Origin of the sequence: Aminobacter ciceronei (genome assembly GCF_014138625.1) — a bacterium.
GTDB lineage: Bacteria > Pseudomonadota > Alphaproteobacteria > Rhizobiales > Rhizobiaceae > Aminobacter > Aminobacter ciceronei.
In genome coordinates this window covers 1-56,878 of sequence record NZ_JACJHY010000011.1, presented here as the reverse complement: position 1 = coordinate 56,878, position 56,878 = coordinate 1, and the positions used below count along the sequence as shown (strand labels likewise).

Genomic DNA, 56,878 nt, shown 5'->3' with positions numbered 1-56,878 from the left:
GCATGACGGAAGCGCCATGCGTGCGTTGGAATGCGTTACTTCGGGGGAAGGTGCTGCGCCGCAACGGGTAGCCGTTCGGTACGGAACCGCGCTTTGCGCGATCGGCATGCGATCGGCGTCTGGCACAGCGAGACCTCCCACGTTCTCGACTGATGGCTGAGAATTGCACCGGACCAAAATTATTTCAAGCATAAAGTTTCTGCCGCTGGCCCATTGACGCAATCCGGCACGCTGGCCATTGCTATGCGCCTGGATTGCTGCCGCCTTGGAGGGATGCCCGTATGCTCGAACGCCATATCGCCGATTGGGACAACGCCTACACCAATGGCGCCAACATCGCCGGTGGCGATCGTTGGCCTGCTGCATGGGTGGAACCGGCACAGACGTTTCGCGACGCCCTGTCGGCAGATGAGAGAGCGCAGTTCGACATCGCCTATGGTGACAGGCCGCGCAACCTGCTTGACCTGTTCCTGCCTGAAGGCACGCCGAAGGGGCTCGTCGTCTTCGTCCATGGCGGTTACTGGATGGCGCTCGACAAGAGCTACTGGTCGCATCTCGCCAAGGGTTCCATCGACAGCGGCTACGCGGTTGCGATGCCGTCCTACAGCTTGTGCCCGGAAGTCAGGATCGGTGATATCGTGCGCGAGGTCGGTGCGGCGATCGGCAAGGCAGCCGCGTTGGTCGAAGGCCCGATCATGCTGACCGGTCATTCCGCCGGCGGACACCTCGTGTCGCGCATGGTCGCGGCTGCTTCGCCGCTTGCGCCCGATGTGCAGTCTCGTATCCGTCATGTCGTTTCGCTCTCGGGAGTTCATGATCTCAGGCCGCTGATCAACACCGGCATGAACAAGACGCTCCACATCGACGAGACTGAGGCGCTGGCTGAAAGCCCGGCGCTGCTGCGGCCGGTGGACAACGTCCGCATCACCTGCTGGGTCGGCGGTGGCGAGCGCGCCGAGTTCCTGCGCCAGAACGCATTGCTTTCCAATATCTGGACCGGGCTTGGCGCCACTACCGCTACAGTGGTCGAGCCCGACCGGCATCACTTCAGCGTCATCGACGGGCTTGCCGACAAGGATCATGCGCTGACAAGGACCTTGCTCGGCTGAACATGCGCGGATGATACCGACGCGGCCGAAGATGATGTCGATGGCCGTAGCGCGCACATCGTCGGTTCAGTTTCCGCGACCCCGTTGGCAATGTGCTGGTGGCCTCTGTCCACGAGGGGCAGTGCCGTCCAATTGGCGGTCCCATGCAGGGCTTGCCGCGTCCGGGCGATTGCACAAGTTGCCCTGTTTGTCCGTGTCCAATGATCCTATCTAGTTGAAAATCAATATATTTTATGGCCGGTCGCATGATTGCGATTGACAAGCCTCGGCATCCCTGAGTAGCGTCCGCCTCGGAATCGGTTCCGCCGAGAGGCGGATGAAAAGGGAACACGGTGAGGCCGAAGGCCAAATCCGCGACTGCCCCCGCAACTGTAACCGTTGAGCCTCTTCCATCATGCCACTGAACGCATTCGCGCGTTCGGGAAGGCGGAAAAAGGCTGTGACACGGAAGTCAGGAGACCTGCCCGTTCCAGTCACCCATGCTTGTCCACGGGGTGTGGTCAGGCGCGGTCGCTCGTGGCGGTGACATCGAAAGTGTTGCCGCATGCGGAAGGCCGTCGGGTCAATCTTGTCCCAAAGTCTGCCTGCCGACCTGTCTTGCCTGCGGTTTGGAAACCGGGTGCGATCCTTGTCGCGCCCCCCCAAACCATTTGAGGGCAGAAATGCAGAGAATTATCCTGGGCATCGGCGCGATCATGCTGGCCATCCCGGCACCATCCAGCGCGCAGCAGGCGCCCGCTGCAGGCGGCGTGACCGTGCTGCCGCGCCTGGTCGTTACGCCGCTGCGCCGCGAAACCGCGCTTGTTCGCCCGACGTCGTCGGTCACAGTGATCGACGAGGAAGAATTGCGAAAGTCCGCGGCAGCAGACCTGCCGTCGTTGCTGAAGCACTATGCCGGCGTTTCGATCATCGGCTATGGCGGCCAGGGGGCCTCGTCCAATGTCTATCTGCGCGGCATGTCGGCCGGCCAGACGCTGGTGCTGGTCAATGGCGTCCGCAGTTCGTCGGCGACCAGCGGTACGAGCTCGATCTTCAACATTCCGCTGTCGTCGATCGAGCGTATCGAGATCGCCAAGGGACCGCATTCGGCGCAGTATGGCGCCGATGCCATCGGCGGTGTCGTCAACATCATCACCAAACAGGGCGGCCAGTGTGCCGACGGCCGTAACGCCTGCGGCAGCATCACCTCGGGCGTCACGCATCCCTGGGGTGGCTATCTCTCAGGCGATCTGCGCGGACGCACCGAGGACGGCATCGATTACTCCGTCGGTGGCTCCATCCTCGGCACGCACGGCTACGACTTCACCACGCCGCTGGCCTGGGGACATGAGCCTGACGACGATGGCTTCCTGCAGGGCTCGCTCAACGTCGCAGCCGCCAAGGAGTATGGCTGGGGCCGGCTATATGCCGATGGCCTGTTTGCCCGGGGCCGCAGCCAGTACGATGCCTCCCCGCCTTCCGCCAATGAAGTTGACACCGACACCTTCGCCGGCAGGATCGGCGCACGGGTGAAGCATTCCGACAGCTGGAGCTCGACCGTCGAACTTTCCGGCAACCTCGACTATTCGACCAATGTCCGTGACGGCGTCGTGGGCAGCAGCGAATTCGACACCAGGCGCTACGGCATCTTCGCGTCGACGGAAAAGTCCTTTGAAACAGGTGAAGTCAGGCATGTCCTGGTCGGCGGTGCCGAGGCCTATCGCGAGGAGGTGGCTTCGACTGTCGATTTCGGTGTCGGCTCGCGCGACCTCGCGGCGGTGTTCGGCCAGTACTCGCTCGACTATGGCGCGCTGACGATCGACAGCGGTCTGCGCTACGATCACAATGAACAGTTCGGAGGCGCCACCACCTACAACATCGGTGCCAGCTACGAGCTCGTTCCCGAGCTTGTGGCGCGCGCCTCGTACGGCACCGGCTTCCGGGCGCCGACCTTCAGCGACCTCTATTACCCCGATTACTCCAATCCCAACCTGAAGCCGGAGAAGTCGCGGTCCTATGAGATCGGCATCAACTGGCGTCCAAGCGAGGGGACCGAGCTTGACGTCGCCTTCTACCAGACCTGGCTGACCGACGCGATCGCCTCCAACCCGCCGACCTACCTGCCGTTCAATGTCGCGCGCGCCAAGGTGGCCGGTATCGAGGCCAGCCTGTCGCATGCGTTCGACGAGCGCTGGAGTGGCAAGGTTTCGATCGACTACCGCTCGCCGAAGAATGAGGACAACGGCCGCTACATTCCCTATCGCGATCGCTTCAAGGCGGCCGCCGAGGTGAGCTTTGCCGCGACCGACAGCCTCGACCTCACCGCCAAGCTGCTCTACGGCGGGGCGCGCTACGCCAATGCCGCCAACACCGTCAAGCTGCCGGACTATGTGACGGTGGATTTCGCCGCCAACTACACGTTCGACGAGCGGGCGAGCCTGAAGTTTTCGGTCGAGAACCTGTTCGACGAACACTATTCGACCGTCACCAACTATCGCGCGCCGGGCCGAAGCTTCAATCTGAGCTTCACGCGTGTGTTCTGATGCGAGGTAATATGCCCACCAATCGTCTCAGCTGCGCTCGGTTTCGAGCGTGGCTGTCCGCTCTCGCGGGGCTGGCCGCGTTGTCATCAGCGCCGGCAGCCGCCGTGCCGCCGAAACGCGTCGTGTCGATGAATGTCTGCACCGACCAGCTGGCGATGCTTCTGGCGGCCGAGGGGCAGCTGCATTCAGTGTCTTATCTGGCAAGCGATCCCAACACGTCGGTACTGGCCGATCGGACCAACGGCTTTGCCGTCAATCACGGCCTTGCCGAGGAAGTGTTTCTGATGCAGCCTGACCTGGTACTCGCCGGAGCCTACACGACACGGACGACGGTTGAGTTGCTGAGGCGCCTCGGCATCCGGGTCGAGGAATTCGCGCCGGACAGCTCCATCGCCGACATCAGGGCCAACATCCTGCGCATGGGAGAGGTCCTGGAGCGGCGCGAAGAAGCGGCAAAACTTGTCGCCGCGCTTGATCGTGGCGTCGCCGAATTGGGCAAGGAAAGCGCCTCGGGCAAGACCGTCGCGACCTACTACGCCAACAGCTACACCTCGGGCACCGGAACGCTCGTCGACGAGATCGTCAAGCTTTCCGGACTGGTCAATATTGCAGACAAGCTCGGGCTCAGCGGCACGGCGCGGTTGCCGCTGGAGATGCTGGTCATGGCCAAACCAGATTTGGTCATCGGTGGCGGCGAAGACTATGGCGCCCCGGCACTCGCCCAGGAAAACTTCGTCCACCCGGCCTATCGGGCGGTCTCCGGGCAGGGCAGGGCAGTGGCGGTGCCGTCGCGATACACTATTTGCGGCGCGCCGTTTACACTTGAAGCCGCCCGCCTGCTGCGCGATGCCGCCGAGGGGGACGCCAAGTGAGCGACATCTCCCGCTACAGGCTCGTGCTTGCCGTTCTTGCCATCCTGGCCACCATTCTGTTCCTGCTTTCGCTCACCGTCGGTCCGGCGGGCCTCGGCTTCGGCGACAGCATCGCTGCATTGTTTTCCGACAAGGCCGGCGCCATCGAGCTGATCATGCGTGAGATCCGCCTGCCGCGCGCGCTGCTCGGCCTGATGGTCGGTGCTACACTCGGGCTTTCCGGTGCGGCACTTCAAGGCTATCTGCGCAATCCGCTGGCCGAGCCGGGCCTGATCGGCGTCAGCGCTTCAGCTTCGCTGGGCGCGGTGATCGCCATCTATTCCGGCCTGACGATTGTCTTCCCGCTTGCCTTGCCGCTGTCGGCATTGGCTGCCGCCGTGCTCGCCGTCGTCGTGGTCCAGGCACTTGCCGGCCTGCGCGGCAGCACCTTGACCATCATCCTGGCAGGTGTCGCCGTGTCGAGCTTTGCCGGCGCGATGACTTCGCTGGCGCTCAACCTGTCGCCCAATCCGTTCGCCGCGCTCGAGATCATGTTCTGGATGCTCGGCTCGCTGACCGACAGGTCGATGACCCATGTCTGGCTCGCCTTGCCGTTCATGCTGGTCGGCTGGGCGATGCTTGCGGCGCTCGGCCGGGCGCTCGATGCGTTGACACTTGGCGACGAGACGGCGGCGAGCATGGGCATCGACATGCGCCGCGTGCAGTTGCTGGCCGTGTTCGGCACCGCGGCTTCCGTCGGTGCCGCAACGGCGGTGTCGGGCGCCATAGGTTTCGTCGGGCTCGTCGTGCCGCATATGCTGAGGCCGCTTGTCGGCGCGCGCCCGTCGCGGCTGTTGCCGGCGAGCGCCTTGGGCGGGGCCTGCATGCTGCTTGCCGCCGACATCCTTGTCCGGCTCGTCGCGCCCGGCCGCGACCTCAAGCTCGGCGTTCTGACCGCAATCGTCGGCGCGCCGTTCTTCCTGTGGCTTGTCTATCGCACGAGAAGGAAGCTTGCCTGATGCTGCTCGATGTTCAAGATCTCAGGGCGTCGCTCGGCGGCCGGCCGGTGCTCAACGGCGTGTCCTTTTCCGTCATGGCGGGTGAGTTTGTCGGCCTTATCGGCCCGAACGGAGCCGGCAAGTCGACCTTGCTGCGCGCATTGCTCGGACTGACACCGGCAGACGGCGCAATCGCGTTGGGTGCGCTCGCCGCCGCTCATGTCTCCGCGAGGGAGCGCGCTCGGCATATGGCCTACGTTGCGCAGGAGCGCGAGATCGCCTGGGCCGTGCCGGTCGAGATGCTGGTCGGCCTCGGTCGCTCGCCCCATCGGCCAAGTTTCGCCTCGCTCGCCCTTGCCGACCGCAACGCCATCGACGCCGCAATGCGCAAGATGGAAGTCGACAGCTTTCGGGACCGCGCTGCGACCGAGCTTTCGGGTGGCGAAAAGGCGCGTGTGCTGATCGCCCGGGCGCTGGCACAGGAGACGCCGCTGCTGCTCGCCGATGAACCGACATCAGGCCTCGACCCATCGCACCAGATCACGCTGATGCGCCTGTTTGCCGATCTCGCGACCAGCGGACGAAGCGTCGTGGCTTCGCTGCACGACCTCGGGCTCGCCGCCCGCTGGTGCACCCGACTGCTGCTCATAGACGCCGGCAGGATCGTCGCCGACGGCCCGCCTGATGAAGTGCTGACCGCCCAAACCCTGCGCGACGTCTATGGCGTCGAAGCCTTCTTCGGCGAGACAGCGGGCGGGCTGATTGTCCAGCCGCTCGATCTCGTTGCCGTCGATACCGGAGCACGACCATGAGCTACCTCGAGCAGCTACTGCGTCACCACCTGACCGACTGGCGCAGCGGATGGAGCATGGGCACGTTTGGCGCCATCGCCGAGTTCCATCAGGATGACGGCGAGGTTGCGGTGATAGACGACACCCACCTGCTGACCCGGGCTACCCGGCGGGGCGGCATTCATGTCGATCGCGGCACGTTGAGCGAACTGGTGCCTGTCGCCTACGAGACGCTCAGTCCGAAGCGGCATCGCTGGAGCCAGGCGGTGGCGTTGTGCCTTCCTGAAGCGAAGGCGCGGCGCGGCAGCAGGAGCGTGCTGAGTGAGATCGGGCCGGACGATCACGCGATCCGGGGTATCGATCGCACGGGCATCCTGTTCGACATGGGCCTGTCCTTGCCGCAATGCGACTTCTGCATCCGCACCAGCGAGCCAAAGCTGCTGGCCGTCTTGCGCGCCAATCTCGGCCGTTCGCTGTTCGAGCATGGCAATGAGGCGATGCCGGCGATCCTTGCGGTCCATCCGCATCGGATCGCCTTGACCAATATCGGCCGTGTCGAGGTCTACCAGAAGATCGGTGGACCCGACACGGGCGGGGTTTCTCCCGAGGGACCGCATACCCATCTGCTGCCGAAGCTTCTGAAGGGAGGCCGCACGCATTCGGCCAACACGCCGATCCCAACTGGCCTGTTGCCAGTCGGCTCGCTGCATCCGGGCAATCCGGTCATCGATCCGCTGGGCAAGGACCGGCCGTTCGACCTGACCCTGCATAGCGAGTTTCAGGAATTGATGAGCCGTTTCGGCACCGCCGAGGCTCTCGCCGGCAAGGCCTATGTCGACGACGCGCTGGAGACGGGCAGGGACCTCGACGCCGGCCAGGCGCCTGCCGGGCGCCATGCCCGGGCTGCGTTGCGTGTCGCGCTGCGACAGAAGGTCCGTCTGGCCGAGTGCCTGGGAGATGAAGCACGCCGCCAAAGGATCACGACCTGGCAAGCCAGCTTCGAGCAATCGGAGCCGGAGGCGGAGGACGACGACGCGCCGGGCCACGCGGCCTAAGGCTTCGGTGCGCAAACTCATGCCTGTCAGCGAAGGCTCCGGCCATCGCCGACAGAGCAAAATTCGGGGCCAAACTAAACTTGATATTAATAGTCATGTTTTATATGGTCCGGTTGTGCTCGGGACAGGACGGCCGCAACGGCCACCGTCGGCACGATGGGACCAGGTCGTGGCAATAGCTCTTTCGGCGATGAATGTTGGGACGCATCGGATCAGCAGGCTGGGTCAGCGTGCGACCAGCCAAGCTGTCGAACTGACGCGGGCCAAGCTTCATCAATTGGTCTGGTCACGGCCGATGACCGAGATCGCGGTGCAGCTTGGCGTGCGCGACCAGCAGGTGGCGCAGGCCTGCGATCGTCATGACATAGCTCGCCCACAACCTGGGCATTGGCAGAAACTGCAATACGGCAAGGGTGTCGAGCCCAAGCCGCTTTCGACAGACTCCTATGCTGCGGAAGAGCCGGTCGTCATCGCTGGCCGCGAGACTTTTTCGCGCATCCGCGACAACGAGCTTGCGCCAGGGGTCAGCAGGTCATGATGCATGTCAACCCCTTCAAGGATACCGGCGAGGCGCAGGGCGATGGGATGCGCCGATATCGCGAGACGTTCGCCGAGGTCGAAGCGCTGGGCGCCCAGGTTCGCCGGGCAAGGCGTCAGGCTGATCTGAGCCTGAAGCGCGTCAATGCCGTGCCGGAACCCCACAGTGTGGGCAATGCCGTTTTCGCGGTTGAGCTGGAGCGCCACCGCGCCGACCGCGAGACGATGTTCGAGGCGATGCGCAAGCTAGACGCAGCGCGCCGGGCGCTGCGGGCAATCGCCTCCGATTTCGTCTTGGATCAGGACAAGACCGCCGCGGCAGATCTACGCCGTCCTGCCTGAGGCAGGGCCGGACTGTCGCGGGACAACATATCAGATGGAGACTATCGAGTGTCAAAGATGGCCGAGATCGAACGCCGCAGTGAAGAGGCGTCGGCGCATATCCGCGCAACGATCATGAATGAGTTTTGCGACGTCATGCACAAGACAGGCCTGTCTCCGATTGCGGTGATGCGGCTAGCCGCGCAGGCGGTCGGGTCGATCTATCGCGAAGTGGCCGACGTTCATGCCTGCCCCGATGGCTGCCCTTGCGGCTGGCGGCCGCATGAAGTGTCCGACATCGAGGTTCTTGGTGCTGCCCTTGCGGCCGCGTGCCGGCAACATCGGCGCAGTCACGATCTGCGGTTGATGCGGGTCATCGGCAGCGCATGACCCGCATTGCGGGCGCCCCTGCCTTGGGGCGCTCCTTTACCGGACAGTCTGCCTCAGCCCAGCCAGCGCCTCCTGCACATCGGCTCGTGCTTCGTTGGCTTCGGGCCAGACGGCGTAGACCGGATAGGTAAATTCGGGCGCGCCTTCGACGGTTTCCAGCTCGCCCGCGGCGATCAGCGGGGCAACCACGCCCTTGCGGAAGTAGCCCGTTCCGCCGGCGCGCAGGATGTAGCTCAGGCCGAGCGGGCCGAGACCGACGACAAGTCCGGGCTCGCCAAACGCCGTCGAGCTGGCATCGTGCTGGGCGGCGAACAGCGGCCCCCAGTCGACATAGACATAGGTGTCGGCCTCTGGCCTGCCATTGCCGGGCAAGGTCCTGACCAGCACGAGCTGCTCTTCCTGGAGGATCTCGACCTTGAAGCCGGGCAAAAGCTTCGGCGCATAGAGCACGGCGATGTCGAGCACCCCGTTCCTGAGCTGGTCGAGCAACTGGTCCGGCACGCCGACATGGGCGTGAACGGCAATCTCGGGCCTGGCTTTCTTCATCCACACCAGCCAGTCGAGCAGCAGCGGGTTCCACAGGCTGAGCTCGCCTCCGAGCGCGACGACGCTTGTCCGCCCGGAGGGGATAGCCAGCTGGTAGCGGGCGCGCTCCCAGATCTGGACGAAGGATTGGGCGAAGCGCTCGAACTCGCGGCCGGCCGGGGTCAGTTGCGCGCCGTTGCGATTGCGAACGAACAGTTGGCGGCCGAGCTCGTCCTCGAGCGTACGGATGCGGGCGCTGACGGTCGTCTGGGTGACATGGAGCCGGTCGGCGGCTCTGAGGAAGCTGCCGCAATGAACGATCTCGAGAAACGTGCGGGCGCGGTCGATATCCATACGCCATTAGTGCAAAAAAATTGCATCAATGCAGCATTTAAATCCGTTTGCGTTTCGGAGTGACGGAGCGCAGCTTTTCCGTGTCGAGATCGATCTCGCCGCCAAGACGGGACACGAAGATGATGTCTGACCAAAAAGGCGCTCCTCCCGAAACGCGCGAATACGCTTCGCCTCCTTGCTTCATGCATGAACTGGAACCGGGCTACCGGACTGATACGGCTCCCATGGACGCGTGGCCTGATGTCGCGCGATGGCGCAAGGCGGAGCGGGCGCGCCTGATTGACGAGCGACTGCTTGCCGATCCCGAGGAACGCAAGGCTCGCTCCGAGCGCATCGCTGCCGAACTCGACCTGGCAATCGGCAAGGTCAGCGGCCGGATCGTCAGTGTCTATTGGCCTTTCCGCGGCGAGCCGGATCTTCGCAACTGGGCTGTCCGGGTGATCGGGCGCGGCGGCAGGATCGCCTTGCCTGTCGTCATCAAGAAGGCTTGGCCGCTGGAGTTCCGTGCCTGGTCGCCGGGCGATCCGCTCGAACGCGGTGTCTGGAACATCCTCGTTCCCGCCAATGGTCCGGCGATCCTGCCCGATGTCGTCATCGCGCCGGTCGTGGGGTTCGACGGGGCAAACTACCGGCTGGGCTATGGCGGCGGCTTTTTCGATCGCACCCTTGCCGCGATGCCCAAGCGACCGCTCGTCGTCGGCGTCGGCTACGCAGGCAGCCGGATCGCCACGATCTATCCGCAGCCGCACGACATTCCGATGGACATCATCGTCACCGACGAATGAGTGATGGGACGAATGAGTGATGGCTAATAAGTCGCAGTATGCCACCCTTGTCGTCAGGGGCTCTGCTGCTAGGCTTTGACAATGCGATGCCGGATGTCCGGACAGTCAGTGCGACACGGATCGCAACTGGGAGGAGGTCGCCTGTCGTGAATGAAACTGTACAGCCAAAGGGGCGTTCGCTCTATCTCGAGCTGGGAGGCGAAGAGGCCGTACGCCGGCTGGTCGAAATCTTCTACGACATCGTCGAGCAGGACGAGGCTGCAGCCGAGCTGCATCTGTTGCATCGCAGGGGGCATGGCGTCGCGCATTCGCGTGAGGAGCAGTTCAACTATCTATCAGGCTTCTTTGGCGGTCCGAGCTATTACGTTCAGAAGCACGGGCATTCGCGGCTGAAGGAAATCCACGAGCACGTGGCGATTGGCCCGGAACTGCGCGATTTGTGGCTGACATGCATGCGCCAGGCGGTGGCGAAGGCCGGCCTGTCCGAGCATCTGCAGGCGTTGGTGATGCGCCACTTCACCTTTGCCGCCGAGATGACGCGAAACAGGGACTGAGCCAGCCTATCTGGCCTCCCGGCCGCGTCGGCGGCCGGGGTCCGGCACTTCGGCCTCAGTGGTAGGGCTGCATCGAACCCGGTGCAGGCTCGCCGCGCATGTTGACGACCGGCTCGCCTTGCGAGGTCGGGGCTGCCAGGCCAGTGGCGACCACCGACACCTTGAACTGCCCCTGGAGCGAATTGTCGAAGATCGCGCCGACGATGATGTCGGCTTCATCACCGACCTCCTCGCGGATGCGGGTGGCGGCTTCGTCGACCTCGAACAGCGTCATGTCCATGCCGCCCGAGATCGAGATCAGCACGCCCCTGGCGCCCTTGATCGAGTTTTCGTCGATGAGCGGGTTGGCGATCGACGCTTCGGCCGCCTTGCTGGCGCGGTTTTCGCCGCTGCCGACGCCCGTGCCCATCATGGCGCGGCCCATGTCGCGCATCACCGTCTTCACGTCGGCGAAGTCGAGATTGATCAGGCCTTCCTTGACGATCAGGTTGGTGATGCAGCTGACGCCGGAGTAGAGCACCTTGTCGGCGATGCCGAACGCATCCTCGAAGGTCGTCTTGGCGTTGGCGATGCGGAACAGGTTCTGGTTCGGAATGACGATGACCGTGTCGGCGGCCTGGCGCAAAAGCTCGATGCCCTGTTCGGCCATCTGCATGCGCCGCTTGCCTTCGAAGGTGAACGGCTTGGTGACGATGGCAACGGTGAGGATGCCTGCCGCGCGTGCTGCCCGTGCGATCACAGGTGCGGCGCCCGTTCCGGTGCCGCCGCCCATGCCGGCGGTCACGAAGCACATATGCGTGCCGGAGAGCTGATCCATGATTTCATGGATCGATTCCTCGGCTGCCGCCTGACCGACCTCCGGCATGGAGCCGGCACCGAGACCCTCGGTCACCATCGCGCCGAGCTGAACCAGCTTCGAGGCCTTCGACATGGTCAGCGCCTGAGCATCGGTGTTTGCGACGATGAACTCTGTGCCCTCAAGACCTTCGGCAATCATGTTGTTGACGGCGTTGCCGCCACCGCCGCCGACACCGATAACGGTCAGCTTCGGCCTCATTTCCGAGATCTCAGGTTTCTTGGAAGTGTTCATGGTTCCGTTTCCTGCGCAGCGCCCCTGCCCGAATCGGACCGGCTCAGGGAATCAGATTGATCGGGAGGCTGCAAGGAATAGCCTGTCGATTGCGGTTTTTAACCGGCAGATCTGGGCTTTTGCACCTGTAAGTGAGGGAGGCGAGCACTCGATCCGCTGTCCGGCCGCTGCTGGTGCAGCCGGACAGCTTGGGTGTCGTGGTCAGAATGCCTTGAGCCGAGCTGTAGCGCCGGAGTTGGTATGCCCACCCGCTTCCGGGTTGGAGTGGAGGACAGCTATCTTCCGCCCAGCCTGTCTGGCAGCTCTTGGTGCAGCATTTTCGACCGGTCCAGGTCGCTTTCGTAGCCTGGTTGTCGGAACTGCTCATTTATCAAAAACGCTTGCTTGAGCAGGCGTCACAATGGCTGCTCATGCGACTGCAGGAATGACTTTCGCTCCAGCGCGCGAACCTCAAGTTGGCGGAGGCGCGTCTGCAGCCTGTTGGCACCGACAGAGGAATACTGGTGCGAGCCGATGCGTTGTCGGGGCTCGTCTCAAATCCAATGCCAGCCATCTGCCATCTGTCACCAATGAGCCATCTCGCGAGCATGCCATGGTAATATCAATCGATACCCCTCCAAGTTGGCGCGATATCGCGCGGGTTGCCTCAGGTGAGATGCTGGCTCTTGCCCCAGCAGCCTGGGAACGCGTTGCACATGCCAATCGTATCGTGACGCGTATCGTTGAGAACGGCGTGCGTGCTTACGGTGTGAACACTGGGGTCGGCGCGCTTTCGAACACGGTAGTCGAACCAGCTTTGCAGGAAAAACTGTCGCGCAACATAATCCTCAGCCATGCTTGCGGGGTAGGCGAACGAGTTCCAGAGCACAGCGTCCGGGCCATTATCGCATCGCAGGTGGCCAACTTTGCACATGGTCACTCTGGAGTTCGCCCTGAGATCGTTCTGCACTTGCTGCGCTTCCTGGAACGTGACTGCATTCCGGAAGTTCCGTCACGAGGGTCAGCCGGATATCTCACGCACAACGCCCACATTGCGTTGGTTCTGATCGGTGAGGGCAGGGCGCAAGTGGCCGGGCGCCGAATGAATGGCCGTGATGCGCTGGCTGCCATTGGAGTTGAGCCATTGGTGCTTGGCGCCAAGGAAGGTCTGAGCCTGGTAAATGGCACCGCCTGTGCAACTGGGCTCCTGTGTGTAGCGCTGGCGCGCGTCGAACGGCTGTTACGCTGGGCTGATGCTGCGGCGGCCCTGACGCTCGAAGCTGCTGGTGGTCAGATGGAGGCCTTTGACGAGCGAGTGCTTGCTATGCGGCCGTCACCCGGCATTGAGGCAGTAGGCGTAACGCTGCGTGCTTTGCTCGAAGGCAGCGGCCTGATAAGCGCGGCACGCGGGCGCCGGACGCAGGACGCACTCAGCCTTCGTGCCGTGCCTCATGTGCACGGTGCAGCGCTTGAAGTGACGGAGCGTTCGGCGCAACTTGTCGATCGCGAGCTCGCCTCAGTCACCGACAATCCGGCGGTATCGGGTACGCTGGAAAACCCGCTGGTCTTTTCGGAGGCTCATGCCGTTGCGCCGGCGCTGGGTCAGGCGGCCGACAGCCTGACGATCGCGCTGGCTCAGGTGGCGGGGATGAGCGAACGGCGGATTGATCGTCTGGTCAACCCTCTCGTCAACAACCTGCCGGCGTTTCTCGCCAGCGAAGGCGGCTGCAATTCCGGCTTCATGATCGCGCAGTACACTGCCGCCTCGTTGAGCAATGTAAACCGCCGCCTCGCAGCCCCAGCTGCAACCGACGGCGGCGTTACCTCAGGGTTGCAGGAAGATTTCCTCGCCCATCCGACCGTTGCCGCCAACAAGCTGCTGGCGGTCATCGACAACGCCGAATATATCCTGGCAATTGAATTGATGGCGGCAGCCCAAGCGCATGACTTCCTGGCTGGCGACGAAACGCGCGCGCCTGGAACGGATGCGATCTATCGCTCGGTTCGTGAACGTGTCGCGCATTATGCCGACGATCGCCCACTGTCGTGGGACATTGAAACGGTTCGATCTTTCATACGAGAGACGGATATACCTTAGCGAAGCCACGACTGAGGGACGACCACGCTTGGTCGCGGTCGATTCCTAATCCAATCGACGAGCCAACCCTTGGAGTGATCGCAAGGCCGGCCAACAACTTGCCTGGTTAGCGTCTCGACAAGTCGCGCAGACGGCCTGTCTTCTCGCGGCCGCCCACATGAGTGGGCAGGCCGGAGCCAGCCTAAACAATTGGTTTCAGAATGATCCCATGCGAATTCGGCGTCGTCCACCGGGGCGCGATTGAGCCACAGGGATCTGCGGATCGAACAGTTGGGGGTTCAGTCAACCAGACCCACGCATTGATGGTGGCCTTGGGCATACATTATGCCTATATATGGACAACGATGATGGAACCTGTTGCACCATGACAGTCAACGTCTGGTCGCCCGCGATCTCGAAGGCCGACGGGCCGCTGTATCTGGCGATTGCCGACGCCTTGTCGGTCGACATCGCGTCTGGCCGCTTGCCCGGCGGCTTTCGGCTGCCGCCGCAGCGGACACTTGCCGACCAGCTTGGCATCGATTTCACCACGGTGAGCCGTGCCTATGCCGAGGCGCGCAAGCGCGGGCTGGTCGAAGGTCGGGTCGGGCAGGGCACCTATGTCAGGATGCGTCGTCCGTCCAACTCGCCGTCGACGGTGACCGGTATCGTCGACATGAGCATGAACCTGCCGCCGCGGTTCGACGATCCGGAGCTCGCAGCAAAGATGTGGGACGGCATCGCCGAACTGCAGGCCGGCGACGGGCTCGGCCTATTGATGCGCTACCAGGAAGCCGGCGGCACGCTGCGCGACCGCGCCGCGGGCGCCATGTGGCTGGCGCCGCGTCTGGGCGATATCGGCCCTGGTCGGTTGATGGTCTGTCCGGGCGCGCAAGGGGCGTTGCTGGCGCTGCTGGGGGCGTTGGCAGCACCGGGCGAAACCATCTGCGCCGAGGCGCTGACCTATCCCGGCCTGCTTGCCGTTGCCGAGCATCTGCGCATCGGCGTCACCGGCGTGGCGATGGATGAGGAAGGGCTGATTCCCGAAGCGTTCGAAGATGTGTGCCGCAAGCGCGCGCCGAAGCTGCTTTGCTGCACGCCGACGCTGCACAATCCGACAACTACGACGCTGTCGCAGGTACGGCGCGAGCAGATCGTGGCGATCGCGCGCCAGCACAATGTGCTGATCGTTGAGGACGACGCTTATGGCGCCTTGCCGGTCAATCCGGTGGCCACTTTCGCGGCCCTCGCACCCGAAATCACTTATCACATTGCCGGCCTGGCCAAGTGCCTGGCGCCGGCGCTGCGCGTGGCTTATGTGGTGGTGCCGCAGGAGCGCACGGCAGCCCATCTAGCCGGCGCCATCCGCGCCACCGCCGGCATGGCCTCGCCGCTGACGGCCTCGCTTGCCACGCGCTGGATCGAGACTGGGGTTGCACAATCCGTGCTGGCGGCAATTCGAAGCGAAACCAGGCAGCGGCAAGCGATCGCGTCGCAACTGCTGCCGTCCAGCCTTGTGCAGGCAAATGCCGAAGGCTTCCACGTCTGGCTGAAGCTTCCATCTGGCTGGAGCCGGAGCGACTTTGCCGCGCGCCTGCGCTCGGCCGGCATCGGCGTCGTCACCAGCGATGCGTTCTCGGTTTCGGGGCCTGCACCCGAGGCAGTGCGCCTTGGTCTGGGTGCGGCGCCCAATCAGGCGTCGCTTGCCGCAAGCCTTGGGACAGTCACTGACCTGCTCGTGCAGCAGTCGGCGGTGTCGTCGATGGTCGTGTAGCCCTAGGGGATGGCGCTCGGCAGTGGGCCGGCGAAACGCTCGATCCGGTTCATGCCAAGGATTTGATGCAGCGGGGCCTCGTCACTCACCCGGCGAAACATGCCGGGCGACATCCAGCGCGCAAAGCCGTCGACATTGGGCGCGCCGCGACCTGAACGAACATCGTCGATCCATAAGGTGCGTGTTTCGAGCGAGATACGGGTCAGGCCGGTCGAATTCGGCACGCCGGCATGGGCATGAGCGCTGGAAAACGCGATGATCTGACCCGGTGCGATGACCACCGGCGTAGCGTCTGCGACCTCAAGCTCCTCGATCAGATGAGGTATCGCCGCGTCGGCGTCGACAGCGTTGCGACCACCAGCCTTCGACCGCTCCAGCAGCGCGGCAAGGTCGAAGTCGGCGCTGGTGTTCGCGACCGGACGATCCCAGAGCGAGGGGTAGATCGCGAAGGTGCGCCCTTCATCGATGTCGTAGACCGGCGCCCACCAATTGGTCTGGGCATAGAGGTTGGAACCCCAGGTGTCGCGGTGGAAGGCAATGGTGGCGGTGGTGCGGGCACGCGGCACGACGCTCCCCGGATCCTGGTGCGGCTGGAACCTGAGATAGAGGGTATCTCGTACGAGCCCTTCCGCCTCCAGGCCGCAGGCCTCGAAGACATCGCGCCACAGCCGCCTGACCTCCGGCGACCGGGCGAAATCGCGCTGGCGCTGGGCGAAGCTCTCCGTCTGCTCGTGATGCGACAGGTGGCGATGTATTTCCTCCGGTGCGAAGGGCGCGAACGCATCCTCCAGGAAGGTTTGGGTGAAGCTGACGAGGTCGGCCATCGGCACAAGTTCGCCGAAGCGAAGAATGTCGCCGGCATAGATCCGGTCATGAAGCAGGCGCGGGCCGGGCGCCTCGGAGACGTCGTTGTACATCAGATCGTTCCGCAATTCACACGGTAAGGCCGGCGATATTCATCAGCAGGCGGAAGAGGTAGGCCACGGCACCGAGCCCCAGAACGCTGACTGTCCAGATGAGGATCAGCCAGCCGATCCGCTTCGGCCACGATACCGGTGCCTGCGAGGGGGCGGCCATCAGTGATAGCCCTCGCCGGCTTTCACCTTGCCGCGGAACACGTAATAAGACCATGCGGTGTAGCCGAGGATGAAGGGGATGATGAACAGGGCGCCGACCAGTGCAAAGCCCATGCTCTGCGGCGGCGAGGCGGCCTCGCGGATGGTGATGTCAGGTGGGATGATGTTCGGCCACAGGCTGATGCCGAGGCCGCTATAGCCAAGGAACAGCACGAACAGCGCAAGGATGAACGGTCCGGCATGTGGTGCGCCCTGCAGGCTGCGCAGAATTAGCCAGGTGGCGACAAGGACCAGGATCGGCACCGGCGAGAAGAAGACGATGTTCGGGAAGCTGAACCAGCGTTCGGCAATGTCGGGATGGGCGAACGGCGTCCACAGGCTGACGATGCCGACGACGGCCAGCAAGGCAAGCGTTATGGGGCGCGCCAGTGCGACCATGCGGTCATACAGCACGCCTTCAGTCTTGATGATCAGCCATGTGCTGCCCAACAGTGCATAAGCGACAATCAGCCCGAAGCCGGTGAACAGGCTGAAAGGCGTGACCCAGTCGAGCGCGCCGCCGACATAGGTGTTGTTTTCGACCTTGAAGCCGTCGAGGAAGGCACCGAGCGACACGCCCTGGAAGAAGGTGGCGACATAGGAGCCGCCGGCAAAGGCCTTGTCCCAGAATGCCCTGTGATGCTGGTCGGCCTTGAAGCGGAACTCGAAGGCGACCCCGCGCCAGATCAGCCCGAGCAGCATCAGCACCAGCGGCAGATAGAGCGCGCTGAGGATGACGGCATAGGCAAGCGGGAAGGCAGCCATCAGGGCGGCCCCCCCGAGCACCAGCCAGGTCTCGTTGCCGTCCCAGACCGGGGCGACCGTGTTGACCATGGTGTCGCGCTGCTCGCGGTCGCGAACGAAGGGGAACAGGATGCCGATGCCGAGATCGAACCCGTCCATGATGACATACATCATCAGGCCAAAGGCGATGATGACGGCCCAGACAACTGGAAGATCGATGCCCATCGGTTCAGCCTTTCCTGTCGGCGTGAGTCTGCGCGAACATGTCGATCTGTTCGTGGGCGGCAGATAGCGGCCGCGCCGGCCGGCCGCTCATATCGTCGTCGCCCGGATCATGCTCGTCGACTTCGGGGCCCTTGCCGACCAGCTTGAGCATGTAGCTCGTGCCGATGCCGAAGACGATGAAGTAGACCACGACGAAGACAATGAGGGTGGTGCTCATCGCCAGCACCGAATGGTTCGACACGGCGTCCTTGGTGCGCATCACGCCATAGACGATCCATGGCTGGCGGCCGATCTCGGTGGTGTACCAGCCGGCAAGGATGGCGATCACACCGGCCGGGCCCATCAAGGTGGCGAAGCGCAGGAACAGCCTCTTTTCATAGAGTTGCTGGCGCCAGCGCAGCCATAGCCCCCAGGCACCGAGCAGCAACATCAGCATGCCGAGACCGACCATGATCCGGAAGCTCCAGAATACGACGGTCGAGTTCGGACGGTCCTCCTTGGCGTATTCCTTGAGGCCAGGGAACTGGCCGTTCCAGCTGTGGGTCAGGATCAGGCTGCCGAGATTCGGAACCTTGATCGCGTAGAGCGTCTCTTCTTTCTCCATGTCGGGCCAGCCGAACAGGGTCAGCGGCACGGCTTCGCCGGGTTTGTTCTCCCAATGGCCTTCGAGTGCTGCGATCTTGGCGGGCTGGTGTTTCAGCGTGTTGAGGCCGTGCAGGTCGCCGATCAGAATCTGCACCGGCGCCGAAACCAGCACCATCCACATCGCCATCGACATCATGGTGCGGGTGTGGCGGCTGTCGTTGCCGCGCAGCAGATGCCAGGCGCCCGACGCACCAACAAAAAGGGCGGTCGCCAGGTAGGCGGCGACGGTCATGTGCGCCAGGCGGTAGGGGAATGACGGGTTGAAGATGATCTCGAACCAGTTCACCGGGATGACGACGCCGTTGACGATTTCGAAGCCTTGCGGGGTCTGCATCCAGCTGTTGGAGGCGAGAATCCACGTTGCCGAAATCAGCGTCCCGACCGCAACCATGATGGTGGAGAAGAAGTGCAAACCAGGGCCGACCCGGTTCCAGCCGAACAGCATGACGCCCAGGAAGCCGGCCTCGAGGAAGAAGGCGGTGAGCACTTCGTAGGCGAGCAGCGGCCCGGTCACCGAGCCGGCGAAGGCGGAGAAGTAACTCCAGTTGGTGCCGAACTGGTAGGCCATGACGAGGCCGGAGACGACGCCCATAGCGAAGTTGACGGCGAAGATCTTCGACCAGAAATGGTAGAGATCGCGGTAGACGGTATCGCGCTTCCATAACCACAAGCCTTCCAGCACCGCGAGGTAACTTGCGAGCCCGATGGTGATGGCGGGGAAGATGATGTGGAAGGAGATCGTAAAGCCGAACTGTATGCGGGCCAGTTCGAGTGCGGTTAGGCCGAACATCAAGGACCTCTCTTGCATGTACAATCGGCTTGAGCGCGATTGCTGGTCGAAGCGTAATACTCGTCGATTGTCGTCAGGTATTGCTCACACCTTGCAATAGACGCCCATCTTGATCTGCGCAGCGCGGAAAGTCGACGCACCCCGGGGGACATTTTGCCCCATGTGGCGGACCCGCGCAGGCGTCTTACGGCGCGCTCGTTCTCCATACAATAGATCCATACATTCATCAATTGTCAGGAATGTATGTGAATTATATGTATATTGCACCTTGCCGGCAAGGCTGAAGCGCCTTATGTGTCGGGGCGTAGGGGCGCGCTGTGGCGTTGCCCGCATGTTTGCGACCCGCAAGGAGGAGACGCGCATGTCTCGGTCCAGATATACGGCAGAGGGGTTTACCCCCCACCGACAACCCGATGAAGACGGGTATCAAGGGGCTCTGCCCGCGCTGCCAGATGGGGCACCTGTTCCAGGGCTTCCTGAAGCTTGCGCCGCGTTGCGAGGTTTGCGGGCTCGACTATTCCTTCGCCGATCCGGCCGATGGCCCCGCCTTCTTCGCCATGACCATTGCCGCGGTGCCGGCGCTCGCCTTCGGCGCCTGGTTCCAGACGGCATTCGGCCTGCCGCTATGGGTGCATCTGTTCATCACCTTGCCGCTGACCGTGCTGAGCTGCATGGCACTGTTGCGGCCGCTCAAGGGCTGGCTGGTGTGTTCGCAGTTCTTCCACAAAGCCGAGGAAGGCTCTATCGATTTCGATTGGCACGCCAAGGCCAAGGGCCAGCAGCAGAATGGCCAGACGCCGGCCGCCTAATCAGGCGGAGTATTCGGCGCAGCCCTGCCGCTGTGGCGACCAACAGCAAAAAAGCCATGGGCAGGGGCGGCCCATGGCTTTGCGGCAACATCAAGCTGCCTTTGGCGGTGGGGAGGTGTCGTTCAGCGCAGGACGCTGGTGACCTTGTCTCCTTCATCGTTGAGCCCGATCGAAACCTTCTCGCCGATCTGGATATTAGGAAGGCCGACGTCGCGCGGCACGGTGAAGCTGTGGCCGTTGTCGAGGGTAATGACGCGAGATGCCGGGCTGAACTTCATGACCACGCCGTTGTTCGACGACGCGAGCGCTGCGCCCGACATCAAGGCGAGGGATGCGGCAGCCAGGATGATCTTCTTCATTTGGTAGTTCCTTTCTTGGGAGGTGACGCCAACATCGGCGACGTCCCATTTCTAGCGGCGTCCCGTTTCGAGCTGTTTTCAGAACACGGCGATAAGTGTTTCGTTTGTTTCAGTCGCCGCCGGTAAGCGAAACAAAACGCTGCTTGCCGGCTGGAAAGGGCAGGCGTGTTCTGCTTGAACAGCGATCGTGTGGGGACGACGACGGCCTGTGACCAGACACCAGCGCGCGACGATCGGGCTTGGCGAGGGCTGATGGGGGCAGGCGACTGTCGGAATGACGGCAGCCAGGGCGCGAGGGGCAGTCTCGCTCTGTCGAGCCAACGGCAACGCGATGGAAAGGGGAGGGCGAAAGCGGCGAGGTTTGACCGTGCTTCGTGGCGCTGGATGCGCTCCCGCAGTTCGGACGGGAAAACGCAAACGCACCGACCGGCAAGCGCCGGCCGGTCAGATCGAACGGGAGGGTGCCGTCGTTGAAAGCCGCGACTTGCGGGCCGTGCGCACTCCGTCGGCGGCGCGCAGATGCGCTGCGATCATCGGATTGACGATGTGGGGGGCGGTCAGCAGCGCCATATGTCCGGCATCGGGAACGATGGCAAGCCTGGCGCCTGGAATAGCCTCGGCGACCATTTCGGTGACGCGCAAACTCAAGACAGGGCTGTCCAGCGCCATCACCGCAAGCGTCGGGCAACCGAGCGCGCGACAGCGGTTCGCCGGCCAGGTTGCGGCAAGTGCGGTTGCGAGATCACGGCCCGCTTGCTCGGCATGGCGCACGAGCTCTTGCCGAAGGCCTTCGCTGGTCCGGCGCCAGGCGCCTGCGCCATGCCAGAAGTCGATATAGGCGCGCATGCCGGCTGACGGGCCGGAGGCACGTGCTGTTGTCGCCAGTTTCTCGGCCATGCCGGCAAGCTCGGCGAACAAGGCCAGATCCGACGGAGCCCCGGCGCGCAGCAGATGGAACAGTGCGGGCTCGATCAGCGTCAGGCTTTTGACCAGTTCCGGTCGCATCAGCGCGATCTCCAGCGCCACTGCCGCACCATGCCCATGTCCGACAAGGTGCATCGGCTCCGACATCGCGCCAAGAAGAGCGCCCGCAACAGCGGGGATACCAAGGGCTGTCCATCTGCTGCAGTGACAGGACAGATCAGGCGCGATTAGCCGGTGGCGGCCGCGCAGGTAGTCCGCGGTGCCTTGCCACAGCCCACCCGTATTCGTGGAGCCATGCAACGCGAGTACGGGTGGGGAGAACACAGCCTCGCTGAGCACGGGCCGGCAGACGTCGCCGGGATCGGACTTCCAACTGGCGCTATTCCACATCGTGTTCATGGCCGCGCTTCCGGTCACCGGATGGATCGCTGACAAGCGACTGGATTTCAGAGCGGGCCACGCCGATGTCCTTGAGCAGGTAGTCGTCAAGTTCCCCAAGGTTCCACACCGCGCGGCGATGGGCGCGATGCAGCCAGAATGTCCGATGGGCGGCCGCGATCCGCGAAGCCAGCGACGAAACGAGGCCGGCGGCGGGTGATCGGATGGTCAGGGTAGTCATGTCCTGGAACTCCTTTGAGCTGTGCCTAGTCGGCGATACTGATCTAGACCTCTCCTGTTTCGGGCATGTTCCCGGCATCGGGAGAAGTGTTTCGTTTGTTTCAGTGGCGATGTTTAGTCGATCTGCGGGTTGCCACAGGGCGCATGACGGCTGCCCGGGCGAGCAGGGACGCCAACCGCCATCGAAGCTGCTGACGAAAGCCCGATCGAGCTGTGTCCGTTGTCGCCCGTTGCTGACAGTGGCAGGCCGCTGAACAGGCGGCGCGACGTGAGCCGCCCTGGTGTCGCGCCCAGCGACACGCGTGAATAGACGTCGGTTCGCTGCTTCTTCACGATCCGCGGGGACGTTGCGTTAGCAGGGTCGTGCAGTGACGACATCATCCCGGCGGGTGGGAATTGAAAGGTGGAAGCGATGTCGAAAGCATGCGCCATGCCGAAGGTCGGCAGAACAGCGCAAAAGGCTAGAATGGTCGATCGCATCTCATGTCTCCTTGGGGACGTTCGCGTTCTCGACCTTGCCGGGCGCCTCGCCTGCGGATGGGCCGCCTATCAACATCCCGTGGGTTTTTGATAGACTGGATGCTTCCGCATGCCGGAGCCGACCCAACGAAGTCGACATGGCGGAAGTTAGCTCAGGCCTGTTTCGACGCTTTTTCTGATCTGGGGGAAAAGGTTTCGTTTGTTCGCGCGATTGCGCGAAAATGGCTCCCAGGCCGAAATAATTGAAACAAAGTGAGTGAGTTTCGACCTCATATCGAAACAGAGGGCTTGTAATCATCCGCCGCGCTCACGCCGCCGTGATGTGGCGGCGCTCAGGATTGAGGAGACGATCATGCGAGCTGGCGATCCGGCGGTGAATGTTCGGACGGGCTACGCGCTTTTCGACAGCGACGACATGCTTGTCGACGCCAATGCCGAGATTTTCGGCGGCATTGCCCAGCCGCGCGGTGAGCAGCCGCCGATGGATGTCCTCGCAGCGGTCGCCCGGGTGCTTCGTCAGTTTGCAAGCTTCGATGGTCTTGTTGTGGAACAGACCGATGACTTCGTTCGGCGCGCCGCGTTGCGCTGGCGGCAGCCGAACGTGCCGCCGATCGAGGCGCAAACCTTCGACGGCGCCTGGAAACTGCTGACGAGCCACCCCCGCCTTGGCACCGGCATCGCGCTGATCAGCACCGACATCACCGAAATGAAGCTGGCCCAGATCGCACATCTCAACAGCGCCGAGATCTTCCGTTGTATCACCGACAGCCATCCGCTGCCGGTCTGGGTCGTCGACGAAGAAAGCAAACAGATCCTTTATGAGAGCCTCGACGGGTCGCACCTGCTTGGCCGCAAATGGCAGCCGCAACAGCAACAGCGCCTCACCGACCATTTTGTGAACCCGGACGAATTCGATCAGGCCTGTCGCCATGTCCACGGCAACGACATCTTGCGCGATTGCGAGATTGAGATGCAGCGTGAAGATGGCTCAAATGTCTGGTGCTCGACGAACTGGCGGCGGAGCGTCTTTCGTTCGCGCCCGTCGCTGGTCATCGGCGTGCTCGACATCACCGAGCGCAAGAAAGCCGAAGCAGCGGAACGCGAGGCGACATCGCTGATGCAACGGGTGCTCGACGCTTGCCCGTCGCCGACACGCATGTCGACGATCGAAGGCGAGACGCTCTATGCCAATCCCGCCAGCCGGGAACTCTACGGCGATCGCCCTCACATCGCTGACTATTATGTCAACCCGGCCGACCGGGAAATTCTGGTCAGCACCCTGCTGGACAAGGGCAGCATCGACGACTTCCGTGTGCGGCAATACTGTTCCGACGACACCATTTTCTGGGGCTCGCTCTCGGCGCGGCTGATCGACTTCCAGGGCAAGAAGGTGATCGTTTCCAACGCCACGAACATCAACGCCATGATCATGGCGCAGCAACAGACGCGCCAGGCAAACAACCGCCTGACCGACGCGATCGAGTCGCTGGCCGAAGGGTTCGCGCTTTATGACAAGGACGATTGCCTTGTCTTGGCCAACAGCCAGTATCGGAAGATGCATGCCATATGCGCCGACGTGCTGGTCCCCGGGGTGAACTGGTTCGACTTCCTGCGGGTGACTGCTGAACGCAGCCAGTTCCGTGTTCCCGGCGACAAGATCGACGAGTGGTTGGCCGAGCGGGCGAGGGATCGGCGCGAGTACCGCCAGCAGGAGTTCCAGCATGCAGACGGCGGCTGGTTTTTCGTTTCGAACAGCCCGACACGGGAGGGCGGCTTCGTCGTCACCCGCCTCGACATAACCGAGCGCAAGCGAGCTGAACTGGCGGCCAAGGAAGCAGACGACCTCGTGCGCAGGGTCCTCGAGGCCAGCCCCGTCAGCATCCAGATGACTCGCGCCCACGACGGCAAGCAGCTCTACAGCAGCCCGGCGACGACGAGGTTGCTGGGCGATGTCGTTGGCGCGCTCGACCACTTCGCCAGTCAGGCGCATCGCGACGAATATATCGAACGCCTGCTGCGTGATGGCGCTGTCGATGAATTCGAAACACAGCTCAAGCGCAGCGACGGCCAGACATTCTGGTGCTCGATCTCGTCGCGACTGATCGATTTCCATGGCGAGCAGGTCATCGTCTCCCATACGCACGACCTGAGCGACCGCATCGAGTTGCAGAAGCAGGTCGAGCACCAGCGCGAGAAGCTGCACCAGAACGAGAAGCTGTCGGCTCTCGGCGGGTTACTGGCCGGCGTTGCCCATGAGCTGAACAATCCGCTGTCGGTGGTGCTCGGCATGTCGCTGACGCTGAAGGAAACATCGGTCGACGCTAAGACGGTCGAGCGAGCCGACAAGATCAGCAAGGCAGCGGAACGCTGCGCCCGTATCGTCAAGACCTTCCTGGCAATGGCCAGGCAGCAGCCGACGCGCGCCACGAATGTGTCGATAGACGAGGTTGTTTCGGCAGCTCTCGAAGTGGTCAACTATTCGATCCGGTCTTCCGACATCCAGCTCATGTTCGATCTTGAGCCGGATCTGCCGGCGATCTGGGGTGACCCCGATCAGCTCAGCCAGGTGCTGATCAACCTGCTGGTCAATGCCGAGCACGCGCTCCACCATTGGGAGGGGTCAAGGAAGATACTCGTTGCCACGGGACGGCATCCGGAATGCGGCAACATCACCATTAGTGTCACCGATACTGGCCCCGGGATTGCGGAAGAAATCCTGCCGCGCATCTTCGAGCCGTTCTTCACCACCAAGGAGGTAGGCGCCGGCACGGGCATCGGCCTGTCCTTCTGCCATCGCATTATCCAGGCCCATCAGGGAACGATCGAGGTCGAGACCATGCCTGGCGGCGGCTCGACCTTTGTCGTCTCGCTGCCGGCTTCCGACCGGTTCGTCGAAACATCAGGACCTTCAGACGACGAGCCGAAGAACTCGGCAGGGCTTTCATGCCTGGTGGTGGACGACGAGCGGGAGGTTGCCGACCTGATCGCCGAGGTCCTGATGCGCGACGGCTTCACTGTCGTCGTCGCGCGCTCGGGCGAAGAGGCTCTGACACAGCTCAGGAAGCGGACGTTTGCCGTCATCCTGAGCGACCTGAAGATGCCGAGCATGGATGGCCGGCGGCTCTACAACTACATCGCCGACTACCACCCGGCCGAAGTCGACAGGCTCGCCTTCCTGACCGGCGACACGATCAGCCCCGACGCGCAGGTGTTCCTGCGCGCCACCAAGCGGCCCTATCTGGAAAAGCCGGTGAAGCCGATCGAACTGCGCCGGTTTGTTTCAGGCCTGGTCGTCAGGCAGGTGTGAGGGATGTCGTTTGATTTGCCGCCCTCGCCGAAGCGAGGTAGTTTTCCAGTCGAGGTGAGGACCCGGTGACTGCCATTTCGCAGATCGTCGTTTGCGATGACGAGCCCGATGTCCGCGACATGGTCGCGGAATATCTGGAACGCCACGGCTATGCCGTGACGACAGCCGATGCCGGGCCGGCCTTGCGCCAGATCGTCGAGAGCCAGCCCGTCGATGTCGTGATCCTCGATATCCGCATGCCCGGCGAAGACGGCCTCTCGCTGGCGCGCTACCTGCGCGAGCATTCCGAGGTGGCGATCATCATGCTGACGGGCTCGGCCGAGATCATCGACCGGGTCGTCGGTCTCGAGATCGGTGCCGACGATTATATCGGCAAGCCGGTCGACCTGCGCGAACTGCTGGCGCGGGTGAAGGCCGTGCTGCGCAGGACAACGGGCAGGGATCGTGTTGCAGAAAATGCCCTCGGGCCCCAGAGCGCCCAGTTCGGCCACTGTCGATTGGACCTTGAGCAGCGCAAGCTGTTCGACGCCGACGGCCTTGATATTGCGATCACCCCGATGGAGTTCCGGCTGCTCAAAGTGTTCGCAGAGAACCGTGGGCGGATACTCAACCGTGACCAGTTGCTCGAACTTGCGCATGATCGGGGCTGGGATCCGTTCGACCGCAGCATCGACATCCGAATTTCGCGGCTGCGCAAGAAAATCGAGACTGACCCGACAAAGCCCGAGGTGATCAAGACCATTCGCGGGGTCGGCTATCTCTACGCCTGATCAGGCAACAGGCCCTGCGTTTGCACCGGTGTGCTCGCCTCAGGCAGCGAGACTTGCTTGGCGTATCCATCAAAATGCCGTACTGGGAGGCTTCTTGGGCAATTCAGCCCCAGAGATCACGGACCGCGCCACCGCCTGATGCACCAGACCAAGGCATATAGACCGCTTGCGACCGGCTTTTTGCCGGCCATGCTGCTGTGCTTGGCGGTGATGCTTGGCGGATCGCTGGTCGACAGCCTGCCTCAGGCATCGGGTGCCACAGAGCCCGCTTCGGGTCAGGTGGACGCCCGCGGACGGCATGGCGGCCCCGCCATTCCAGAACGATCGTTCGTCGTCGTCGATTGGCGTAGCGTCAAGGCGATGCCGCAGCACGATGACGGCAAGTCGGCAATCATCCCTTCAAGGATGGACACGCTTGCGATGGCCATTGCCCGTCCGCAGGCCGATCTCGTCTTGCAGACGGATGTCTTGCCGTCTGGGCCGACCTATGGCGCTCGCGCGCCGCCAGCAATCTCCTGACCATTTGTGAATGGTGCGGCCCGACGCCGCGCCGCTGAACGAACAGCCGTCGTCCGCGCGTCCCGACGCCGCGGCGACGGCCTTTGCAGGATAGATCATATGCGGACCTCCCGATGGGTGGTGTGGACATACACCATCATCATTCTGGCCGGCATCATTGCCGCGCTTCCCAACGTTCTGACCGCCAAGCAACTGGCGGCATTGCCAAGCTGGTTCCCGAAACAGCAGGTCACGCTCGGCCTCGATCTCCAGGGCGGCTCGCACCTGGTGCTTGAAGTCGATGCGGCGGCACTGAAGACAGACCGCCTGCGCTCGCTGCTCGACGATGTGCGCGGCGCCCTGCGCAAGGAGCGCATCAACGCATCCGCGGCGCGGCTTGCCGGTGATGCCATTGTCGTCAACATCGCCGACGATGCGCAGCGCGCAAAGGCGCTGGCAACGCTGCAGGCACTGGCTGTTCCCGTCAGTGGCGGCCTCGGCCTTGGCGGCGGCAAGCCGGACATCGAGGTCACCACTGCCGACAAGCAGATCAAGGTCGCGCTGACCGAGGCTGGCCAGCGCGACAAGCTCGACGCAGCCCTTCAGCAGAGCCTCGAGATCGTGCGCCAGCGTGTCGACCAGGTCGGCGTTGCCGAGCCGACGATCCAGCGGGTCGGCAGCGACCGCATGCTCGTCCAGCTACCCGGCCTGCAGGATCCGACCCGTTTGCGTGAGCTGCTTGGCAGCACCGCCAAGATGACGTTCCACATGGTGGCCAATGTCGCCAATGGCGAACCGTTGCCGCGTGGCGTCACCATGCTGCCCGACGCCAAGTCCGGCGCACAATATCCCGTCGAGGACCGTGTAGCACTCGATGGCGCACGCCTCACCGATGCGCGCGCCGGCTTTGACCAGCGCACTCAGGAACCGCTCGTTTCGTTCCGCTTCGACAGCGTCGGCGCGCGCCAGTTCGCCGAGATCACCGCCGCCAATGTCGGCAAGCCATTCGCCATCGTGCTCGACGGCAAGGTGCTGTCGGCGCCAAACATCCGCGAACCGATCACCGGCGGTTCCGGCCAGATCAGCGGCAGCTTCAGCGTTGAAGATACCGTGACGCTGTCGGCGCTGCTGCGCGCCGGCGCGCTGCCGGCACCGCTGACCGTCATCGAAGAGCGCACCGTCGGTCCCGACCTGGGCGGCGACGTCATCAAGATGGGCATCTACACCGGCATCGCCGGCTTCGTGGCCGTCGTGCTGTTCATGGTGGCGCTCTATGGCACCTGGGGCATGATCGCAAATTTCGCGCTCTTGCTGCACCTGATCCTAACCTTCGGTGTGTTGACGCTGATCGGCGGCACGCTGACTCTGCCTGGCATTGCAGGCATCATTCTCGGCATCGGCTTCGGCGTCGACGCCAACATCCTGATCAATGAACGCATCAGGGAGGAATCGAAGAAGGGGCTCAGCGCGTTCGCCGCCTTGGACAACGGCTTCAAGCGCGCGTACTCGACGATTGTCGACGCCAATGTGACATCGCTGATCGCCACCGGCCTGCTGTTCATGTTCGGCTCCGGTCCGGTGCGTGGCTTCGCCATCACCATGTTCCTCGGCACCTGCCTGTCGATGTTCACCGCCGTTTCGGTGACCCGTATCCTGATGGCGGCAGTCGTTCGCCGCAGGCGCCTGAAGACCATCACCATCGAACCGCTGGTCCGCTTCTTCCCGGAAAAGACCTCGATCTCGTTCATGAAGGCGCGTTATCTCGGTATCGGCATGTCGATCTTCCTGTCGCTGGCCTCGATCGGCCTGTTCTTCAAGCCGGGTCTCAATTACGGCATCGACTTCAAGGGCGGCATCCAGGTCGAGATCGCGACGTCGACGCCGGCCGACCTGGCGCAACTGCGCAGCACGCTGGGCGGCTTGAACATCGGCGAGGTGGCGCTGCAGCAGATCGGCAGCGACGGCAACGTGCTGATCCGTGTCCAGCGCCAGGAGGGCGGCGAGGCGGCACAGACCGCCGCCGTCGACACCATCAAGTCAGCGGTGCAGAAGCTCGACCCGAGCGTGAAGTTCGAACGCACCGAAGTGGTCGGACCGAAGGTCAGCGGCGAGCTGGCGCAGTCCGGCATCATGGCGGTGGTGCTGGCAGCTCTTGCCATGCTGGTCTACATCTGGTGGCGCTTCGAATGGAATTTTGCCATCGGCGCCATCGCCACGCTGGTGCTGGATACCACCAAGATGGTCGGCTTCTTCGCGCTGTTCGGGCTGGACTTCAACCTGACGGCCATTGCCGCGCTTTTGACCATCATCGGATATTCGGTGAACGACAAGGTGGTTGTCTATGACCGCATGCGTGAGAACCTGCGCCTGTACAAGAAGATGCCGCTGCGCGAGATCATCGACATGAGCATCAATCAGGTGTTCGCGCGTTGTATTTACACCTCCGTCGCCATCCTGCTGTCGATGCTGCCGATGGCGATCTGGGGCGGCAGCGCGGTCGAGAACTTCGCCGTCCCGATGGTCTTCGGCGTGTTCATCGCAACGACGTCGTCGATCTTCATCGCAGCACCGATCCTGCTCCTGCTCGGTGATTGGTGGCAGCACCGCAGTGCAGGCCGCGAGCCATCGACTGCGGTTGCCGCAACCAAGGCCTAGCTGTCCCTGTCGGAGCCGTCCTTGTGGCGGCTCCGACAAAAGCCGACCTCAGGCCGGCCGGGAGCGCGTCACTTAAAGTCGTATGCGGTCAGCACATACAGGCGCTTGCGGCCGTGAGAATAGACTTCACGAGCGACGTCCTGGATTGAGATGCGAGCTGCATCGAAGGCGGCAAGATATCGCGTTTCATTGTCAACCGCCGGCTGGCTGGCTTTGAGCGCCTGGACCTCGACGAAAAACGGAACTTCGAACGTGCCGTCGTATCCAAGGAAACGTATGGCTTTTCTCGCGGCGTCATAACTGCGGCTTCTGTTGGGAAAGGCAAGTGTCATCGGTTGCTCCAATACAATGTCGTCGGGAAGATCAGGTTGCCCAAGGGCGCCCAACAAATGGTGAGCTACCAAGGCGCTAGGTCGCAGGCGTAGCTTTGGCTTCCTACGGATTGGAACCCAAACGTCCATCGCCTGGAAATCGGTTCGCGGCTCTAATCAGGGGCGCCGATCGCGCTCATGTTTTCGGAATTCAGACAGTTGGAAGACAAGGGTGTCCTCCTTTCAGTTGGGGCTAGGGCACGATGGCCGCCCTCAATCAGCCGCGCCCTAAGACGAGCGGCCGACAATCGACCCTGCGCCTTTATTAAGTTCCCGTCTATGCGGATTGTGAAATATTTCGCGCGGCAAACGATTCTGAAATGGCAAAGAGCAGAGCCACGTATTACGTGGCGCGTTGCATTTGGATTTGCTTGCGCTGGGCAAAGTCAAGCGCCGAGGGCGTATGGATTGGGGTGCGTCTGGCTAGCTTGCGCGAATGAGCGTCTCAACGACGCATTTGGCTGCATACTGGCTTCATGATTCTTGCCTCCTGTCGGACGCCCGACCTTCCAAACGATGCGCTCGAGTTTGCTGAGGACGCGCTGCTCGATATCGTGCAGCGGCAGACGATCCGCTATTTCTGGGAGGGTGCCCATCCGGTCAGCGGTCTTGCCCGCGACCGCCAGAAGACCGCTGGCGATGCGCCGAACGATCTCGTGGCGATCGGTGGTTCCGGCTTCGGGATCATGGCCATCATCGTTGCGGTGGAGCGCGGCTGGGTCGATCGCGCTGAAGCCCTTCATCGATTGCATCGGATGCTCGATCTGCTTGAGGGCTCGCCGCGCTACCACGGCATGTTGCCGCATTTCATCAACGGCAGTACGGGCGACACCATTCCGTTCCGACGAAAGGACGATGGCGCTGACATCGTCGAGACGGCGTTTCTATTTCAGGGCCTGATTTGTGCCCGCGAATATCTTGATCAGACTGCGAGCGAGGAGCAGCGTTTTCGCGCTCGGGTGAACACGCTGCTGGCTCAGGCCGAGTGGGACTGGTTTGCGCGGAAAGGCAAGCTCTACTGGCACTGGAGCCCCAGACATGGCTGGGCCATGAACAATCCGATCGAGGGTTGGAACGAGTGCCTACTTGCATTCGTTCTTGCGGCGGGATCGCAGCATCATGCCATTGATCCGGATTGCTACCACGACGGTTTTGCTCGCGCCCCAACCTTTGAAAACGGGCGTAACTACAACGGAATCGTCCTGCAGCTTGGACCTAACTTTGGCGGACCGCTCTTTTTCGCGCACTACTCCTTTTGCGGGCTCGATCCCAACGGTCTCAGTGATCGCTATGCCGACTATTGGCAGCAAAATACTTGCCACGCATTGATCAACCACCAGCATTGCGTGCTCAACCCGCATGGTCACAAAGGCTATGGCGCGGATTGCTGGGGGCTTACCGCGTCTCACGGGCCGACTGCCTACATCGCGCATGCTCCTGACAGGGATGTCGGGGTCATCACGCCGAGTGCGGCCCTGTCCAGTTTTCCTTATGTGCCCGACCAGGCGATGGCCGCCCTACGCGGTTTCCTGACCAAGCCGAGGGATCGTATCTGGGGTCGTTTCGGCTTTGTCGATGCGTTCTGCGAAAACCGCAACTGGTATGCCCGGACCTATCTGGCCATAAACCAGGGCCCCATCGTCGCAATGATCGAAAACCACAGAACCGGGCTCTTGTGGAAGCTGTTCATGGGGGCACATGAAGTCCGGCTTGGTCTTGCCAGGTTGGGTTTCACCAGAACTGGAGCCACACAGCAGAAGGACCACCTAGGTGCGGACACCGTTCACGCTTCGCCCTCCCGGCGCAAAGCAGCTGGGTTTGTTGCGACCTAGCCGTTGGCGGCACGTACCTCGATGCGCAACAGGGCGAGCATTTCATCGAGATCGGCCCGGTCGGCGATCGAGATGCGCAGCCATTCCGGCAAGCCGTAGTCTTCGTTCGAGCGGATGATGAAACCTTTCCTGGCCAGCCGCGCCACGGTCTCCTGGGCCCAACCGGCATAGGCGCCGGGCAGGCGAACGAAGGCGAAGTTTGCGGCACTCGACGAAATCTCGAAGCCAAGCTTGCGCAGTTCGCCTTCGAGATAGTCGCGTTCTTCGGCGGTGCGGGTCCGCACGTGCTGGACGAAGTCCTGTTCGCCGACCGCGACAGTAGCCGCCACCTGCGCCAGTCCGTTGACGTTGCCGATGCCGCGGACATTGTTCAGCGCCGAAACCACCTCCGGATAGGCATAGGCCCAGCCGGCGCGTGCGGAGGCCAGGCCGTAGGCCTTGGAGAAGGTGCGGGTGACGATGACGTTGGGGTGGTGATCGGCGATCTCGAAGGTCGCGACCGCCTCGGCCGGGTCGACATATTCGGCATATGCGGCGTCGAGCACCAGGACGACGTGTGACGGCAGTTCGCGCGCCAGCCGCGCCACCTCGTCCATCGGCACCACCGAGCCGGTGGGATTGTTGGGATTGGCGAGGAAGACGACGCGCGTCTTGGGCGTAACGGCGGCCAGCAGTGCATCGACATCGACAGAGAAGTCGGGGCCAAGCGGTGCTTCGACCGCCTTGGCGCCGAGGCGATAGGCAACGATGGCGAACTGCAGGAAAGAATAGGCCGGAAACAGGATCTCGTCGCCGGCGCGTGCATAGACGCGGCCGACGGCATCGAGCAATTCCTCCGAGCCGTTGCCGCAGACGATGCGGGCGGGGTCGAGATTGAACTGCTTGCCGATCGCCGCGCGCATCGTTCCGCAGTTCGGGTCGGCATAACGATAGACGTTGGGAGCTGCCTCCCGAATAGCCTCGACCACGCCGGGCGCCGATCCGAGCCAGCTTTCGTTGAGGCCGAGATTGACGACGCGTGCCGCACCCGTGGTGTCGATTTTCTTGACGACGGTCAGCGTTCGGGCGGACAGGTAAGGTACTGGCAGGGACATTTCGCTTCCTTGAAGTCTAGTCGGAGCCGATCAGGATCTTGGTGTAGAGCGAGCGGAAGCGCTTGCGGTCCGCCGGCGGCTCCTTGAAGTGAGTGGCGTAGTAGCCGATCTGCTGGAAATAGGTGATGCGGGCGCGGATCAGGCTCTCGTCCTGGTCATAGCCCATCGCGGTAAAAGCCCGGACAAGCAGCGCCATACGAAAATCGTCCTGTGCCTGCACCTTGCGGGCGATCACTGCCGAACCGCGCGCCCAGTCGCGGATGGCGAGATCAAGCCGCGGGCTGAACGGGTCCTCCCTGATCCACACGCCGGTTACCGCGTCGAAGAAGGCCGGGCCGTCGATGACCTCCTGGTCGATGAGCGCCTCGAACGGCTTGCAGTTGCGCTGACGCCATTCCTCGAGAAGGCTGTCGAGCAAATCCTTCAGGTTCCTGAAGTGGAAGTAGAAGCTGCCGCGCGTGACCTTCAGCTGTTTCGACAGGTGATCGATCTTGACGTTGGCGATGCCCTTCTTTTCCAGCGCAGCGATGGCAGCGGCAATCCACGCTTCGCGCGACAGCGTTTTCCGTGCTTCGGACCTGGCCGATCGTTCGGGAGACGTTGGGCTGCGCTTCATCTCGTCGTTCCTCAGGGGAGGTTGCCGAAGCGCTCCAGCATCAGCGCGAAGAAACCATCGGCGTCGATGCGGCGCAGCACGTTGCAGTTCTTGCGGCGACCGGTGACGTGCCACCAGTCGACGACGGTCATGCCGATGGTCTCGGGCGACATCAACTCGATGGTGACGTTGCATTGCTTCTGCTCGTAGAGATGCGGTGCGAGCAGGTAGCCGGTGACGCAGGCGTCGTGGATGGGCCGGGCCTCGGTCGGGAATTTGTGCGAGCCGTACTGGCGGTAGAAATCGGCCATATTGGCGGCTTCGATTGCCGAACGGGTGCCGAGCGCACGCAATTGCTGCAGCCATTCCGGCGTCATCTGGGCGGTGTAGGTGCAGTCGATGCCGGCCATGGTCACCGGCACGCCGGAATCGAACACGACCGCAGCCGCATGCGGGTCGACCCAGATGTTGAATTCGGCGGCAGGCGTGGCATTGCCGCCCTCGAAGAAGCCGCCGCCCATCAGCACGACTTCGCGGATGCGCGGGATGATGCGCGGCTCCATCACCATCGCCATGCCGAGATTGGTCATGGGGCCAAGCGTGCAGACGGTGATTTCGCCTTCGGGGGCGGCCATCAACGTGTCGACAAGGAAGTTGACGGCATGCTTGTCCTGCAGCGGCTTTTCCGGCTCGGGCAGGACGCAGCCGTCGATGCCGGTCGGGCCATGGACATATTCGGCGGTCTTGAGCGCCTTGACCATCGGACGCGAGCAGCCGGCATAGACCGGCACGTCGGACCGGCCAGCGAGTTCGGCGATCTGCAGCGCGTTGCGCGAGGTCAGTGCCAGCGGCACGTTGCCGCCGACGGTGGTCAGCGCCAACACCTCGAGCTCGGGCGACCCCAGCGCGAACAGGATGGCAAAGGCGTCGTCCTGGCCGGGGTCGGTGTCGATGATGATCTTTCGCGGCGACATGGCTCTTCCCCAAGGTTCGATCGCCGGATAGCTTCGGCGGCATTGCAAGAATTGGGCGTCAATGCATACAGTACTGTATGTTATTTTCAAGACGGGTTGGCCTGCCTCCCGTTGGCACATCGGGGAGAAATGAATGGGGCCTCCAGTCGATCCGGTTCCCGCTGGCGACAGCCAGCCGAAGAGCGCCGACGTCGTCATCGTCGGTGGCGGCATCATCGGCGTCAGCGCGGCACTGTTCCTGGCAAGGAAGGGCATTTCGGTCGTCGTCTGCGAGAAGGGCCACGTCGCCGGCGAGCAGTCGAGCCGCAACTGGGGTTGGTGCCGGCGAATGGGCCGCGACCCCCGCGAGCTGCCGCTGATCGTCGAAGCGTTGAAGATGTGGGGCGGCATCGAAGAGCTGGTCGGCGAAGATGTGGGCTTTCGCCGCACGGGCATCCTGTATCTCTGCCAGGACGAAAGCGACGTCGAGCACCATGCTGAATGGGTGAGACGCGCCGGCGACTATGCGCTCGACTCGAAGATGATCGAGGGAAGAGCGCTGGCCGATCTCATGCCCGGCGCGCAAAAGACGTTTAGGGCAGCACTGCACACGCCGAGCGACGGCAGGGCCGAGCCGCAGAAAGCAGCACCCGCGATCGCCCGTGCCGCCCAGCGCGCCGGCGCACGCATCCTTTTGCGCTGCGCGGTGCGCGAGATCGAGACCGAAGCGGGCCGCGTCTCGGGCGTGGTGACCGAGAACGGACCGATCCGGGCGAGCACCGTCGTCGTCGCCGGCGGCGCGTGGTCGAGCCACCTCTGTCGATCGGTCGGCATCCGCTTGCCGCAACTTGCCGTGCGCTCGTCGGTGATGCGTACCGGTCCTGTTGAAGGCGGCCCCGATGGCGCTGCCTGGACGGAAGGTTTTGCCTACCGCAAGCGTCTCGACGGCGGCTACACCATCGCCGACGGCACCATCAGCTATCATCATGTGAACCCCGACAGCTTCCGCTACTTCACCGATTTCCTGCCGATCCTGTCGCGGGAGTGGCGCTCCATCGGCCTGCGCTTCGGCGATTTCCTCGGTGGCCCATTCGGGCTTTCGCCCAGGCTGGAAGGCGAGGGCAGTGTCTATGAGCGGCACCGCACGCTTGATCCCGAACCGGCAGTTGCCCCGCTCGAGGCTGCTCGCGCCAACATGGAGAAGGTCTTCCCGGTGCTGAAAGGCGTACCCACGCTGCAGCGCTGGGCCGGCTTCATCGACGCCACGCCGGATGCCGTGCCGGTGATTTCGCCTGTCAAATCGCTGCCCGGGCTGGTCATCGCCACTGGCTTTTCCGGCCACGGTTTTGGCATTGGCCCGGCCGCCGGGCGACTTACAGCCGATATCGTCACCGGCGACACGCCTTTGGTGGCCCCCACGGCTTTTCGCTACGAGCGCTTCATCGACGGCACCAGGCATCGCCCGACGACAGGGGTGTGATGGGCTCAGCCGCCGGCGAGGATGCGCTGCATCTCTTGCACGGCGGCATTGCGTTGCGGGTCCCGGCCCGCGGCGTAGGGCAGGCTGAAAGCCACCGGAATGTCGGGTGCGACGCCGATCCCCTCCAGCCGCACATCGTCGCCGATGACGGCGTCGGAGACCGCCACTTCGAGCAGGCTGTCGTCGGGCAGCAGATAGGCACGCCCGGCCAGCAACGCGCCGGCGGTGCGGGCGCCGACGAGCGGAATGCCGTTGCTCTTCAACGCATAGGCGAACAGTTCCAGACCGCTTCGCGCGCCTTCGTCGATGATCGCGACAACAGGTTTTTGCCAGCGCATATTGGCAAGTGTCGCCTCGCCCTTGCGCGGGATGAGCCGGAATGTCGGTGTATCGCCGACAAACAGCTCGGCCGCATCGGAAGGGCCGCCGCCCCAGCGGCCGCGCAGGTCGACGACCATGCCGTCGACGTCCTTGAGGCGACCGTCGGCCATTTCACGGGCAACGATGTCGAGACCATCAGGTGCCGAAAGGGTCCATAGCCTGACATAGCCTATGCGCTTTCCGTTTTGCTCGGAGACGCCGATGCTTGCCTCGATCGCCTGCTCGAATGTCCTGAGCGGACGCAGCCGCTCCACCGCTACCTTGACGGTCGTGGGTTCGGCACCGGCGTTCCGGCGCAGCCTGATCTCGACGGTGCGGCCGACCTTGTCGCTGAATGATGCAATCTCATGATAGGGCGCGCCGTCGACCGAAAGGATCTCGTCGCCAGTCAGGATCCCTGCCCGGGCCGCCGGGGAGCCGTCATAGACGTCGCTGACGAACAGCGACCCTGCCAGCGGTTCGGCGATCATGCCGATGCCGGGATAGCTGACCTGGCCGTCGGGCGGAAACAGCCGCCGCATGTCGTTGCGGATGGCAAAGCGGAAGATGTCGGCGAGCTCGAAGTAGGCGATCGTGTCGGGTTCGAAACGGCCGGTGTGGGAGGACTGAAGACTGGCAAGCACGATATCGATCGCCTTGTCGACCCGCGTCTCCGAACTGTTCGCGTTGAGTGGCCCGGTGCCGATTTCCTGCCTGACTGCTGCGCTGAACCGTGGCAGCGCCGAGGCGTCGTGGAAATTGTCGATGACGAGCTCGACGGCGCGGTCAAAGACGGCATTGCCCGATTTCGGCGGTGCCTCATCCGCCATAGCTGCCAAAGGCTGCAGCAGATGGAGGGCTGTCGCCATGAGGAAGCCGAGGGTCTTGATGTCCATGGGCGGTTCCTTCTCCGGTCCATTATCGGCCTAAGCGGCGGCAGGACGAGCCCCCTTGCTGACAAGTTTGCGTGAGCGGAACTGGCGCCATGCATGCGGTGGCCGGGTAGGTTTCACCCTATCCGACAGGGGGTCGGCACATCTGAAAGAGTAGGCCCGGTCCAACGCCCAAAGGTCCGCGAATCTATCCCGGCAGGTGTTGTGAGCCGGCGGTGCAAAACCGATCATCCTCCCGAAAGCCACAGACAGGCGCCACGCCGCAACAATATTCGGGAGGACTTTTCATGGCCGGCTTCAATCAGCTTTTCGTTCCAGGACCGACCAACGTTCCGGAGAGTGTCCGGCAGGCGATGAACATGCCGATGGAGGACATGCGGGCGCCGGATTATCCGACCTTCACGCGCGGTCTGTTCACCGATCTGATGAAGGTCTTCCGCAACGAGACCGGCCGCGCCTTCATCTTCCCGTCCTCGGGCACCGGCGCCTGGGAGTCCGCCATCACCAACACGCTGAGCCCCGGTGATCGCGTGCTGATGTCGCGCTTCGGCCAGTTCTCGCATCTGTGGGTCGACATGGCCGAGCGCTTCGGCCTCGATGTCGACGTCGTCGATGTCGAATGGGGCACGGGCGTTCCCGTCGAGATCTATGCCGAACGCCTGGCAGCCGACAAGGAGCACCGCATCAAGGCGGTCTTCGTCACCCACAATGAAACCGCAACCGGCGTGACCAGCGATGTCGGCGCCGTGCGTGCCGCCCTCAACGCCGCCAAGCACCCGGCGCTGCTGTTCGTCGACGGAGTGTCGTCGGTCGGCTCGATCGACTTCCGCCAGGAAGAGTGGGGTGTCGACTGCGCAGTGTCCGGCTCGCAAAAGGGCTTCATGCTGCCGCCCGGGCTCGGCTTCCTGTCGGTCAGCCAGAAGGCCCTCAACGCTGCCAAGACTGCAAAATTCAGCCGCTGCTACTTCTCGTTCGAGGACCAGATTCGCGCCAACGACACCGGCTACTTCCCCTACACGCCGGCCGTCCAACTGCTGCGCGGCCTGCGCGCCGCCCTCGACCTGATCCAGGAAGAAGGGCTCGACAACATCTTCGAACGTCATCACCGGCTGGCGACCGGCGTGCGCAAGGCGGTCGACGCCTGGGGCCTGCGCGTCTGCGCCAAGGAAGCGAAGTGGAATTCCGACACGGTCAGCGCGATCGTGGTTCCGGAAGGCATCGACAGCGCCGACATCGTCCGCCGCGCCTATAACGGCTACCAGACCTCGCTCGGCGTCGGCCTCAACAAGGTCGCCGGCAAGGTGTTCCGCATCGGCCATCTCGGCTGGGTCAACGAAGTGATGATGTGCGGTGCGATCTCGGCCGCCGAGATGTCGCTGCGCGACTGCGGCGTCAAGGTTCAGCCGGGCTCTGGCGTCGGTGCCGCGCTCGAACACTATCGCCTGTCGGCTCAGCCGGCCGTCGCCAAGGCAGCCTGAGGGAGGATCGCATGAGCCATACACTCCACCACCTCCGCAAGCTGCGCCTGCAACGCTCGGAGCTCGCCGTTCCGGGCTCCAATCCGGAGATGATCCGCAAGGCCGCCGACGGCGAAGCCGACTACATCTTCCTCGACATCGAGGATGCGGTGGCGCCGCCTGACAAGGAGCGGGCGCGCAAGAACATCATCCAGGCGCTGAACGAAATCGACTGGCGCGCCAAAGGCAAGACCATTTCGGTCCGCATCAACGGCCTCGATACCCATTACATGTACCGCGACGTGGTCGACGTGATGGAACAGGCAGGTGACAAGCTCGACACCATCCTGGTGCCCAAGGTCGGCGTGCCCGCCGACCTCTATACGGTCGACGCCATGGTCACCCAGATCGAGATGGCCAAAGGCTTCAAGACCCGCGTCGGCCTGGAAGCGCTGATCGAGACAGCACTTGGCATGGCCAATGTCGAGGCCATTGCTGCCTATGGCGGCCGGCTCGAGGCGATGCATTTCGGCGTTGCCGACTATGCCGCCAGCTGCAAGGCGCGCACGGTCAGCATCGGTGGCCTCAACCCCGATTACCCCGGCGATCAGTGGCACGCCGCCCTGTCGCGGATGACGGTTGCCTGCCGCGCCTACGGCCTGCGCCCGATCGACGGCCCGTTCGGCGACTTCTCCGATCCGGAGGCCTACATCGCCGCCGCCAAGCGTGCGGCAGCCCTCGGCATCGAAGGCAAGTGGGCAATCCATCCCTCGCAGATCGAGTTGGCCAACGCCGTGTTCTCGCCGCCGGAGAAGGAAGTCACCCGCGCCCGCCGCATCATCGAAGTGCTCAAGGAAGCCGAGGAGCAGGGCAAGGGTGCCGCAGCTCTCGACGGCAAGATGATCGACGCCGCATCCGAACGTATGGCCCGCAACGTCCTGGTCATGCACGACGCAATCGAGCAGTCGGCGCGGTCGCGCAACAGCCTGCCAAACTGAGGAGGAGTTCGACATGGATATTCATGAATATCAGGCCAAGGAACTGCTCGCCCGCTACTCGGTGCAGATCCCGCGCGGCGGCCTGGCCTACAGCCCGGAGCAGGCGACCTATCGCGCCAGCGAGATCGGCGGCGGCAAATGGGTGGTCAAGGCACAGATCCATTCCGGTGCCCGCGGCAAGGCCGGCGGCATCCGTATCTGCACCACTGACAACGAGGTCTCCGAGGCCGCCGAATCCATGCTCGGCCGCAAGCTGGTGACGCATCAGACCGGCCCCAAAGGCAAGCTGGTGTCGCGCCTCTATGTCGAGGAAACCGTCGACATCCGCCAGGAGCTCTATCTTGGCATCGTGCTCGACCGCAAGTCGGAGCGCGTCATGATCGTGGCCTCCGCCTCCGGCGGCATGGAGATCGAGGAGATCGCCGAAAAGCAGCCCGACTCGATCATCCGCGCCATCGTCGATCCGGGCGCCGGCATGCAGCAGTTCCAGGCCCGCGAGATCGCCTTCGGTCTCGGCCTCGACAACAGCCTGATCGGCAAGGCCGTCGATACGCTGCTCGGCTGCTACCGAGTCTTCCGCGACTTCGACGCCTCGATGCTGGAGATCAACCCGCTCGTCATCACCAAGGACGGCAATCTGATCGCGCTCGACGCCAAGATGTCCTTCGACGAAAACGCGCTGTTCCGCCGCGCCGAGATTTCGGAGCTGCGTGACAAGTCGCAGGAAGATCCGCGCGAAACCTTCGCCAGCGACCGTGGCCTGTCTTATGTCGGCCTCGAAGGCAACATCGGCTGCATCATCAATGGTGCCGGCCTCGCCATGGCGACGATGGACATGATCAAGATCGCCGGCGGCGAGCCTGCCAACTTCCTCGACATCGGCGGCGGTGCGTCGCCCGAGCGCGTCGCCAAGGCATTCCGCGCTGTGCTGGCCGACAAGAACATCGAGACCATTCTTGTCAACATCTTCGCCGGCATCAACCGCTGCGACTGGGTGGCCGAGGGTGTCATCAAGGCAATCCGCGAGGTTGGCGTCAACGTGCCGCTGGTCGTGCGGCTCGCCGGAACCAATGTCGAAGAGGGCCGGCGCATTCTCGCCGAGTCGGGCGAAAAGGTGATCGTCGCCGATACGCTCGCCGAGGCAGCCGAGAAATCGGTTGAAGCGATGCGCGCCTACGCGAAATCAAAAAAGAACTAAGGGAGGTCGAAATGGCAGTTCTCTTGAATCGCCGGACGCGCGTCATCGTCCAGGGTCTGACCGGCAAGATCGGCTCGTTCCACGCCGACGACATGAAGCGCTACGGCACCAACGTGGTCGGCGGTGTCACCCCGGGCAAGGGTGGACAGGTCCACCAGGGCATTCCGGTGTTCAACACCGTTCGCGGCGCCGTGCGCGAGACCGGCGCCGAAGCCTCGATCGTCTTCGTGCCGCCGCCCTTTGCCGCCGACTCGATCATGGAAGCGGCCGAGGCAGGCCTGAAGCTCTGCGTCTGCATCACCGACGGCATCCCCTCGCAGGACATGATGCGGGTCAAGCGCTATATGCGCCGCTTCCGCTACGAAGACCGCATGCGCCTCGTTGGCCCGAACTGCGCCGGCGTCATTACCCCCGGCCAGGCACTGATGGGCATCATGCCCGGCAACATCTACCTGCCGGGACGTGTCGGCATCGTCGGCCGCTCGGGTACGCTCGGTTATGAAGCTGCCTCGCAGATGAAGGCGCTGGGCATTGGCGTTTCGACCTCGGTCGGCATTGGCGGCGACCCGATCAACGGCTCGTCCTTCAAGGACATCCTCAAGCTGTTCGAAGACGATCCGGACACGGATGCCGTGGTCATGATCGGCGAGATCGGCGGTCCGCAGGAAGCCGAAGCCGCCGAATGGGCCAGGCACAACATGCGCAAGCCGCTCATCGCCTACATCGCCGGCCTTTCGGCGCCGAAGGGCAAGCGCATGGGCCATGCCGGCGCCATCATTTCGGCCTTCGGCGAATCCGCCCAGGAGAAGGTCGAGATCCTGCGCGAGGCCGGCGTGACCATCGTGCCGACCCCGGCAGCCTTCGGCCCGACTGTCGCCAGCGTGCTCGAGCAGCAGAAGAAGGCCGCCTGACCTGGCCTTCGGGGAGCCGGCGCCGACCGGCTCCCCTCTGTCCGGCTGGTGCACCGGCCGATTATCGATGATCCATCGCATGATGTGTCGTTTCGAACTGCTAAAGTGCGCCTTGCGCGTTCGACAGCGACGCGTGGCGCTCCAAGCATGACCAAGGAACTGAAATGAAACCTCGCGTTATCGTCACCCGCCGCTGGCCCGCGGCAGTCGAGCAGATCCTGGCGGAACGCTTCGACACGACCTTCAATCAGGGCGATGCGCCGCTTGGCCCGACCGAGCTCAAGGCAGCGTTCCTGAACTTTGACGCGATCCTGCCGACCGTCAGCGACAAGCTGCCGGCGTCGGTCTTCCCCGATGCCGACATCCGCACCAGGATCCTTGCCAATTTCGGCGTCGGATTCAGCCATATCGACACGGACGCCGCTCGCGCCCGTGGCATCGTGGTGACCAACACGCCCGGCGTTCTGACTGACTGCACCGCCGACATCGGTATGAGCCTGCTGCTGTCGGTCGCCCGGCGGGCGGGCGAGGGCGAGCGCCAGGTTCGCGCCGGCCAGTGGGCGGGCTGGTGCCCGACCCACATGATCGGCACCAAGGTCACTGGCAAGACGATCGGTATCATCGGCATGGGCCGTATCGGCAAGGCCATGGCCAAGCGCGCGCATTTCGGCTTCGACATGGATGTCGTCTTCTACAATCGCTCGAAGGTCGACGACGAGGAAACCCGCGCCATGGGCGCGCGGCAGCTGGCAAGCATCGAAGAGGTGTTGGCCGCGTCCGACTTCGTGTCGCTGCACTGCCCCGGCGGTGCCGAGAACCGGCACCTTATTAATGCCGAGCGTCTCGCTGCGATGAAGCGCGGCGCGTTCCTGATCAACACGGCGCGCGGCGACGTGGTCGACCAGAAGGCACTCGTTGCGGCACTCGACAGCGGCACCATCGCCGGCGCCGGCCTCGACGTCTATGACGGCGAGCCTGACGTGCCCGGCGCCCTGATGCGCATGGAAAATGTGGTGTTGTTGCCGCATCTGGGCAGCGCCACCGAGGAAACCCGCGTGGCCATGGGCATGAAGGCGGTGGACAATCTGACCGCCTTCTTCGAGGGCCGCGCCTTACCCGACAAGGTGGTGTGATGTATCTCGACTGCTCGGTTTCGGCACTGGTCAAGCTTCGCGCGCAGGCAACCGCCCTGTTTCGCGAAGGCATCGCGGCTTCCGATCCCGAGCAGGCGGTCACTTCCACGCTTGAAACGAGAACCGATGAGATCGCCGCGGCAAGGCGTGTCATCCTGATCGCCTTCGGCAAGGCGGCGTGTCCGATGGCGCGCGCGGCCTTGCCGTTCATCGGCGACAAGCTTGTTACCGCCATTGCCGTGACCAATTTCGAGAACCTGACGGAGATCGAAGGCGTCGATGTGATATCAGGCGGTCATCCCTTGCCCGACGAAGGCAGCATCAGGGGGGCCGAGCTCATCGAGCGTGCTGCCCTGTCGGCCGAACCGGGCGACCTGGTGCTGGTGCTGGTCAGCGGCGGCGGTTCAGCGCTCACCTGCGCTCCAGCCGCCGGTATCGCGCTCGCCGACAAGATCGCGCTCAACGACACGCTGATCCGCTGCGGCGCCGACATCAGCGAAATCAACGCCGTCAGGCAGCTGTTTTCGCGGCTCAAGGGCGGACGCCTCGCCCAACTCGCGTCGCGGGCCAAGGTGCTGTCGCTCATCCTGTCCGACGTGCCCGGAGACGATGTCGGCACGGTGGCCAGTGGTCCGACCGCGCGGCCTTCGGCGACACAGGCCGAGGCCATTGCCATGCTCGACCGTTATGGTCTGGTCAGGACGCTGTCACCGGCGCTCAAGGCGCATCTCGACCTGCTTGTCGAACGCGCAGAGGTCGCGACCAGCTTCGACCATGTCGAAAACATCGTCATCGGCAGCAATGGCATCAGCCTGCAAAGGGTGATGCACAGCGCCGAGGCCAATTATCCGGTCGTCGTCAAGGCGGATGACTGGCTGAGCGGCGACGTCTCCGATGTCGCCAAGACGCTCCACCGCATGGCGGTGTTTGCCGCCAGCCAGCGCGGTCCCGTGGCGATCGTCGCCGGCGGCGAGCCGACGGTTCGCGTCGCCGGCAACGGCAAGGGCGGACGCAACCAGGAGCTGGCGTTGCGTTTCGCGTTGCTCAACGAGTGGACCTCGATCAAGCGCCCCTGGGTTTTCCTGAGCGGTGGCACCGATGGCCGCGATGGCCCGACGGATGCCGCTGGCGCCATCGTCGACGCCGGCTCGACCACCTGGATGCGCAAGCTCGGCTGCAACCCGGTGGCGCATCTGCAGAACAACGATTCCTATCATGCGCTGGCATCGTCGGGCGACCTTCTGATGACCGGCGCCACCGGCACCAATGTCGCCGACCTGCAAATACTGCTGATGCAGTAGCCGCGACTGCGCTCTTCAGAACCTGTCCAGTCTGCGCTCGGCCAGTCGCTGGCCTGTTGACCGCATTGCTGCGTTTGTCAGAATCTGTTGAACGCGCCGCCGAAAATGTTTACTCTCGGTGAAATAGATTCAGCGAGCAGAGACAGGCGGCGGCATATGAGCAAGGACAAGGCAGCGGAAAAGAACGGGCATTCGAAGAAGAATGGCAAGGCCATGTCGGCTGCGGTTTCAGCCGGTGCCGCAAAGTCCGCGCTGTCTCACGTCTCGCCGCCGCTGCACCAGGATCCGCACGCCGTCCGCGACACGCGCGAAAAAGTGCTTGAAGTGGCGATCGGCCACGAGGTGCGGGCCTTCCGCAAGAAGCTCGGCATCACCGTCGCCGACCTTGCCTCGGCCACCGACATTTCCCTCGGCATGCTGTCCAAGATCGAAAACGGCATCACCTCGCCATCGCTGACGACATTGCAGGCGCTGTCGCGGGCGCTCGGCGTGCCGGTCACCGCATTCTTCCGTCGCTTCGAAGAGGAGCGCAACGCCGTTTTCGTCAAGTCGGGCGAGGGCGTCGACGTCGAACGTCGCGGCACGCGCGCCGGGCACCAGTATACGCTGCTCGGCCATATCGGCTCCGACACGTCGGGCGTGACGGTCGAGCCCTATCTCATCACCTTGTCGGAAGATTCAGACGTCTTCCCGACCTTCCAGCATGACGGCATGGAGTTCCTCTACATGCTGGAAGGCGAGGTCGTTTACCGCCACAGCAACAATCTCTACCGCATGACGCCGGGCGACAGCCTGTTCTTTGATGCCGATGCGCCGCACGGCCCCGAAGAGCTGACGCATCTTCCGATCAAGTATCTGTCGATTATTTCTTATCCGCGCGGCCGCGGCGGGGACTGATTTCCTTGGAATTTCGCTGTCACATTTGGCTCTCAAAGCTGTTTTAAGGAGTGGATGAGATTTGGGTGTCTGTGACACACTTCGAGTTCGGAGCGGTCCGATCAAACGGGCGCGCGCGACTTGCGGCGTATGTGCCCGCCGAAGGGCATGGAACTTGTTGGGGGTAGCAGTTTGCCTTTCGAATCCGGCTCGTCACCGCCTGACCGCCGCGCAGGTATCAGTGACGAATGTTGAAACCTAGTGCTACGCGCTAGCGAGTCAGTTGGGAGCGAATGCTACTCTTCGCGGAATCTACGAATATCGAAACCGCACTCGACTTCATGAGTGCGCGGCTTAGGGCTGTGCTGATTTGCGCCAGCCGCTTGCGTCTGCATGAACGATCCGAGACATAGGTGATTTGGTGCCGACACAACGGCAACAGTGTTGGCTCTTGGATGGAAGCGTTGATGCCGTGGAGGCGGATGTTCGGTAATCACGATGGCAACTTCAATCCATTGTCTCTGCTGATGTGGGATATGTTTTTAGCTGATGGACCCTGCACGCGTGTTCTAGATGGTGACGCCAACTATGGCGAAATGCTTGCCAACGTCGAACTCCCCAACGTAACCGAAGTCATCGCCGTCGAGCCGAATAGCCTACTGCGCCCGTATCTAAGGAGAACCTTGGAGGAAGATGGTTTAGAAGCCCGGTACGTCTGCGTCGCGGCGTCGGACACAAAGGGCACTGCGCGCTTCCTTCGGGATGACGATTGGTCGGGAACAAGTCGCGTCCTCGAGGTCGACGAAGAGGCAGGGAACTGGTTGGAGGTTCCTCAGATTACTGCAGACAGCATTGTGGCAGAGACTCGCGGGACCTTGCGCCTAGCCAGGAAAGTCGACGTCGAGGGAAACGAGACCGCTGTTCTCCGTGGCGCTTATCAGAGTCTAGCACGCGCCGCTGACTATTCGATTCTTTGTCGAGATAAAGCACATTCCCGAAACCGACCAAGCGTGGATCTTCGCCAATTTTGATGTCTACGGTTTCAATACCCAGTCGAGGGGTTTGATTGAATTGAATGAGATGCCCCTCAAGGAAGTAAAGCGGATGATCGACTCAGGCGAAATTTATGCCCAAGACGTCATAGTCAAAAACAAAAAAGGCACTTGCGCTAATGTCTAACGCAATCAAATGGCACGCAATTTGGCGGCATCCGACCTCTTCACGCAAGAGGAAAGAGTTCCGCACCGGAGGGTACCGTTCGCTGCAAAGAAACACTGTCCAGAAATCGCGAGTGTGGGTAAATCTGGCGGCACTCCTCCGTCATCCCTTTTCATCCAATCAGCGCCGCACTTGGCGCGAAATTGCGCTCCATGGTGCAAGGACAACTGCGTTTGACGATACTGCGCCCCGAGGCAATTCTGAAGCCCTGCACGCTCGCCTATTTGATAAGTATGTCCAAAACTCGCTCGGAGAATTCGATCCCTCTGAATACGTGGAACTATCTGCAGATGCGGCTCCCGCAGACAACAGTGATGTTAAGCTGATTGCCTACTATCTGCCTCAATTTCATCCGGTGCCAGAAAACGACGCTTGGTGGGGCAAGGGTTTTACCGAGTGGCGCAACGTTGCGCGCGCCTATCCGCAGTTCGAGGGTCACTATCAACCCCGAGTTCCGGGTGAACTGGGATATTATGATCTTCGTGTTGTCGACGTGATGAAACGACAGGTCGAGTTGGCAAAGCACTATGGAATCCACGCATTCTGCTTTCACTTCTACTGGTTTGGCGGCAAGCGCCTGCTCGAAACGCCAATTTTGAACTATTTGGAGAACACTGATCTTGATCTGCCTTTCTGCCTTTGTTGGGCAAATGAAAATTGGTCGCGACGTTGGGACGGCAGCGAGAATGAAGTGCTCATCTCGCAATCGCATTCGGCCGAAGACGACGCCGAATTTCTGCGTTATCTCGACAAATATTTCAGCGACGATCGATATCTGAAGATTGATGGTAAGCCTGTTCTGACAGTATATCGGCCATCAATCCTTCCCGATACGTCAAAGACCGTCGAACGTTGGAGGAAGATCGCAATAGAACTTGGTTATCCAGGCATCTATCTAATCGCGACCAATTCGTTCGGCTTCTCGGACTACCAGAAGCTTGGCTTCGATGCGCTGTCGGAGTTTCCTCCGCATCATGTTGCCGCTCCTAACGTCCAAGATCATTTCCAGATGTCGCATTACCGGACCGGTTGGCGCGTTCGCTCGTATGAAGAAATTGTGTCTTCAGAGGAGAGCCGCCAACCGGTTGCCGGTACGGTATTCCCTGGCGTCATGCCGAGTTGGGACAACAGCGCCCGCCGCCCCGCAAATGGAGAAATCATCCACGGAGCGACGCCTGCGCTGTTTGAACGGTGGCTGAGCTTTGCCATCGCGCGCGCGCATAAGAACAACAATGCAGGCGGACGCTTCGTGCTCATTAATGCCTGGAATGAATGGGCCGAGGGAGCCTATCTCGAGCCGGACAAAAGGTTTGGCTACGCTTATCTCGAGGCATGCGCTTCGGCGATACGCACCCACGTTGACAACGCAAAGTTTCGCCTCTTTGCCGGCGATCGTATCCGACACAAAGGTGCGAAGACCATCTTGATATGCTCGCACCATGCCGGAAAGCAGGTATTCGGCGGTGAACGTAGCCTTCTCGACGTTCTGAGAGCGCTGGCCGACGGCGGATTCAATCTGGCGGTCACAATCCAGGAAGGAGGGAATGTAGCTTATGTAAAAGAGTTGAAGAAATACGCTCAGGAAATATACATATTTGGATATAGCCAATGGACTTCAAATCAAAAAGATACCTACGCGGCAACTCCGCAGTTTCTTGATATTATAGACGTTGTCAAACCCGACCTCGTTTATGTTAATACGATCGTCGTCGCCTCACCCCTTGCGGCCGCAAGGTTGCGCGGCATTCCCTCGGTTGTACATGCACGGGAGATCATTCTCCATGATGAGGACCTTCAGAAGCAGCTGGGATTGACCGGAGAGCAAGCTGTTAGACAGGTTCTAGAGTCTACCGAGCATATCATTGCAAATTCGCAGGCTACTGCGATGTGCTTTGCTGGTGGAAATGTTGCGACGATTCCCAACACAATAGATCTTAAGGATTTTGATTTACCTGCGGACAAATTAAGCGACATTGTTACATTTGGCCTAATTAGCAGCAACTTACCGAAGAAGGGTGTGGAGGATTTCATAGCCTTGGCGCGGGCGTGCGCAAAGCGGGTTCCGAACGCACGATTTCTGATTATAGGGCCGCTTTCACGTCCCCTCATCACTGGCTACCTGTCGCGAAAGAGGCAACTGCCGAAGAATCTCAGCTTCACTGATTATCTCCCGACGTCCGCCGAGGCGATTGCCCAAGTTGATGTCGTGGTGAACTTCTCGCATTTCCAGGAATCGTTTGGGCGCACAGTGCTTGAAGGTATGGCCGCAAAGCGACCTGCCATTGTCTACGACTGGGGTGCCTTGTCTGAACTGGTCAGTCATGGTGAAACCGGTTTCCTTGTCCGCTTTGGCCAACCAGCAGAGGCGGTGACGCACGTTGAGGCTTTCTGCCGAGATAGAGCATTGTTGCAGGATATGGGTGCGCGAGCCCGTGAAAGGGCAGCGGGCTACGATTTCCCGTACTACAGGGAGAAGCTTGTGAATTTCTGTCGAGAAATTATCGGCAAAGAAGCAACTGTGCGTGATTATTCACAAGTCCGCGACGAGCGCCTGGAATGTATTGCAAACAAGACTGTTGACATAGTCATCTGCGTTCATAACGCCTTGCGAGACGTCAGGGCATGCCTTGCTTCGGTGATGGCGCATCTCGGCGCGGGCCATCGTGTTATCCTGATCGACGACGGCTCTGGCGACGAGACGCGCGGCTATCTGCATAATTTTGCCCGCGCCAACAATTTGCTGTTACATCGTAACGGCGTCGCTCAAGGCTATACCCGAGCTGCCAACGTAGGTTTGTCTCTCTCAAGCGCGGATCTCGTCATTCTTCTGAATAGTGATACGATCGTCACCTCCAGTTGGGCAGAGAAACTGGCTGATGCAGTTTTTTCGACGCCCGGCGGCGGTGCAGTCGGACCTATGTCCAATGCTGCCTCGTTCCAGTCGATCCCTAGCACGGCAGGCACGGACAAGCAGACGGCGGTCAACGACCTGCCGCCGAACACGTCGCCAGATGAAATGAACGAGTGGTGTGAGCGGCACAGTACCTCGGCGGTTCCCTCGGTTCCACTAATACACGGCTTCTGCCTTGGCATAACTCGACAAGCCCTCGACACTGTCGGAAAGTTCGACGAATCGGCATTTCCGCATGGGTACGGAGAGGAAAACGACTACTGCTTCCGCTTAGCCGCGGCAGGGTTTCGCATGGTCGTTGCGACACACACATACGTTTATCACGTCAAGTCATCGAGTTACACTGTAGGACGGCGACAGGCGCTTTCAGAGCAAGCGCAGCAGGTCCTGTACGGTCGCTACGGTGAAGCGCTTTTCGGGTCCGCTATTCGTGCGCTCGAGCGAAGCCCGGAACTGTCGGTTATGCGGGTGCTAGCCGAAAACCTCTACGAAGAGGCTTTGGCTGGGATGACGACTTTCAGCACGACGCGCAGACCTCTTCCTCATCTGCTGTCGGGGCTTGACGATGCCCAATGGCTCCAAACTCTGCAGGCCAGCGTTGATAGCAGGATTGTCGATGGCATCAATTATCCCGGATTTCCAGACGCAAGCCTTCAAGTTGAAACGGTCGGTTCCAGTGGCAAAGAAACTATTGCAGAGGGTTTCCGGTTTTACTCCTTTGTTCTGAACGCAGCGAGAGTGAACGGGATTAAGCTAACCCCGGGTTCTAAGGTGCTTGACTTTGGAGCCGGCTGGGGTCGCATCATGCGATGTTTCCTGCGGGAAGTTTTGCCATCAGGCTTGCATGGTGTTGACACAAGTGATCGTTTTCTCGGGGCCGCGCGCCAGACTGGCGTCCCAGGGACCTTCAATTTGATCCAGCCCGACGGGAGTCTTCCTTTCGAGAGCAACAGCCTTGACATCGTGTATGCCTATTCTGTCTTCAGTCATCTTCCTGAGCACATTCAGAAGATCTGGCTCACTGAGATAGCGCGCGTTCTCAAGCCCGGGGGTCTTTTCGTGGCAACGGTTCAGCCACCGAGATTCCTAGATTTCATCCGGAGCGCGGAGAAAGAATGTGTTGCAAAAAGCGCTTGGCTACAGGAACTGCGGGCCGAACTTACGAAGATCAAAAATATTGATACGGCTTTGGAAGAATCCAAATTCATCTTCCTACCAACCAACAATGGGAAGACGTATGGCGACACCATCATGACGAGCACATATGTCGGCCGGGTTTGGGGCGCGCATTTTGACATCAAGGAATATCTGGACGATGCGGAACGCTTTCAACAAGCGATTGTTACGGCTCAGGTACGAAAATGAGGGCAGACTTCTCCTCAACTACGCTTGGGCTCGATGTTTGCTATGCAAGCCCATGGCAAGGGTTGTTCGAGAGGACGTGATTCCGACAATACCACTAGCCATCGTCGTGATGTATGCGTCCCGCTGCGGCTGGCAAGCTGGCGAACACTAGTGCAATTATCACCTGAGTTTGGCTGAGCGTAGTTGCACTAGATGGTCGGCCATCGCCGCGAATGTAGTCATCCAGCTTCTTGCCGGTGAACATGCCCTTAGTTATGCCGTCGAAAATGGCGCTCAAGGCAATCGGCCAGGTCATCATCTGGCCTGGTGCCGTGGCGCCGATCTTGCGGTGGTTCTCTTCCCGGGTGACTTGCACCAAGCCCTCGCCAACCAAAGGATAATAGGCTTCGAGCGCGGGTAACCTTTAGCCGCGCAGTTCGTGGATCAGCTGCATGGTATGCGCCGTTTCGTCATAGGCCGTCGACAGGATGTAGGCGAGGTGTCGAAGCGGCATGCCACGTCGTTGGGTTTCATCAAGTATATACGCTCGGTGCCGTCGACCTGGCTTTACGACGTTCCGAACACGTCAGGCGAGCGCGCGCAGGCCGCGTAGAACTTGCCACGGTCCATAAGATTTCCTCGGTTTGTGGTGGATGAGAGGCTTGCGCCAGATTGCGGCAAGAGCCCTCGGCCGCTAGAAAGCGCCACATGTTCATTATTGCCAGCAGCGGCCGGTGCGGCACCGAAGCTATATGCGAGGGGCTTAGCCGCTACTCAGATCACATCGTGAGGCACGAGCCGACGCCAACTCTACTGGAAGAAGCGTGGCAGAAAGACTGCGGGCAAAATTACAAGACCGACGTGTTTCGTGAGCGAATGCAGGGCTTTGCTACGTCTGGTCGCTATGGTGAATCGTTCCGCGCGCCCAATCTCTTGCATGACATTCGAGACGCGGCTGCGGAGACAAGATTTCTGATCGTGGTTCGCGAGCCGCTGGGATATGTACTTTCAGCGCACTCGAAGCGGGTTCTCAGCAAAGGCAACTATTGGGATCAATACCGCCTGCTTCCGCCTGGAAACGAGAAATTCGCGCTAGCCATGCGCATCGCGCTCCACTGGCGCACCGTCAACGAATACTTGGTCAAATTTGCTGAAGAGACGTTCTGCCCGGTCATCCTTCATCAGGAGTGGGCCAACTTGTTGGCGTCATTGCCTCAATTTCTAGGCGTAACTATTACCGACCCGATTTCGATGAAGGCATATTGGTCAACACGACCGAACGCCTCAATTTCGAAAGCTGTGCCAGACGGGTTCGACGCCGAAGCAATAGCGAACATCACGAATGACGTCTGGCGGCGAGCGGTGCACTGCTCACAACGCGAAGCTGCGAGAGAATTGGTCGATCTGCTCCGCTGAGAACCCACGCCTTCAGTCCCGCTGCATCATCGGCTCGGATTTGACAAAGCTGCCACTACGTGTCGTTGGCAATGCGAACGAGAGATTCTTGCGCGCGGCAGGTCCATGTGATGCTCCAGGTGATATTGAAGAAAGACCGTTCACGAGCTAAAGCATGCTCATGCTTACAGGTTTGAATGACTACGACTTCATTGATTTCGGCTGCAGCAAGGGCGGTTCTATCGCCTACGCGGCGAAGGCCTTCGGAGTGCCACGGGGAATCGGAATTGACATAAGTCCTGAGAAAGTCGAGGCGACGCGTGGAGCAGGCTTCGACGCGATGTTGGCGGATGCCCGAACACTGTCTGCCTATCCGAAAGCCGTTTCGTTCGTAACGATGCTGGACTTTCTCGAGCACTTACCGGGCCTCAGTGATGCCCGAACCTGCATTCTCTCAGCCTCCGAAGTAGCGAAAGATTTCATTTTTATCCGCCAGCCATGGTTCGACTCGGACGGATATCTCATGTCGCTAGGGCTGAAGCTCTACTGGTCTGACTGGAGGGGGCATCCCAACGCGATGACCAGCTTAGAGTTTCACAACGTGCTGTCGAGAATCCCCAACATCGAAGACTTCCGGATTTATGGGCGCGACCCTATTCTAGACAGCGACCACCCTGCCGTGCATCCGATTGGTTCTCCGACCGATCAACACGAATGGAAAGCCGGAACCCACGATCCCAAGCCAGCGGTACCTTTCGACCGCCCGGTCTTTAAGCAGATCATGTGCATTGCGATCCTGAAGGGCAGTTCGACAACCTTGGAAGAGGTCGAGGCAAAGTTGCCGTGGGACACGGTTGTCTTTGCCTCTGACGCTTAAAACAGTTTCCTGGCAAGTTCGCGAAGCCTCACCAGTTCTGGGTTGGTCTGCATAGCGAGAACGCATCGGCGAATGCGCGATCGGCCGTGCCGTTTGTTGAACGCTTCAGAGCCAGCTTTCATCAATGCCACACGCTTCTCCGAAGAATAGCTCTTCGACTTTACATGGTACACGTAGGTGTGAGTGGCCAGAACCAGACCGACGCCTGCATTGGTCGCGCGCATACAGTAGTCGTTCTCTTCACCGTACCCGTTCGGAAAAAGCTCTTCGTCGAATGGCCCAAGCTTATTAAGTGCCTCACGTGTCACGCCGAAGCAGAAGCCGTGAACCAGTGGTACTCGTGGCAAGAACGACGGTTTGGCCCATTGTTCGCAAAGCGAGTTCATGTCGTCTGCTGAAAGGCCGGGCGGCAATGTGTTGATCGCGGTTTGCCCTGAAGATCCAATATGCTCTGGCAGAGACTGGTGGCTAGCGGCGTTCGACATTGGCCCTACGATACCTGCGCCCGGCGTCGAGAAAACTGCGTCCGCCATCTTCTCAGCCCACTGGTCGGTGACAACCGTGTCGCTGTTGAGGAGGATGACGAACGGGGCAGACGAAAGATGGATGCCAATGTTCGCTGCCTTAGTATAGCCTCGCGGAGTGGCATTGCGGTGAAGGGTTACCCAATCACGGCCATTCTTGAACGACGAAAGAAATTCCCGCGTTTCTTTATCAGATCCATCATCGACTATGATCAGTCGATGCAAATCGGCACGCTTCCGTTCCACCGATGCAAGGCAGGCGCGCACATCCTGCAACGCATTGTGAACGCAAACGACGATATCAATTTCTTTGTCTGCCACCGTCACAAGTCGGATCACCTTTACGTCTGCGTAAGATGCGACATCCCGAGCCCTAGACGGAACCACTTGGTTTAGTCGATCAAAAAGGATTTGCGCCGGACCTTCGCCCCGATCATGAGGTGAGAAAGCAAACGATGGATGATCGCGCACACTGTGCGGTTTCTGCGTTATCCAATGTGGATTGATACCGGCCTCACAAAGCGCAAAGTTGATACTCAACTGGTCGCGCCGGCTGAATTTCGATATCTCGCGCCACCACGCGTCGAGAAAAACTTGCGACTTCTGCTGTCGGAGGTCGATCATTAGAAAGTTGGATTCGATAAGGTCTTTGGTCTTAAATCCACCATCTGAATAAGTGTCGAGTTGAGACACCATCGTCTCAAGATCGTCTTTGCTGCGCTCCGCACATGCGGCAACTTCTTGCTGCAATGTCTCTCTCTGCGGGTGGGGAATAGCTGCTACAGCTCGTCCAGACGCCAGGAACTGCTCGATCAATTTCTCGATCGGTTCGACGATCATTATGTTGGAGTCGATCCAGATCGCGATGTCACAATCATCGAGAAGGTGGTGCGGATGAGTCTTTACGTAGCGTGCCGCCCTGGTCGGGTCATCCTCGTGGAACGGAATTGGACGGACATCGAATAGGCCGAGATCTGGAATGTCGTTGTCTGAAAAGACGACATACCTAAAATTCTCGTTGATGCATTCATGGATGCGCAGCGCGTCATAATTGCCAACTATGGCCGTAAAGACTACGACCCTCGGATTGCCGCTGACCTCCCGACGATGGCGCCCTAGCCACTTCGGATACTCCAGTGCCAAGAGTCGTTCGGACACGCTAATTGCCAGGCGTGCCTTTGAGGCTGTTCCATGGAAATCCCCATAGACTTCGGCTAATTGACGCCACCGCTCGATTGCTTCCGGCCAATTGCGATCGTCAAAGCTTCCTTCCGCCGCGGCGACCCTTTTTCCCCACTGCTTTTTGTCCAATTCTTGTTCAAGCCGCCGTGCGTCGTCGCCAGAGGGTGGTGCAATGACTTGATCGGAACGCGTTGAAAGCCGGCGTATTAGCTTCTGTAGAATGCTCACATCCCCCCCTTGGCAATCGGCAAGCTACTAGGGAGTACCGGGTTTGAAGGGATTTCTCAACGGCAGGAAATGTCTGTATTCAGAGAAAAACACTTCCCCATCTACGACTTCGTCAGATTTTTCAGGCGCATTTGCTGCTTCCGGAATCGTCCGACCAAGTCCTGAAAGGTCGCCGCGAGTATCGCCTCGTTCAGGCCTTCTACCGCGGGAATCTGGCGCTGTTGAGGGGACTTGACGCTGTCCGCTATTCGGCTCCAATGCGCGTCAAGTCGGGTGTTGATCTCAGGAGGCAGGTTGCCTGCCCCGTCCAGAGAGCTGGCCCAGTCTCTCGCCTCTGACCACGTTTGAACGCAAATGGTGCGAGAGCCCAACAATCGCTGCAGCCCCGCAAACTTCACCACCTTTTGCGAAGCAACATTCAACGCTGGTACACCGAAAGCCATAGACGTGATGAAACCATGCATCGATGATCCCAGATAAGCTTTCGACCGAGACAAACACGCCACAATTTCCCGGAGTGATGACGGATGGTCGATGACTATTGGGCTAGATACCATTTTCCTGGCCACGCGCATCGCAAGACGGTCATCTCCGTGACATGGCCCGAGCGCTAGCAGCAATGGCGTGCTGTCCGTCGCGACGCCGATATCGTCAAGGCAGGAGGCCACTTCCGCTTCGGGCAACCCCAGGTACCGTTCATTTAGATGGATAGCGATTGTTCGATCTGTGCGCCCTTGAACCACCTGCCGATAGGCGTCATCCAATTCAACGTTGGACCAAAGGATCGGGATATCCCAGGCCGTGTCAAGGATTACGTCAATGTTTGCGTCGGGGTGCACGTCAAGCAACAAGCTGCGGCTGTCGTCATCCCTAACCGACAAATACGTCGCGGCGTCCAGTGCTACTCTCACGAGCGAGTGCTGGAACTGAGGGAAAGCCTCAGGCACGCCGGGGGCGTTCCAACACAAAGGAATTCCCGACGCGGCCACGTCAGCGACGCCAGCCCATAGCATCGAATATCCGGCCATGGCCGCAGCGTCGATTTGGTATTCATCAAGGGTTGCGGCGGACATTCTGATGACGTTTCCGCCACCTACCAACAAAGCATCGCATTCGTTCGCAGTTGCCAACCGTCTTGACGGGAGGCAGTCCCCCCAAATTGGATCGCCACCTGCAGGAGAAAGAGCCACCACCTCACATTGGGTTAATGCACCAAGCCTCTTTTGAGCAATCAGCGGGAACAAAAGGTCCCCAAAATTGGCCACATCAAACGTACCTAGGATACCAACCCGTCTCATAAATCCCTCAAACAACAATATGCGCGCGAGACATAACACAGAAGCGAATGCGGCGCGCTCTGTCTTCACACCCCACTAGTCGACGTCACCTCGACGCGACTGATTGGCGGCCGATTTCGTAGAGCTTGAAGTAGGTCTGACGAAGCACTCGTACGCCCCTGAGACGACGTTGGCATCGGCTGCTTCTGTGAGTCGCTTCTTCTCCTGAGGTTCCAGCATTCCACATGGCTGTTCGCAAAGGACGCGGAGTGCCGCGCCAGGGTGGGGCAGCGGTGGCTGCAGCGCCATTTGTCAGCCGTCCCTTGTTTTTCTACAGGAATAAAAAATTCATCACAGTTGAATTGGCATCCGGAACCTGCTAGCTTTTGTCACAGGCAGCCAATCAGGTGAGGAAACCGGGATGTGCGGAATTGTAGGACTCTTTTTGAAGGACAAGTCGCTGGAGCCCCAATTGGGCGCATTGCTGTCCGAAATGCTTGTAACCATGACCGATCGTGGCCCCGATAGCGCGGGCATCGCCATCTACGGCGGCGGCACAAAAGGTCATGCCAAGGTCACCATCCAGTCGGCCAATCCGGACGTGGACTTCAAGGGTCTGGACGCCGAGCTCGGCAAGAAGATCGGCGCCAAGGTTTCGTCGACGATCAAGTCGACCCACGCCGTGCTCGACGTGCCGACCGAAAAGGTCGCCGAAGCCCGTGCAGCACTTGCCGAACTGCGCCCCAGCGTCCGTGTCATGGGCGCCGGCGAAGCGATCGAAATCTACAAGGAAGTCGGCCTGCCGGTCGAAGTCGTGAA

General features: G+C 61.5%; 49 protein-coding genes, 2 pseudogenes and 1 riboswitch. Of the genes and pseudogenes, 32 read left to right on the top strand and 19 right to left on the bottom strand.

From position 1 onward, the window contains the following. The first annotated feature begins 281 nt into the window (after window positions 1–281). The 9 genes from HNQ95_RS13125 (at window position 282) to HNQ95_RS13085 (ending at window position 8,574) form a co-directional block, all read left to right on the top strand. On the top strand, window positions 282–1,109 hold the full coding sequence (locus HNQ95_RS13125; RefSeq protein WP_182574340.1) for a hormone-sensitive lipase: 828 nt from the start codon (window positions 282–284) through the stop codon (window positions 1,107–1,109). Window positions 1,110–1,389: 280 nt separating this feature from the next. Beyond that, a riboswitch (cobalamin riboswitch) is annotated at window positions 1,390–1,591 on the top strand. Between the two features lie 180 nt (window positions 1,592–1,771). Further along, window positions 1,772–3,631, top strand: coding sequence for a TonB-dependent receptor domain-containing protein (locus tag HNQ95_RS13120; RefSeq protein WP_182574341.1), 1,860 nt, complete (start codon window positions 1,772–1,774; stop codon window positions 3,629–3,631). Between the two features lie 11 nt (window positions 3,632–3,642). Continuing rightward, a complete protein-coding gene (locus HNQ95_RS13115; RefSeq protein ID WP_182574342.1) occupies window positions 3,643–4,503 on the top strand; it encodes an ABC transporter substrate-binding protein in 861 nt (286 codons plus the stop codon). Continuing rightward, window positions 4,500–5,501, top strand: coding sequence for a FecCD family ABC transporter permease (locus HNQ95_RS13110; RefSeq protein ID WP_182574343.1), 1,002 nt, complete (start codon window positions 4,500–4,502; stop codon window positions 5,499–5,501). Before HNQ95_RS13115 ends, HNQ95_RS13110 begins: the two co-directional genes overlap by 4 nt. Then, window positions 5,498–6,292, top strand: coding sequence for an ABC transporter ATP-binding protein (locus HNQ95_RS13105; RefSeq protein ID WP_182574373.1), 795 nt, complete (start codon window positions 5,498–5,500; stop codon window positions 6,290–6,292). Before HNQ95_RS13110 ends, HNQ95_RS13105 begins: the two co-directional genes overlap by 4 nt. Continuing rightward, window positions 6,289–7,326, top strand: a complete 1,038-nt coding sequence (locus tag HNQ95_RS13100; protein ID WP_182574344.1) for a DUF6925 family protein — start codon at window positions 6,289–6,291, stop codon at window positions 7,324–7,326. The genes HNQ95_RS13105 and HNQ95_RS13100 overlap by 4 nt, the downstream gene beginning before the upstream one ends. 19 nt (window positions 7,327–7,345) lie before the next feature. After that, window positions 7,346–7,864, top strand: coding sequence for a hypothetical protein (locus tag HNQ95_RS13095; protein WP_182574345.1), 519 nt, complete (start codon window positions 7,346–7,348; stop codon window positions 7,862–7,864). Further along, window positions 7,861–8,205, top strand: coding sequence for a hypothetical protein (locus tag HNQ95_RS13090; RefSeq protein WP_182574346.1), 345 nt, complete (start codon window positions 7,861–7,863; stop codon window positions 8,203–8,205). The genes HNQ95_RS13095 and HNQ95_RS13090 overlap by 4 nt, the downstream gene beginning before the upstream one ends. A 57-nt stretch (window positions 8,206–8,262) precedes the next feature. Beyond that, a complete protein-coding gene (locus HNQ95_RS13085; protein WP_182574347.1) occupies window positions 8,263–8,574 on the top strand; it encodes a hypothetical protein in 312 nt (103 codons plus the stop codon). 36 nt (window positions 8,575–8,610) lie between these two features. Here HNQ95_RS13085 and HNQ95_RS13080 read toward each other — a convergent pair whose 3' ends face one another. Beyond that, complete coding sequence (locus HNQ95_RS13080) at window positions 8,611–9,453, bottom strand: LysR family transcriptional regulator (protein ID WP_154384319.1); 843 nt, start codon at window positions 9,451–9,453, stop codon at window positions 8,611–8,613. A gap of 122 nt (window positions 9,454–9,575) precedes the next feature. Here HNQ95_RS13080 and HNQ95_RS13075 point away from each other — a divergent pair, with 122 nt between their 5' ends. Beyond that, window positions 9,576–10,238 carry a 5-formyltetrahydrofolate cyclo-ligase gene (locus HNQ95_RS13075; protein WP_246340756.1) on the top strand — a complete coding sequence of 221 codons (663 nt, stop codon included), beginning with the start codon at window positions 9,576–9,578 and terminating at the stop codon, window positions 10,236–10,238. Window positions 10,239–10,384: 146 nt separating this feature from the next. Beyond that, window positions 10,385–10,792 (top strand): group II truncated hemoglobin, encoded by a 408-nt coding sequence (locus HNQ95_RS13070; RefSeq protein ID WP_182574348.1) that lies wholly within the window; start codon window positions 10,385–10,387, stop codon window positions 10,790–10,792. Window positions 10,793–10,847: 55 nt separating this feature from the next. On the opposite strand, the gene ftsZ is transcribed toward HNQ95_RS13070, so the two are convergent. Then, window positions 10,848–11,882 carry a cell division protein FtsZ gene (gene ftsZ / locus HNQ95_RS13065; protein WP_182574349.1) on the bottom strand — a complete coding sequence of 345 codons (1,035 nt, stop codon included), beginning with the start codon at window positions 11,880–11,882 and terminating at the stop codon, window positions 10,848–10,850. Window positions 11,883–12,474: 592 nt separating this feature from the next. On the opposite strand from ftsZ, the gene HNQ95_RS13060 reads away from it, so the two are divergent. Further along, a complete protein-coding gene (locus tag HNQ95_RS13060) occupies window positions 12,475–13,959 on the top strand; it encodes an HAL/PAL/TAL family ammonia-lyase (RefSeq protein WP_182574350.1) in 1,485 nt (494 codons plus the stop codon). Between the two features lie 364 nt (window positions 13,960–14,323). Then, the gene (locus HNQ95_RS13055; protein ID WP_182574351.1) at window positions 14,324–15,712 is read left to right on the top strand and encodes an aminotransferase-like domain-containing protein; all 1,389 of its coding nucleotides are present in this window, start codon (window positions 14,324–14,326) and stop codon (window positions 15,710–15,712) included. A gap of 2 nt (window positions 15,713–15,714) precedes the next feature. On the opposite strand, the gene HNQ95_RS13050 is transcribed toward HNQ95_RS13055, so the two are convergent. From HNQ95_RS13050 to HNQ95_RS13035, 4 genes are read right to left on the bottom strand one after another with little or no spacing between them, the layout of a single operon-like run. Further along, on the bottom strand, window positions 15,715–16,629 hold the full coding sequence (locus HNQ95_RS13050; protein ID WP_182574352.1) for a hypothetical protein: 915 nt from the start codon (window positions 16,627–16,629) through the stop codon (window positions 15,715–15,717). A gap of 16 nt (window positions 16,630–16,645) precedes the next feature. Beyond that, window positions 16,646–16,789: a DUF2474 domain-containing protein gene (locus tag HNQ95_RS13045; RefSeq protein WP_083948827.1), complete on the bottom strand. Its 144-nt coding sequence runs from the start codon at window positions 16,787–16,789 to the stop codon at window positions 16,646–16,648. Continuing rightward, window positions 16,789–17,796, bottom strand: a complete 1,008-nt coding sequence (gene cydB / locus HNQ95_RS13040) for a cytochrome d ubiquinol oxidase subunit II (protein WP_154384326.1) — start codon at window positions 17,794–17,796, stop codon at window positions 16,789–16,791. The genes HNQ95_RS13045 and cydB overlap by 1 nt, the downstream gene beginning before the upstream one ends. Window positions 17,797–17,800: 4 nt before the next feature. Beyond that, window positions 17,801–19,231, bottom strand: a complete 1,431-nt coding sequence (locus tag HNQ95_RS13035) for a cytochrome ubiquinol oxidase subunit I (RefSeq protein WP_182574353.1) — start codon at window positions 19,229–19,231, stop codon at window positions 17,801–17,803. Window positions 19,232–19,644: 413 nt separating this feature from the next. On the opposite strand from HNQ95_RS13035, the gene HNQ95_RS13030 reads away from it, so the two are divergent. After that, window positions 19,645–20,040 (top strand): DUF983 domain-containing protein, encoded by a 396-nt coding sequence (locus HNQ95_RS13030; RefSeq protein ID WP_182574354.1) that lies wholly within the window; start codon window positions 19,645–19,647, stop codon window positions 20,038–20,040. Window positions 20,041–20,162: 122 nt separating this feature from the next. On the opposite strand, the gene HNQ95_RS13025 is transcribed toward HNQ95_RS13030, so the two are convergent. The 5 genes and pseudogenes from HNQ95_RS13025 to HNQ95_RS13005 all read right to left on the bottom strand — a co-directional run bounded on the left by HNQ95_RS13025 (window position 20,163) and on the right by HNQ95_RS13005 (window position 23,352). Further along, on the bottom strand, window positions 20,163–20,399 hold the full coding sequence (locus HNQ95_RS13025; protein WP_067967820.1) for a DUF1344 domain-containing protein: 237 nt from the start codon (window positions 20,397–20,399) through the stop codon (window positions 20,163–20,165). A 444-nt stretch (window positions 20,400–20,843) separates the two neighbouring features. Beyond that, window positions 20,844–21,722, bottom strand: a complete 879-nt coding sequence (locus HNQ95_RS13020) for an alpha/beta fold hydrolase (RefSeq protein ID WP_182574355.1) — start codon at window positions 21,720–21,722, stop codon at window positions 20,844–20,846. A gap of 31 nt (window positions 21,723–21,753) precedes the next feature. Continuing rightward, window positions 21,754–21,942: pseudogene (locus HNQ95_RS13015) on the bottom strand (DUF1127 domain-containing protein); the annotation flags it as partial. Between the two features lie 113 nt (window positions 21,943–22,055). Then, complete coding sequence (locus tag HNQ95_RS13010; protein ID WP_182574357.1) at window positions 22,056–22,421, bottom strand: hypothetical protein; 366 nt, start codon at window positions 22,419–22,421, stop codon at window positions 22,056–22,058. 307 nt (window positions 22,422–22,728) lie between these two features. Then, a complete protein-coding gene (locus HNQ95_RS13005) occupies window positions 22,729–23,352 on the bottom strand; it encodes a hypothetical protein (RefSeq protein ID WP_182585793.1) in 624 nt (207 codons plus the stop codon). 39 nt (window positions 23,353–23,391) lie between these two features. Here HNQ95_RS13005 and HNQ95_RS13000 point away from each other — a divergent pair, with 39 nt between their 5' ends. The 4 genes from HNQ95_RS13000 to secD all read left to right on the top strand — a co-directional run bounded on the left by HNQ95_RS13000 (window position 23,392) and on the right by secD (window position 29,651). Beyond that, the gene (locus tag HNQ95_RS13000) at window positions 23,392–25,728 is read left to right on the top strand and encodes an ATP-binding protein (RefSeq protein ID WP_182574359.1); all 2,337 of its coding nucleotides are present in this window, start codon (window positions 23,392–23,394) and stop codon (window positions 25,726–25,728) included. Window positions 25,729–25,793: 65 nt separating this feature from the next. Beyond that, entirely contained in the window at window positions 25,794–26,498 is a 705-nt protein-coding gene (locus HNQ95_RS12995) for a response regulator (protein ID WP_182574360.1), read from the top strand. A gap of 189 nt (window positions 26,499–26,687) precedes the next feature. Beyond that, a complete protein-coding gene (locus tag HNQ95_RS12990) occupies window positions 26,688–27,017 on the top strand; it encodes a hypothetical protein (RefSeq protein ID WP_182585792.1) in 330 nt (109 codons plus the stop codon). 99 nt (window positions 27,018–27,116) lie between these two features. Further along, window positions 27,117–29,651, top strand: a complete 2,535-nt coding sequence (secD, locus tag HNQ95_RS12985; protein ID WP_182574362.1) for a protein translocase subunit SecD — start codon at window positions 27,117–27,119, stop codon at window positions 29,649–29,651. A 68-nt stretch (window positions 29,652–29,719) separates the two neighbouring features. On the opposite strand, the gene HNQ95_RS12980 is transcribed toward secD, so the two are convergent. Then, entirely contained in the window at window positions 29,720–29,983 is a 264-nt protein-coding gene (locus HNQ95_RS12980) for a DUF1488 family protein (RefSeq protein ID WP_182574363.1), read from the bottom strand. 515 nt (window positions 29,984–30,498) lie between these two features. Between HNQ95_RS12980 and HNQ95_RS12975 the strand changes: the two genes are divergently transcribed. Then, window positions 30,499–31,854 (top strand): glucoamylase family protein, encoded by a 1,356-nt coding sequence (locus tag HNQ95_RS12975; RefSeq protein ID WP_182574364.1) that lies wholly within the window; start codon window positions 30,499–30,501, stop codon window positions 31,852–31,854. On the opposite strand, the gene HNQ95_RS12970 is transcribed toward HNQ95_RS12975, so the two are convergent. Genes HNQ95_RS12970 through HNQ95_RS12960 form a run of 3 tightly spaced genes read right to left on the bottom strand, consistent with a single transcriptional unit; the run spans window position 31,851 to window position 34,517 of the window. Beyond that, the gene (locus HNQ95_RS12970) at window positions 31,851–32,948 is read right to left on the bottom strand and encodes a pyridoxal phosphate-dependent aminotransferase (protein ID WP_067967847.1); all 1,098 of its coding nucleotides are present in this window, start codon (window positions 32,946–32,948) and stop codon (window positions 31,851–31,853) included. The genes HNQ95_RS12975 and HNQ95_RS12970 overlap by 4 nt on opposite strands. A gap of 16 nt (window positions 32,949–32,964) precedes the next feature. After that, the gene (locus HNQ95_RS12965; RefSeq protein WP_067967850.1) at window positions 32,965–33,564 is read right to left on the bottom strand and encodes a TetR/AcrR family transcriptional regulator; all 600 of its coding nucleotides are present in this window, start codon (window positions 33,562–33,564) and stop codon (window positions 32,965–32,967) included. 11 nt (window positions 33,565–33,575) lie between these two features. Beyond that, window positions 33,576–34,517 (bottom strand): nucleoside hydrolase, encoded by a 942-nt coding sequence (locus tag HNQ95_RS12960; RefSeq protein ID WP_067967852.1) that lies wholly within the window; start codon window positions 34,515–34,517, stop codon window positions 33,576–33,578. A 133-nt stretch (window positions 34,518–34,650) separates the two neighbouring features. Between HNQ95_RS12960 and HNQ95_RS12955 the strand changes: the two genes are divergently transcribed. Continuing rightward, on the top strand, window positions 34,651–35,976 hold the full coding sequence (locus tag HNQ95_RS12955) for an NAD(P)/FAD-dependent oxidoreductase (protein ID WP_182574365.1): 1,326 nt from the start codon (window positions 34,651–34,653) through the stop codon (window positions 35,974–35,976). A 5-nt stretch (window positions 35,977–35,981) separates the two neighbouring features. Here HNQ95_RS12955 and HNQ95_RS12950 read toward each other — a convergent pair whose 3' ends face one another. Continuing rightward, the gene (locus HNQ95_RS12950; RefSeq protein WP_376769255.1) at window positions 35,982–37,232 is read right to left on the bottom strand and encodes a S41 family peptidase; all 1,251 of its coding nucleotides are present in this window, start codon (window positions 37,230–37,232) and stop codon (window positions 35,982–35,984) included. Between the two features lie 284 nt (window positions 37,233–37,516). Between HNQ95_RS12950 and HNQ95_RS12945 the strand changes: the two genes are divergently transcribed. From HNQ95_RS12945 to HNQ95_RS12905, 9 genes are all read left to right on the top strand, one after another. Then, window positions 37,517–38,707, top strand: a complete 1,191-nt coding sequence (locus HNQ95_RS12945) for an aminotransferase class V-fold PLP-dependent enzyme (protein WP_067967860.1) — start codon at window positions 37,517–37,519, stop codon at window positions 38,705–38,707. Between the two features lie 11 nt (window positions 38,708–38,718). Beyond that, window positions 38,719–39,684, top strand: a complete 966-nt coding sequence (locus HNQ95_RS12940; protein WP_067967863.1) for an HpcH/HpaI aldolase/citrate lyase family protein — start codon at window positions 38,719–38,721, stop codon at window positions 39,682–39,684. A gap of 13 nt (window positions 39,685–39,697) precedes the next feature. Continuing rightward, window positions 39,698–40,882: a malate--CoA ligase subunit beta gene (locus HNQ95_RS12935; RefSeq protein WP_154384334.1), complete on the top strand. Its 1,185-nt coding sequence runs from the start codon at window positions 39,698–39,700 to the stop codon at window positions 40,880–40,882. Between the two features lie 11 nt (window positions 40,883–40,893). Further along, window positions 40,894–41,793, top strand: coding sequence for a succinate--CoA ligase subunit alpha (sucD, locus tag HNQ95_RS12930; protein ID WP_067967870.1), 900 nt, complete (start codon window positions 40,894–40,896; stop codon window positions 41,791–41,793). 164 nt (window positions 41,794–41,957) lie between these two features. Then, on the top strand, window positions 41,958–42,926 hold the full coding sequence (locus HNQ95_RS12925) for a 2-hydroxyacid dehydrogenase (RefSeq protein WP_067967873.1): 969 nt from the start codon (window positions 41,958–41,960) through the stop codon (window positions 42,924–42,926). Beyond that, on the top strand, window positions 42,926–44,227 hold the full coding sequence (locus HNQ95_RS12920) for a glycerate kinase type-2 family protein (RefSeq protein ID WP_182574366.1): 1,302 nt from the start codon (window positions 42,926–42,928) through the stop codon (window positions 44,225–44,227). The genes HNQ95_RS12925 and HNQ95_RS12920 overlap by 1 nt, the downstream gene beginning before the upstream one ends. Window positions 44,228–44,383: 156 nt before the next feature. Then, window positions 44,384–45,124, top strand: coding sequence for a helix-turn-helix domain-containing protein (locus tag HNQ95_RS12915; protein WP_154384337.1), 741 nt, complete (start codon window positions 44,384–44,386; stop codon window positions 45,122–45,124). 434 nt (window positions 45,125–45,558) lie between these two features. Further along, window positions 45,559–46,134, top strand: coding sequence for an FkbM family methyltransferase (locus tag HNQ95_RS12910; protein WP_182574367.1), 576 nt, complete (start codon window positions 45,559–45,561; stop codon window positions 46,132–46,134). Window positions 46,135–46,274: 140 nt separating this feature from the next. Beyond that, the gene (locus HNQ95_RS12905) at window positions 46,275–50,597 is read left to right on the top strand and encodes a glycoside hydrolase family 99-like domain-containing protein (RefSeq protein ID WP_210289158.1); all 4,323 of its coding nucleotides are present in this window, start codon (window positions 46,275–46,277) and stop codon (window positions 50,595–50,597) included. A 94-nt stretch (window positions 50,598–50,691) separates the two neighbouring features. Here HNQ95_RS12905 and HNQ95_RS12900 read toward each other — a convergent pair whose 3' ends face one another. Continuing rightward, window positions 50,692–50,955, bottom strand: a complete 264-nt coding sequence (locus HNQ95_RS12900; RefSeq protein ID WP_182576219.1) for a hypothetical protein — start codon at window positions 50,953–50,955, stop codon at window positions 50,692–50,694. Window positions 50,956–51,284: 329 nt separating this feature from the next. Between HNQ95_RS12900 and HNQ95_RS12895 the strand changes: the two genes are divergently transcribed. Both HNQ95_RS12895 and HNQ95_RS12890 read left to right on the top strand, forming a co-directional pair. After that, the gene (locus tag HNQ95_RS12895; RefSeq protein ID WP_182576220.1) at window positions 51,285–51,992 is read left to right on the top strand and encodes a hypothetical protein; all 708 of its coding nucleotides are present in this window, start codon (window positions 51,285–51,287) and stop codon (window positions 51,990–51,992) included. Window positions 51,993–52,146: 154 nt separating this feature from the next. Beyond that, complete coding sequence (locus HNQ95_RS12890; protein WP_182576221.1) at window positions 52,147–52,848, top strand: class I SAM-dependent methyltransferase; 702 nt, start codon at window positions 52,147–52,149, stop codon at window positions 52,846–52,848. Here the strand turns inward: HNQ95_RS12890 and HNQ95_RS12885 are convergent. Both HNQ95_RS12885 and HNQ95_RS12880 read right to left on the bottom strand, forming a co-directional pair. After that, complete coding sequence (locus HNQ95_RS12885) at window positions 52,845–54,782, bottom strand: glycosyltransferase (protein ID WP_182576222.1); 1,938 nt, start codon at window positions 54,780–54,782, stop codon at window positions 52,845–52,847. The genes HNQ95_RS12890 and HNQ95_RS12885 overlap by 4 nt on opposite strands. 101 nt (window positions 54,783–54,883) lie before the next feature. After that, window positions 54,884–56,080, bottom strand: coding sequence for a polysaccharide pyruvyl transferase family protein (locus tag HNQ95_RS12880; protein ID WP_182576223.1), 1,197 nt, complete (start codon window positions 56,078–56,080; stop codon window positions 54,884–54,886). Between the two features lie 400 nt (window positions 56,081–56,480). Here HNQ95_RS12880 and HNQ95_RS12875 point away from each other — a divergent pair. Beyond that, window positions 56,481–56,878, top strand: a pseudogene (locus HNQ95_RS12875) (glutamine amidotransferase); the annotation flags it as partial.

What these genes read in the sequence shown, in the direction of transcription:
- HNQ95_RS13125 (WP_182574340.1), top strand. Translation starts at nt 282, where the DNA reads ATGCTCGAACGCCATATCGCCGATTGGGACAACGCCTACACCAATGGC.
- HNQ95_RS13120 (WP_182574341.1), top strand. Translation starts at nt 1,772, where the DNA reads ATGCAGAGAATTATCCTGGGCATCGGCGCGATCATGCTGGCCATCCCG.
- HNQ95_RS13115 (WP_182574342.1), top strand. Translation starts at nt 3,643, where the DNA reads ATGCCCACCAATCGTCTCAGCTGCGCTCGGTTTCGAGCGTGGCTGTCC.
- HNQ95_RS13100 (WP_182574344.1), top strand. Translation starts at nt 6,289, where the DNA reads ATGAGCTACCTCGAGCAGCTACTGCGTCACCACCTGACCGACTGGCGC.
- HNQ95_RS13095 (WP_182574345.1), top strand. Translation starts at nt 7,346, where the DNA reads ATGCCTGTCAGCGAAGGCTCCGGCCATCGCCGACAGAGCAAAATTCGG.
- HNQ95_RS13090 (WP_182574346.1), top strand. Translation starts at nt 7,861, where the DNA reads ATGATGCATGTCAACCCCTTCAAGGATACCGGCGAGGCGCAGGGCGAT.
- HNQ95_RS13085 (WP_182574347.1), top strand. Translation starts at nt 8,263, where the DNA reads ATGGCCGAGATCGAACGCCGCAGTGAAGAGGCGTCGGCGCATATCCGC.
- HNQ95_RS13080 (WP_154384319.1), bottom strand. Translation starts at nt 9,453, where the DNA reads ATGGATATCGACCGCGCCCGCACGTTTCTCGAGATCGTTCATTGCGGC.
- HNQ95_RS13075 (WP_246340756.1), top strand. Translation starts at nt 9,576, where the DNA reads ATGTCTGACCAAAAAGGCGCTCCTCCCGAAACGCGCGAATACGCTTCG.
- ftsZ (WP_182574349.1), bottom strand. Translation starts at nt 11,882, where the DNA reads ATGAACACTTCCAAGAAACCTGAGATCTCGGAAATGAGGCCGAAGCTG.
- HNQ95_RS13060 (WP_182574350.1), top strand. Translation starts at nt 12,475, where the DNA reads ATGGTAATATCAATCGATACCCCTCCAAGTTGGCGCGATATCGCGCGG.
- HNQ95_RS13055 (WP_182574351.1), top strand. Translation starts at nt 14,324, where the DNA reads ATGACAGTCAACGTCTGGTCGCCCGCGATCTCGAAGGCCGACGGGCCG.
- HNQ95_RS13050 (WP_182574352.1), bottom strand. Translation starts at nt 16,629, where the DNA reads ATGTACAACGACGTCTCCGAGGCGCCCGGCCCGCGCCTGCTTCATGAC.
- HNQ95_RS13045 (WP_083948827.1), bottom strand. Translation starts at nt 16,789, where the DNA reads ATGGCCGCCCCCTCGCAGGCACCGGTATCGTGGCCGAAGCGGATCGGC.
- cydB (WP_154384326.1), bottom strand. Translation starts at nt 17,796, where the DNA reads ATGGGCATCGATCTTCCAGTTGTCTGGGCCGTCATCATCGCCTTTGGC.
- HNQ95_RS13035 (WP_182574353.1), bottom strand. Translation starts at nt 19,231, where the DNA reads ATGTTCGGCCTAACCGCACTCGAACTGGCCCGCATACAGTTCGGCTTT.
- HNQ95_RS13030 (WP_182574354.1), top strand. Translation starts at nt 19,645, where the DNA reads ATGAAGACGGGTATCAAGGGGCTCTGCCCGCGCTGCCAGATGGGGCAC.
- HNQ95_RS13025 (WP_067967820.1), bottom strand. Translation starts at nt 20,399, where the DNA reads ATGAAGAAGATCATCCTGGCTGCCGCATCCCTCGCCTTGATGTCGGGC.
- HNQ95_RS13020 (WP_182574355.1), bottom strand. Translation starts at nt 21,722, where the DNA reads ATGAACACGATGTGGAATAGCGCCAGTTGGAAGTCCGATCCCGGCGAC.
- HNQ95_RS13010 (WP_182574357.1), bottom strand. Translation starts at nt 22,421, where the DNA reads ATGCGATCGACCATTCTAGCCTTTTGCGCTGTTCTGCCGACCTTCGGC.
- HNQ95_RS13005 (WP_182585793.1), bottom strand. Translation starts at nt 23,352, where the DNA reads ATGGCGACAGGCCTGATCGAATTCGTCCGGGTTCACAAAATGGTCGGT.
- HNQ95_RS13000 (WP_182574359.1), top strand. Translation starts at nt 23,392, where the DNA reads ATGCAGCGTGAAGATGGCTCAAATGTCTGGTGCTCGACGAACTGGCGG.
- HNQ95_RS12990 (WP_182585792.1), top strand. Translation starts at nt 26,688, where the DNA reads ATGCTGCTGTGCTTGGCGGTGATGCTTGGCGGATCGCTGGTCGACAGC.
- secD (WP_182574362.1), top strand. Translation starts at nt 27,117, where the DNA reads ATGCGGACCTCCCGATGGGTGGTGTGGACATACACCATCATCATTCTG.
- HNQ95_RS12980 (WP_182574363.1), bottom strand. Translation starts at nt 29,983, where the DNA reads ATGACACTTGCCTTTCCCAACAGAAGCCGCAGTTATGACGCCGCGAGA.
- HNQ95_RS12975 (WP_182574364.1), top strand. Translation starts at nt 30,499, where the DNA reads ATGATTCTTGCCTCCTGTCGGACGCCCGACCTTCCAAACGATGCGCTC.
- HNQ95_RS12970 (WP_067967847.1), bottom strand. Translation starts at nt 32,948, where the DNA reads ATGTCCCTGCCAGTACCTTACCTGTCCGCCCGAACGCTGACCGTCGTC.
- HNQ95_RS12965 (WP_067967850.1), bottom strand. Translation starts at nt 33,564, where the DNA reads ATGAAGCGCAGCCCAACGTCTCCCGAACGATCGGCCAGGTCCGAAGCA.
- HNQ95_RS12960 (WP_067967852.1), bottom strand. Translation starts at nt 34,517, where the DNA reads ATGTCGCCGCGAAAGATCATCATCGACACCGACCCCGGCCAGGACGAC.
- HNQ95_RS12955 (WP_182574365.1), top strand. Translation starts at nt 34,651, where the DNA reads ATGGGGCCTCCAGTCGATCCGGTTCCCGCTGGCGACAGCCAGCCGAAG.
- HNQ95_RS12950 (WP_376769255.1), bottom strand. Translation starts at nt 37,232, where the DNA reads ATGGACATCAAGACCCTCGGCTTCCTCATGGCGACAGCCCTCCATCTG.
- HNQ95_RS12945 (WP_067967860.1), top strand. Translation starts at nt 37,517, where the DNA reads ATGGCCGGCTTCAATCAGCTTTTCGTTCCAGGACCGACCAACGTTCCG.
- HNQ95_RS12940 (WP_067967863.1), top strand. Translation starts at nt 38,719, where the DNA reads ATGAGCCATACACTCCACCACCTCCGCAAGCTGCGCCTGCAACGCTCG.
- HNQ95_RS12935 (WP_154384334.1), top strand. Translation starts at nt 39,698, where the DNA reads ATGGATATTCATGAATATCAGGCCAAGGAACTGCTCGCCCGCTACTCG.
- sucD (WP_067967870.1), top strand. Translation starts at nt 40,894, where the DNA reads ATGGCAGTTCTCTTGAATCGCCGGACGCGCGTCATCGTCCAGGGTCTG.
- HNQ95_RS12925 (WP_067967873.1), top strand. Translation starts at nt 41,958, where the DNA reads ATGAAACCTCGCGTTATCGTCACCCGCCGCTGGCCCGCGGCAGTCGAG.
- HNQ95_RS12920 (WP_182574366.1), top strand. Translation starts at nt 42,926, where the DNA reads ATGTATCTCGACTGCTCGGTTTCGGCACTGGTCAAGCTTCGCGCGCAG.
- HNQ95_RS12915 (WP_154384337.1), top strand. Translation starts at nt 44,384, where the DNA reads ATGAGCAAGGACAAGGCAGCGGAAAAGAACGGGCATTCGAAGAAGAAT.
- HNQ95_RS12910 (WP_182574367.1), top strand. Translation starts at nt 45,559, where the DNA reads ATGGAAGCGTTGATGCCGTGGAGGCGGATGTTCGGTAATCACGATGGC.
- HNQ95_RS12905 (WP_210289158.1), top strand. Translation starts at nt 46,275, where the DNA reads ATGTCTAACGCAATCAAATGGCACGCAATTTGGCGGCATCCGACCTCT.
- HNQ95_RS12895 (WP_182576220.1), top strand. Translation starts at nt 51,285, where the DNA reads ATGTTCATTATTGCCAGCAGCGGCCGGTGCGGCACCGAAGCTATATGC.
- HNQ95_RS12890 (WP_182576221.1), top strand. Translation starts at nt 52,147, where the DNA reads ATGCTCATGCTTACAGGTTTGAATGACTACGACTTCATTGATTTCGGC.
- HNQ95_RS12880 (WP_182576223.1), bottom strand. Translation starts at nt 56,080, where the DNA reads ATGAGACGGGTTGGTATCCTAGGTACGTTTGATGTGGCCAATTTTGGG.